The organism is Ruegeria sp. CDSB013 (assembly GCF_059611165.1).
Genome location: NZ_JBXWPA010000009.1, coordinates 1 through 55,508 on the forward strand (window position 1 = coordinate 1; position 55,508 = coordinate 55,508).

The following is a 55,508-nucleotide window of genomic DNA, read 5'->3' on the forward strand; positions in this document are numbered from 1 at the left end:
CTTTTGATTGGTGAGGCTGATAATATCAGGCCTCGTTTGCCCAAGGAGAGCGACCACCGCGATCACACCATGTCATTCGCTGCAGGCGCATGAAATGCAAGCCAAAATAGAAAAGCGGTCACTCGAGATGGATGAATGAGGCCTCAGGAGGCGTCCCGTTCGAATATGGAGCATGCTTTCTTCACACCCCACAGAACACTCAGACGTTTTTATGTTTTGCAGGGGCTCTGCCTCGCCTTCACCGTTCGTGAAAAGAAGTTGGAGCAAGTACGCTCCAAGGCGATCGGCTTCAGTTAGCGTTCAGTGATTTGGACGACAACGATGAGTGTCCGCCCGAAACCAATTCATCTATGAACTTCGAAAACAACTCACCTTGAGATCGGATCTGCAGTTTTGAATAAACATTCCTTCGGTGGATACGCACAGTGCCGGGGGAAATTTCGAGGATGCGCCCCACAGCGTCTGCGGAATGACCTTTGAGCGTGTATTCGACGACCTGGCGTTCTCTTGGTGTCAGGGCACCCTGTCCGAAATTGGTAAAAGCAAGGGCCACGCTTTGATAAAGATCATCATCTGCTACCTCGCCTTCAACAGATCCAAACCGGTTGGCAAGATCGTCCCAGTGTCTTTTGCATGTCGCCTGCACAATGGGCCAAAACTCATTGAGTTGTCGGAAATCCTTGGCTGAAAAAGCCTTTTGCTCACGCATCACGGAAACAACCACACTGGCGGATTCAGGAAGCCGGATCACAAAGCCCATTTCTTCCGCAAGCCCGGTTCGGGCATAATAGCTGCGATAGTATTCGCCCTGAAAAAACCTGTCCGGTGCCAGATCGCGAATTCGATGCAGTCCGGGAACGAAATCGGTCTCGCAAACAAGATAAAATGGGTCAAGCAAGTATGGGCCTTCCTGATAGTCCTCAACAAAGACCTTGCGCTTATTTTTTGGGAAATCGTCATACAAATCCAAAGGGCGGGCTTGGCCAAAATATCCAAATACAACAGTGTAATCGAACGGGGTGATCTGCCTCAGCGTATCAGACAAGGTTTGTGCAAAGCTCTCTGAGCCGATAGCGTCAATGAGCGTGCCGGTTGCTTCGTACAAAGCTTTCATGATCCTCCTCCGCGCCCTGCTATTCAGATTGATATACTAAAAACATGGTATATACACTGAAACAAGTTTTTCTTACAGTTTTTCCAATATAGATAGTAGTCAACAAATCGGAAAAAGATAGAAATAAATGGAAAACGGGGGATATGTTGGCGAGGTTGAGCCAGCTGGCAAAAAACCGATCGCAGAACTGCGTGGAGTGACAAAGCGCTTTGGCGAAGTGTTGGCCGCCAGTGATTTGAACCTTTCGATTGCCGAGGGCGAGTTCCTTTCCTTTCTAGGCCCGTCCGGATGCGGCAAGACAACAGCTTTGAGGATGCTGGCAGGTTTCGAAACCCCCACCGAAGGGGATGTGTTGCTGGATGGAAAGGTGGTGAACACGCTCGAAGCGCACCACCGTCCGGTGAACATGGTGTTTCAGCAATATGCATTGTTCCCACATATGACCGTGGCGCAAAATATCGGGTACGGGTTACGCCAGATCCGCCCGCGCATACCAAAGGCAGAGATTTCGGAACGGGTGAGCAAAGCCCTTGATGTGGTGCAACTGGCAGGCTTTGAGGATCGCAAGATCTGGGAGATGTCAGGCGGCCAGCAACAGCGCGTGGCCCTGGCCCGCGCTATCATCAATGAGCCCAAACTCCTGTTGCTGGACGAACCCATGGCCGCGCTTGATCGCAAGTTGCGTAAGGAGATGCAGATCGAACTGCAGGATCTGCAACGCCAGTTGGGTATCACCTTTGTACTGGTGACACACGACCAGGAAGAGGCACTATCGATGAGCGATCGCATTTGCATCATGCGGGACGGCAGAATTGTGCAGATCGGTAGCCCGCAAGAGTTGTATGATCGCCCAAATTCTCGCTATGTCGCTGATTTTGTAGGCACGTCCAACTTCTTTAATGGCAAACTTCAGCGTTCGACGGACGGCTTGTCTGAGGTGCTTCTGGACAATGGAATGCGGATACAGGGCATGCCCGGTGATGGTCTTGTCGACGGGCAGGAGGTGTGCGTTAGCGTGCGCCCTGAACAAATGAAACTGCGCCGTCAGGGCAAAGGTCTTGAGGTCGAAGTCCACAACCGAATTTTTCTTGGCGAACACACTGAATACCTGGTGACGCACGAAACCCTTGGTGACTTCCTCGTACTCGCTCCGCGTCAGGCGGACCTTAGCGAAGGTGCTTTTGCCGTCCGCGACAAAGCCCTGGTCTCGTGGGAGACATCGGCGGCGCTCATTCTCGACCGAAATTAACGACGTCCACAACAACCATGCAAAAGGGAGTAAAGAAAATGACAAAGACCATCGACCATATCTCCAAGAAGGAGTTCATGGAGAAGCTGGAAAGCTACCGGAAAGGCTCAATCACGCGGCGCCATTTCCTGAATGTAACCGGCCTTGGTGCGGCAGCGGCTGTGATGGGGGCCTCGGTGCCCGGTTTGCGCCCACAACCTGCATATGCTGGCGATATTGGTGATCGCGTGGTTCTGGCTACATGGCCGAACTATCATGATCTGGCCAACTTTGACGCCTTTACTGAGGCGACCGGCGCACATGTGCAGGTCAACGTCTTTGGCTCGAACGAAGAAATGCTAGCCAAGTTGCAGGCCGGTGCCACCGGTTGGGATGTCTATGTGCCCACCAACTACACGTTTGAAGATTACGTCAAAGAGGATCTGATCGAACCGTTGGATACGTCGATGTTGCCGAACTATGATGCGTCGGCCTTTGATGCGCGCTACGCCGAGGCAGGTTCAGTCAACGGTAAGCTCTATGGTGTTCCCAAGAACTGGGGATCGACCGGCATGGCCGTCAACACTAAGCACAATGGTGGAAATGCGATTTCATCATGGCGAGAGTTCTTTGATATCACCATGGGCAAGTTCTCGGGTCGTACCATCGTGCACGACTATCAGCTGACCACGATTGGCAGCGCCCTGAACGCCTTTGGCTATTCGTTCAATTCGGTTGACGAGAAAGAGCTGGCCGATGCCGAGAAACTGCTGATTGACGTGAAGCCACATCTGTTTGCCATTACGTCGGACTATCAGCCGGGTATGCGTAATGGGGATGCCTGGTTGACCATCTGCTGGTCCGGCGACGGCAAGCAGCTGAACACCGACATACCCGAGATCGCCTATGTGCTTGGCAAAGAGGGCGGCGAAATCTGGAGCGATTACTGGGCGATCCCCAAAAGCTCCGAGCGCAAGGCAGCGGCCTATGCGTTGATCAACTTCATGCTGGATCCGAATGTTAACGTCAAAGAAGTGCTGGCGCACGGCTATCCGACGGCAGATTCCCGAACATATGATCAACTGCCCGAAGAGTTGAAGAATGATCCGATTATCTTCCCGGCTCAGGAGCTTTTGAGCCCACTGGAATTCGGGGCCGCAGTCACTCTGACCGATCCGAACCGCGCCGAGCTGATGGCTCGGTTCAAGTCGGCCTGATCTGAACTAAGGTGAAGACAACATGACGAATAGAACACGCAACTGGTTGTTGTTGGCACCTGCGGGAACTTGGTTCCTCGTGATGCTGATCATTCCGTTAACAGTTGTCTTCATCTTTAGCTTTGGAGAGCGAGCCTCGTCAGGTGGCGTTGAGCTCGCTCTCACTTTGGAACAATACACCAACCTTCCTGCACGCTGGGCAGCGTTCAAAAATACGATGACGTTGGCGCCGTTAGGAACCATGGCGGCGCTGCTTATCGCCTATCCCCTGGCTTACTTTCTCGCTGTCAAAACGACTCCGAGGTGGAAAACCATCCTGTTGGTTCTGGTGATCGTGCCATTCTGGACGTCGATCCTGATCCGCAGTTACGCTTGGATTTTCCTGCTGGGTGGACGCGGGATACCTGCCTTGTTCGAATGGGTCGGAATTGAGGGACTACGCCTAATCAACACGCCGTTTGCGGTGCTGGTTGGGATTATCTATGGGTATCTACCGCTGATGGTGTTCCCAATCTATGTCAGCCTCGACAAACTCGACAAACGCCTGCTCGAGGCGTCGTCTGATCTGGGCGCAAAGCCGTGGAAGACCTTTCTTCAGATCACGCTCCCGCTTTCGGTGCCCGGCATTGCGACTGGTTGCATGCTCGTCTTTATCCTGTTGATGGGCGAATACCTGATCCCGGCTCTGCTGGGCGGTGGCAAAGTGTTCTTTGTTGGCAATGCACTGGTCGACCTGTTCCTGCAGTCACGCAACTGGGCCTATGGGTCGGCGGTTGCTGTCACCCTTGTGGTCGTCATGCTGATTACCGTCACGATCTACATGCGGCTGATTAGCCGCCTCGGCGCAAGCCGTGAAGACGTATCGATTATGTGAGGCTATGCGATGAGACTGTATGCAATCTGCGTTTACCTTTTTCTCTACATTCCTATCGGTGTCATCGCCCTGTTCAGCTTTAACGCCGGTCGACACGCGAGCCAGCTTCAGGGGTTCTCAACCAAATGGTATGGCAAGGCGCTGTCCAATCCGTTCGTGATGGACGCGCTGGAAACCAGCCTGATCGTGGCATTTTGTTCGGCGCTGTTTGCCAGCGTCTTTGGCACCATGGCCGCCGTCGCCCTGCAGGGCATTCGTGGTCCCGTGCGAGCTACCTTTGATCTGCTGATCTATGTTGCGGTGATGATCCCCGGCATTGTAATTGGGATCGCCACTTTGATCGGGCTGGTCACCGTATTTGACCAACTGAACCCGCTGATTGCGGCGATTTGGCCGGACGGGTTCAAGCCGCCAAAGCTGCGCATGGGCATCGGCTCGCTGATCGCCGCCCACACGATGTTCCTGATGGCGCTTGTGGTAATTATCGTACGGGCACGGCTCGCGGGGATGGATCGCGCGCTGACCGAGGCCTCTTCGGATCTCTACGCCACGCCGATGGGAACGTTCCGACAGGTGACATTGCCGATGATCTTTCCGGCCATCCTGGCGGGTTTTTTGCTGAGCTTCACCTTTAGCTTCGACGACTTCATCATCGCGTTCTTTGTGGCGGGCTCAGAAACGACGCTGCCGATCTATGTGTTCTCATCCATCCGACGCGGTGTGACACCTGAAATCAACGCGATTGGAACGATGGTGATGGGCGTGTCTCTGTTACTGCTGATTACCGCCCAGTTGTTGCTGCAACGCGGAGGTAAAAAGTCCCGATGACCCTTGCAGAAAAATCTCTTAAGGCCCGACCTTTTCCGATACTCGGCGGCAAGGTTGTTCTGGTGACAGGCGCCGGATCAGGAATTGGCCGGGCAGGGGCAATGGCCATGGCCCGTCATGGCGCCAAAGTTATTGTGACAGATCTGGACGCCGACAAGGCTGCGCATGTGGTCGAAGACTTACATGGCGAGGGGCTGGTGGCGGCCTCGAGAGGGCTAGATGTCACCGACGATCAGGCAGTCAAAGCCGAGGTCGACAGAGTCGTCAAAGCTTACGGGCGCCTTGATGTCCTGCACTCTCACGCTGGCTATCAGGTTGAAGGCAACCTTGAGCAGGTGCCCGTTGAAGGTTTGGACATGTCCTGGCGATTGAACGTGCGGTCGCATTTTATCGCGGCTCGCGCTGCGGTGGGTCCCATGCGCGAGCAGGGAGGTGGCAGTGTAATCATCACTTCGTCAAACTCGGGTGTGCAATACGACCGCGAAATGATTGCCTATGCCACTACCAAGCATGCAGTGGTCGCCATGACCCGTCAGATGGCCGCAGATTATGCCAAACACAATGTTCGTTTTAACGCCCTGTGTCCGGGTTTTATCGACACGCCGTTTAACGCCGGTTTCGAAGTGCAAATGGGCGGGCGCGAAAAGCTAGAAAACTACGTGTCTGAAACCATTCCGATGGGACGCTGGGGCACGACCGAAGAAATGGCCGATTCAATCCTGTTTCTGGCCTCCGACATGTCCACCTTTATGACGGGCCATGCGCTGGTCATCGATGGCGGAGAATGCATCTGAACTTCTGTACGGAGCACCAATATGACCAATAGCCTCAAGACACCCAATGGCCGCCTCGCGGGAAAAGTTGCCGTGATTACAGGGGGAGCCACTGGAATGGGGCGGGCCACCGCGCTGATGTTTGCCGAAGAAGGTGCCAAGGTCAGCATCTTTGATATCAAGAATGAAGAGGGTCGGAAAACAGTCGACATGATCCGCGACACAGGTGGTGAGGCGGCATTTTTTCATGCTGATGTCACCAAGGACGCCGAGATCAATGCTGCCTTTGACGCTGCCCTTGAAGCCTTTGGACCCTATAATGTCCTGTTCAATCACGCAGGAACCATCATCGTCAAAGCGATGCATGAAACCAGCGAAGAAGAATATGACTGGTTGATGGATGTAAACGTGAAATCGGCCTTTCTGACCTGCCGTCGTGCGGTTCAGGACATGAGCGCAAATGGCGGCGGCTCAATCGTGATTACTTCGTCTATTGCGGCTGAACTGGGCTATGCGTTGGAGTCAGTCTACTGCATGTCAAAAGGCGCGGTTCTTCAACTGGCGCGCACGATCTCAACCGAATATCGCGATGCGGGCATCCGGTGTAACGCGGTCTGCCCTGGGTTTGTTGAAACGGCGCATGGCCTCAAGGAAATAGCAGAGTTGGACGCCGCCGGACAGGAATGGGAAGACTCTGGGATGGCGGCAACGCAGGGACGCATTTGCTATCCAGAGGAAGTGGCCGCGGCGGTGGTTTTTCTTGCATCTGATGAGGCCAGCTTTGTGAACGGCAATGCAACCTATGTTGACAACGGCTGGTACGCAAAAGGTTAAATGCCAAGCGAATAGGACAATCATGACCATCGGACTTTGAGTTGCACGATCACTTTGGCGGCGCAGCGAATGGCTGGATCGGTGGAGCCGCAATGCGGCGAGAACTTTCACGACGAATGACTGCAATGGGCCGGATGCGGCTTCTGGAGCATTTCAGCCGAAGGTCGGGAAAGTCCGCAACTCAGACATCGACGTACCAAAGTTCGCTGCGCTTTGAATGAATGGCCGCTTTTCTTTCTGCGACGCAGCTGGTGACTTCGGCGAATAGTTTGTTGCGCCTGCTTGGTTCAGAGATGGAGCACTTCCGCTTTGGGCTCGAAGCAGTCATTCGCGGCACTCGGCGTGAACGACCGCTTTGCGGACAAAACGGCCTTTCGCAACAACACTCTTAAGGTACAAGCAGACCGAGTTAACTCCGTTCCTTCCAGTATGAAAGTATCGTGCAAGTTTACGCAAAGATCGTTTCAACGGATGCAGCTAAACGAACTAAAATTTCAAGATTTTTGCGCGACAATATAGCGGCTCTGGAGCATTGAGGCTTGATCAGAAGTATAATGCACGTCGAAGCCTGCGGACGCGATTTTCCTTTCAAGCATTGATCCAGACACAAAATGCACAAACGGGGCTTTCCCAAGAGCCTGCATGACTGGGATGGCGATCCGACTGATCATCGCATACTTGAAACCACCGCTCTCAGGTGCGCAGACGGTTTTGGATATAAAAAGCCCACCGGGTTTTGTAAGCGCGGAAATGTGCTCGAGCGCTTGGTCCAAATCGGGCAGAAGATGAAGCAAATTATGCGCCAAGATCGCATCGTAAGAACCTTCATCTAAACCGTGCTCAAGAACTTCAGCCACCTTGAAAGTGACGTTCTCCAATCCTTCTTTAGCACGCTTCTCATCGGCAATCTTGATCATGCCCGGAGCGAGATCCGTGGCAGTGACATGGGCGACATGCGGTGCAAGCAGCAGCGCGGTTGAACCCGTCCCGCACCCGATTTCCAGTACGATGTCCTCCGCTTTCAGGTAGGACTTCGTAAGCTCGAGTGTTTTCAGATACCCTTCCATGTTGCGGATTGGGTCTGCCGCGTACTTTTGCGAGATTTTGCTCCAGAACGCGGCATCCTTGGACAAAGCAGTCATTTCATTACTCTCAAAAAAGGTTGTTGCCGTATCCTTTACTTCCAAACAATCATTTATGGAATTGCCACAATTTGCAGAAGTGTTATGCATAAATGCATGAACTGGAAGGCAATCAATTTCGACTGGAACCAGGTACGGTCCTTTCTTGCGACAGCCGAAGAAGGCTCGTTTTCTGCAGCGGCACGCGTTCTTGAGCAAACTCAACCCACTGTTGGCCGTCAAGTTGCTGCGCTGGAAACGGCCCTTGACATCACCCTGTTTGAAAGAGTCGGCAAGTCGCTTAATTTGACGACTGCTGGCGCCGAGCTTTTGTTGCATGTCAGAGAAATGGCGGATGTGGCGAACAGGATTTCTCTTACTGCGACAAGCCAGTCGCAAGCTGTTGAAGGGCAAGTCAGGATTACTGCGTCCGATGTGATGTCTGCTTATCAGCTGCCACCTATACTGAAAACGATCCGACTTGCGGCACCGCGACTAGAGATCGACATCGTTGCTGCAAATGACATACGAGACCTACAGCGACGTGAGGCTGATATCGCAATCCGACATGTGCGTCCAACTCAGCCGGATCTGACAGCAAAGCTTGTCGCCGAGGCAACGGCCCATTTTTACGCAGCACCTTCGTACCTTGATCAGGTGGGACGGCCGAAAAATGAAAACGAACTTGCGAAATTGGACTTTGTCGGGTTTGGCGACATCGACACGATGATCGGTTTTCTCGATCCGGCGGGCATTAAAGTAGCACGAAAGAGCTTCAGGATTGGCTCACAAAGCGGGATTGTATCCTGGCAACTGGTGCGCCAAGGTTTTGGCATAAGTGTAATGTCGGATGATGTGGCTGCCTTAACACCTGGTGTGGAGCGCGTGCTCCCCGACCGCGAGCCGTTTAAGTTCCCGATTTGGCTGGCGACACACTCCGAGTTACATACCGCACGAAGGATCAGGTTGGTGTTTGATCAACTGGCGGACCAACTTAGCGCAGGGACCATCAGGTAATCCGGGAGTTCGTTCTATGTCACAGGCTATTTCAACGCTTCACTTGCTATGCGGCAAAGTCGCTTCTGGAAAATCTACGCTGGCAGCGGAACTAGCGAAAAGAGACGCAGTCGTGCTCATTTCGGAAGATGAATGGCTTAGCGCCCTGTTTGGCGACCAGATGAAGTCCCTGCAGGACTACGTGAATTGCGCTTTGAAACTGCGACCGGTCATGGGGCGTCACGTGGCTTATTTGCTGAAGGCTGGCGTTTCAGTGGTTCTCGATTTTCCAGCTAACACAATTGAAAATAGAGCTTGGATGCGCGACTTGCTGAAAGACACTACTGCGCAGCACCACCTTCACTTTTTGGATTTGCCAGATGAGGTTTGTCTGCACCGGCTGCATAAGCGCAACAGAGAAGGCGCGCATGCCTTTGCACCAACAGAAGATCAATATCGCCGTATTGCGCGGCATTTCGTGCCACCATCACCCGAAGAAGGTTTTAACATCATAACTCACCGTCAGTAGCGGCGGCACCAAACATGTTTCGAGCACCTACTCTGCATCGACGGATGAACGACTGCTTTGGGCTCAACGCGGACATCGTAGTCATTTGGTCAGATATCCGCTTATGGACGGATGGCAGACCTAAACTTAAGAAACGTGAATGTCTGCTATGCGAACTATAGGGGCGCTCAAAGAGGTCGCTGAGCAGCAAGATCGTTGTGAAATCGAAGGGCTAAGTCCAGGCGACAGCTGTTCCAACAAGAACTAGTGCCATCCCGGCAGCTTCTTTGACTGAGTACACCTCTTCGAAGAAAAAATGTGAGACTACACCCAAAATTATGACTTCAGCTCCCATTACAGCCACGTAAATCAGCCCCAGTTTTTCATGCCCCAGAGCAGCAACTTCGAATGCGCCGGCTGTCAGTAAGGCAACAGCGATTATGGTTGCCACGCCCAGGCTGGGTAGTGTCCACCATGACTTCATGGCGACCATAGCAATACAATAAAAAAGAGCAGATAGCAGTGCGAGTGCAGCAACCATGTTCATGATTAAATCTCCCTCGATACCAACAAAATATCAGAATGAAACTCATTGAGATGTGACCTAATTCACAAAGCAAATTTCAAATTTGCAGGAGTCAAAACTACAGATATTGTCAGTGGCCTAATAGGACGTTTCGTGCTCGGTTTGGTCATTCGCCGAAACTTCGCTAGCGACCGCGAGGCGGACAAAGCTGAAACTCGAAGCAAGCCCTAAGTGCGCCGGCGAGACGGAGCTTCAACAACTCTGTCTCAGGTCTGCATGGTCCAAGGTGTGCTTGGCGCCTCTACCATCTTCTTCCTTGATTACATGCTTGTGCGTGGGCAGCATAAAGGTGGTAGAGTTCAGTACGGCTAATTCCAGATCGACGAATTTACTTTGCGCTTGTTTCGCCTGTGTTGGGAGTAACAGTTGTGGTCAAGGCTTCTCCTGAGATACTTGCTGTTACAGAACGCTGGTTTGAGGCGATCAGGACCCTAAATACGCACGTTTTGAAGGACTACCTTTCCGACTCGGTCGATCTGCGCTTCATTGGAACTGGCGAGAATGAGTTTTGGAAAGGTCAGGTTGTCCGCGATGGAGTCGGCGAATTCATCGGCGAAATGCCAGAGCCGGATGTGTGGGAAGTTCTCGAAGCCGAAGCCTTCGAGAACGGAGAGACGGGCTGGTCTGCTTTTCTACATCGGGTTGGGTTTCCCGGGCTTCGAGATGATTACATCGTCCGCACGGTGCTGGTATTCGTCTTAGAGGGTGCGTCATGGAAGATCATTAATCGTCACGCCTCTCTTCCCTACCCAAATATAGATTTTGTAGGTAGCGAACAGTTAGCCATTCAAACTCTTGTGAAAGCTGCGCTCGAAGAAGGTCCGGAATTGCTTCAGGCAGAAGGTTTGGCCTCGGTGCTGTTTACTGATGTCGAAGGCAGTACGATGCTCGCGGCGGCCATGGGAGATCAGGGTTGGTCGGCGTTGATAGATCAGCATTTTCAGACTGTTGAGAGTATTGTCGCAACACATCGGGGGCAATTCGTGAAGTCGCTGGGAGACGGGACATTGTCCAGTTTCCAATCAGCGACTGAAGCGCTTCTGGCGGCGATCAAAATACAGGAAGCCGTGGCTTTGAGCGATGTGGAACCGCGCTTGGGCCTACGAGTTGGCATTCATACCGGCGACGTTGTTTTGGCGCGTGGCGACTTCTTCGGAACCGTGGTCAACAAAGCGGCTCGCATAACTTCATCGGCCAATCCGGGTGAAATTCTAGTGTCGGATGTGACGAGAGCCATAGTTGGGGGAAATCACGAGTTCAAATTTGCGGCCGCACGATCTTTGGTCCTCAAAGGACTTCCAGATGATCACACAGTCTACCGTTTGCAATGGAGGCGATAGCTGCTCGCTGGGTATGACCTCGAAGATCAGCCCCGCCCCCGGGGGATAATTCAATCAAATTGCCCTTTTCGCGGAATGCCCTTGCAAAGTGAACACACCCACTCCGCAGTTCCATCAATTGGCCTGCCCTTGCTCTTTAAATCACGGTGGGAAACAACCTGCTGATCGCGGCAAAATGGACAGGTAGCAAGGGCAAAGAAATCCGGAATATGGGTGACTTTCTTAGGTACGGGGTTGCAAACCATTTGGCACTCAGCAGTGAATTATTCCCTGTTGGCTATCACATATCGCCGTTTTTCTCCACGTCTGCTTTGGGCTCAATGCAGTCTTTCGCTGCACTCGGCATGAGCGACCGCTTTGCGGACAAAGCAGACACGGGCAATAAAAAACCGCGTTGCCTTGTTTGAAGGTAGCACTCGATCTAGCCACTCACTTGGATAAACCAAAAATCGTCGTTTTCCAGACAACGCCCGCGCCAGTTCGGGCTGGATAACCATAAGCTTGAAGCTTGAGGTGAAGAGACAAAAACGAAGAACAAATGACCCCGCAAACTGCGGGGCCACGTAAGGGTTTGACAAAAAGGCAACTCAACTTTTTGGGGTTGAGTAGCGGCCTAAGTTAGCTGGCAAGTGCAAGGTTGCACTTGCGACCTTCTTCCATAGCCTTCTTCGTACCGGTTAGGTCCACAATGAAATTTGCGGACTTCTTTGGAAATGCGATCAAGGTCTGTCCTTCGGCCACGGCAGTCGCCATATTTGCGTCCTTTACAACGATATAACCACCAGAGTAGTCATCCGCTAGCTTCTTGCTTTTTATGCCTTTTGCACGACCTTCATACACGAAGTCGTCAATTGCTATTTCTATTTTTTGACGGTTTTTGATGTCGATGTCAGCTTGCGTGAATACTCCCAAGTAACCGTGTTTTTGGTTTTTGGTTAGACCCATTTGCATGACGTTCCCGCTCTCGAAGACTTTTTCTATCAGGCATGTACCAGAGTCGTTGTCAGCATAAACCGTCCAGCCTTCAACCTCACTGTAAATCTCGAAGTTGTCGCTACTTGCCGGAACCGGGTCTTTGGCAGCGGCAACAGTTGCATAAGCGGAGATTGCCACGGCGGCAAAAATGGCAGCATGTTTCATATAGTCCTCCCAAAAAGAAAAAGCGTCGTAAAGCCAATCTCGACGCAACGCAGTCAAATATCGCGATGTGAATTCATTTCAAGTGTGAAAGCGTTTTCCGCAAACAGCTCCTCGAAAAGCACAGGGGAGCGTCAGTGAACGCCTATAGCCTGAAAAAACTCGTAAGCTCTTCTTTCAAAATACAAAGCTTTTGTGGGAGTTTTGATCCAAACTCATGATGGTTTCGTACACATCATACCCCTAACTGCTACCCACGGTCGTCTTCCATCCCTTTAACGACCGTGGGTTTTTTCGCTAATTTCTTTGGTTCGTGTCTGGAAAAGACTAAAGGCTGCGCCGAAAACAGAACTACATATGCTCGTCTATGCATGTACAGAAGTATTTTCCATCACGTGGATTCTTTTTAAATAACTGCTTGGAATAGATCCAAAAAATGGACCAACAGATATAAGCCACTAACCAATTTTGAGAAGGTGCTCGGGAAACTCGCGATCAAAGCTCTCTACCTCGAGGGGTGTTCGCATTGCACGCTCTGACTTTTGAAGCAGTTGGAACTATCAAATATTCAAATTGGATACATAAATAAATCAAGCATCGAAATATCAGAATGCTTCCCGTAGTGAGTGCGGGCATCATTTTGATTACCTAGCACTTTCCTACAGCCCCGCGTTGATCCTATCCCAGGGTAATCGACGCGGGGCATCTGATAAAACCACCTCCGCAAGCAAATACTCTGTAACTTTGTCATTGTTCCAACGCACACTGTTTCTGGATCCTAAAAGAAAACGTAAAAAGTGATCGAACTAGGTTAGCTTCCCGCCCTACTCGGGCTGGACGCGGTTACTCGTCGCATCCAACCTTAACTTAAATTTGTGAGCAATGCAGACGCCAACGGCTTGCTTTTGCAGACGACCATTCAAGTATGACCGGAGTTCATCTTGCGATAGTCAGAGGGCGTCAGCCCCGTCACCTTCCTGAATGCGCGGCTGAAGTTGTTTGCGGTTTCATATCCTAGCATGGAGGAGATACTGGAGACTGTCTCGCGCGTATCCGTTAGGAGTTCCTCGGCCCTTGCTACCCTAACATCGTTGACGATTTCGCGAAAACGAACCCCTTCGCTTGCTAACTTCCGTTGTAGTGTGCGAACGCCAAGATCGAGCGAACGCGCGGTGGCATCAATCGACATTTCCTCCCGATGAAGTTGTTGCCAAACCACCTCTTCGACTTGTCCTCGAAGTGTTTGGGGGGGGCCGCCCAATCGTTCACGAGAAATATCTCCGACAGTTGTCGAGCCGCCGCTAAGTTTTTTGGGCGTGGCTTCGGCTCGCAAAGTCGATGCATCAAACTCAACCCCAAGCCGGTTGGCGTTCCAGATTACAGGACAAGCGTAGGTGTCTTCTGCCTCGACAAATCCAGGAACCTTTGGGAAGTCCAAGAGCACGGCCGATGGCTTCCAGTCGTTTCCTAAATACGCGCGGAATATGCTCAGAAAAACCCCAACGGCCGAGAAACCGATGTCCGGATACGCGAAATGCGAGCGAAGTCCAAAACGATAACAGTAACGCGCGTTAGTGCCCGAAGTTTCAAGCCACGCGCGATCCGTGGACGAATGAAATGGCATAACGGCAGAAGCTCGTATTAGCGCTGCCCCCAGCGTTGGAGCAGAAAGAACGTAATTCCCCCAGGCGCCGTAATCAGCGACGGTGAGATAAGGTGACCACAACAATCCGATGTTTTGTTGTCCCGCGGATCGTGCGGCTTCGTGCACAAAGGTCACCAAGGCATGCTCCGAGATGTAACCGCCTCTTTCCTCAATGAAGTGAACAGGAAGATCGGCCGAGTCAAAAGCCCGCAACAGGCGCCTTTCCCCAGCGGCCTCAAGAACAAACTGGGGCATCGCGCCCAAGGCCTTGGCCGAAATCATCGGTGGTAGGTTCAATCCGTCAACCCGCTTGTTCGTCCGCGTGTCGTGAAATGATACGCATCGGCTGATCGGATGTGCAAGCTTTCCAAAAACAGCAGGGAGCATTGCGCCATGAAAATACTTGGACCATCACACAGCGGTTTGTCGACGCATCTTTTTGGCGTGGCGCTTATTGTGGGTATTTCTTCCTCGCCAGTTCTTTCCCAGTCCTTCAATGACACGGGTGACATCCTTGCACGATCAGCCGAAGTCGAGGACATCGAGTACAAGATCATGGTGCAGCGCGCCACTCAGACTGCAATCTGGGGAATGCCCGCCGCTGGTATGATCGATTTTCTGAAGGGCATTCGCCGCGACCTCGGTGGCGACTACAACGACATCATTTATCTCAATAAGCCGTTCGATTCCAAACATGGGTTTCTTACGGCTAACGATGTTACGGCCTATGCTTGGGCTTCAATGACCTCCGAACCCGGTCCCCTTGTCATTGAAGTGCCCGCTGCCACCGACAAGGTTAACTACTTCGGTACAATCGTGAATGCTTGGGATGTTCCTATCGTGGACGTTGGTCCCGATGGTTTCGATGAAGGTTCCGGCGGCAAGTACCTCATGCTACCTCCAGGCTACGAATGGGATATGTCCCTAGAGGAATTAACTGAAGCAGGATACCTTCCCTTTGAAACAGATACCTACGAATATGGGTTTTCGTTCCGGCCAAAACTGAAGAATGGCGGAACGGACACCGATGCGGCCGACTACGCTCAGACGATCAAAGTGTACTACCTGTCTGAGGCTGACAATCCACCACCCAACAACTTTCTGGAAGCGTCAGAAGTGCCGTACGACTCGCTTCCATACTACAACGAGTCCTTCTTTCAGGATTTGAACGACTACGTTCAAAACAACCCCGTCAGACCACAAGACAAGGTCATGGTAAATTTCCTGAAGGATCTCGGGATCGAAAAGGGAAAACCTTTCGAGCCATCGGAAATTCAGATGCAAGCAATGAATGAGGGTTTGTTGTTGGCGTATGCCTCAATGCAGAACTACTTTGTAACGCCCGGCAAAGCCATGATTCCGCTCTGGGTCGACGATAGCGGCGAGATGAAAAGCCAGTGGCTGATATGGGACTTTGCCGAAGGTCAACCCGAGGCAGGTTTCCCGTATGAGACTGAGACCGAAGTCCTTGTGGATGCGCGTGCGGGCGGCAGCTACTTCTGGATCACGTACCTGCCGAAACAACTCGGTGGCGGTACCTTTTATCTGACGGGCCTTCGCGACAGCGACGGCGAAATGTACGACCACAATCAGACTTACAGACTTAACGTGCCAGCAGACACACCTGCCGACGATTTCTGGTCCGTGATTGTTTATTCGATGGAGACCAAGAGCTTCATCCGGAACGTTGATCCAGTGGGCCTGTCCGAGCGCGACACTGATGCGATGCAAGCCAATGAAGACGGTTCTTACGACATCTTTTTTGGACCAGAGGCACCGGAAGGGATGGAAAGCAACTGGATACCAACCACAGAGCCGTACTTCCTTTTGTTCCGTCTATATGGGCCGCAAGACGGATGGCTGGAGAGTGGCTGGATGCTGGGCGATCTAGAAAAAGTAAACTGATCAAAAAAAACAGAAATTCCCAATGGAGCGAACAATGAAAACAAAGTCGTTAGCTGTGCTGACTGCCCTGGTACTCGCATCGCATTCTTCAGCCCAAGAATTCAAAGCCGACGTGCCTGAGAATGTTCTTACACCAGACAAGGTCGAGACCCAGACGCTTGGTGATCTGGAATTCTTCGATGGCATGCCATCACCTGAGACGGTGGCGAAAGTCTTCGACAACCTTGATCTGATCAGAGCAACGACGGCTTTCCTGGACGGCATGAAGATCGCTTCGCTTCGGGCTATGTTTCAGGGATACGAAGACTTGGGCGTCAATCCTAATGACGTCGTGATTGCAGAAGACCTGCTGGATGCGCGGTCCATCTGGCTGACGCCCAATACAACCACAATCTACATTGGTTCGAATGTCGATATCTCGGATGGCCCGATGGTGATTGAGGTTCCGGCAGGCCTGCTTGGGTTGCTTGATGACGCCGCGTTTGACTATGTGACGGATATCGGGGCGCTCGGCGCGGATAAGGGAGAAGGTGGCAAGTATCTACTTTTGCACAACGACGATGAAACGCCGGTGCCCGAGGGCTACTTCGAACTACGCACAAAGACATATGAGCACTGGTTGTTGCTAAGACGCTCGCCAGACGCAGACGGAGATACGGCTGGCCCGGTTGCCGAGATCAAGGCGGGTCTGAATATCTATCCGCTTAGTGAAGCGGACAATCCTCCAGCGGAAACTTTCCTGAATATCTCCGGTGTTCAGCACAACACTGTTCACGCGAACAACGAAGACTTTTTTGAAGAGATCCACGTCGCGCTCGAAAACAATCCAATTGGTGCGTTCAGTCCGGAAATTGTAGGAACGTTTGCTTCCATAGGGATCAGGAAGGGCGAGCCCTTCGAACCCGATGCCCGTATGCAGACCATTTTCAAGGAGGCAGCAGCGATAGCAAACGCCACGGCGCGAGCGATTACGTATGCCTCGCGCGATCCGGGAGTTTTCTTTTATGAAGACCGGCAATGGAACTCACCGTTTCAACGTCAGAGCTATCTGTTTCTTGAGGACGGCGCACGCATCCTCGATGACCGTTCATACTTTTTCTATATGGCGACGGGCATAACGCCTGCGATGACCTCGCCACCGGTCGGTACGGGGTCTGTCTATGCGATGACGGCGCGAGACAACAACGGACAGTACCTGGATGGCTCAAAAACCTACAAAGTAACGCTCCCGGCACCCGTTCCCGCGAAAAGCTTTGCGTCGTTTATGTTGTATAGCGGACAGACACGGTCGATCCTTGAAACTGACCAGCAATCCGGTGGTATCGACTCTAATCGACCGGGGATAAAGCCGAATGAGGATGGGAGTACCAGCATCTATTTTGGCCCGGAAGCCCCAGAAGGTTGGGAGAACAACTGGGCGCAAACCATGCCCGGGCAAAGCTTCAACGTGATGATGCGCCTCTACGGACCGCTCGAGCCTTGGTTCGATAAGACCTGGCGTCCTGGTGATCTGGAACTGGTAGAATAAAGCGACAGCTGCGACTATCGGGCGACGCTACTTTTTGGCGTCGTCTGGCATTTTCTTCGGTGTCCGTTTTGGGCTCGAAGCCGTCTTCCGAACTTTTTTGATTAACGTCAGCTTTCGGGCCATTTGCAGACACTGATTCCCATGCGGTTTGGATCGCGAGGTCACGCATTTTGCGGATACGTCACACCTTTTCTTCTCGGTGTATTTAGTATCAATAACTTAGCCTTGACACTTGTCACGCTTTCCGGGGCTGTGACCACATACTTCCAAACTCTGAACCATCAGATTCTCAATTGTAGAAGCGGACCGAAATTCCTCGTGCCGCAGTGAGCAATTGAGGTTGATATGCCCAAGTTGACACAGGATCAGCTGGCGGAGCGGTGGCACATGTCGCCGCGGACGCTGGAGCAGTGGCGGTGGCTCGGAAAGGGTCCCAAGTTTTTGAAAATCGGCGCGCGCGTGCTGTACGACGAAGGCGTGATCGAAGCCTACGAAGAGGCGCAGATCTGCCAGAACACATGCGGACCGATTTCCGGGGAGGGTGCCTGATGGCCAAGTCCTTCCCCGCACACAAAGTCAAATCGCACCTTGTCTACACGGTCTGGGAGGCGGCGGACGTCTTAGGCTGTCATCGCCAGACCGTCATTCGCTGGATTCGGAACAACGGACTTGCAGGCGATACAAGCAGAAAACCGTGGTTGATCGAAGGACATGTGCTCAAGGAGTTCCTGGGGCACAAGCAAAGCAAGGCGCGGTGCAAGCTGCCACTGCATCACTGCTACTGCCTCAGTTGCAGAGGTTCGCGTGAACCCGACGGCAAGATTGCGGATTACGTTCAGGAAACGGCTTCCAGCGGCCGCCTAACAGCCCTCTGTCCGACGTGTGGTGCGGTTATGAACAAGATCATTCGCCGTTCAGATCTGGAGGCCGTTCAGGCCAAACTGGAGGTCACACTTCAACAAGCCTCCCCAAGATTAGTGTCCTGTACCGAACCCCATTCAAAAGTCACCTTGAAAATGGAGCCCGAGACCCATGTCAAAACACACCTCGGATAATCTGCGCATCAAGCGCAAACATCTTCTGTGGCTGAAGGACGCAAAGGGTCTGTCGCAGTCTTCTATCGACAAAGCCGCAGCGTCGATTGCCGCCTATGACAAATGGCTCAAAGGCAAGGACTACAGGGCGTTTCATTCAGAGCGGGCACGTGCGTTCAAACGCCATCTACAAAGTCTGCACAACAACCGCACGGGCGCCCCTCTGTCAGCTGCCACGATCAACGGCGTGTTGCGCGACGTCATGAAATTCTTGGACTGGATGGCGGACCAACCGGGATACAAGTCCAGGATCTCGCGCGCGGACATTGCCTATCTGACGCCGGACCGCAAATCAGAGCAGGCCCGTCGCGGGACCCTTTGGAAGCCGCATCCGTCTCTCGAACAGGTGAGCCATCTGTTGTCGGTCATGCCCGTCGAAACAGTGATCCAACGCCGCGACCGCGCACTGATCGCCTTCCTCTTCCTAACTGGATCGCGTGAAGGTGCTGCTATCACGGTGTTGCTGCGTCATGTCGATCTTGCCAATAAATGCGTCCAGTTTGACGGCCGTTCCGTGGACACGAAGTTCGGAAAGTCGTTCACGACCAGTTTTTTTCCGTTCGGCGATGATGTCGAACAGATTCTGCGGGACTGGATCAAAGAGCTTCGTCAAAACCATCTCTTTTCAGACACAGATCCCCTATTCCCAAAAACCAAGGTCGCCGTCGGGCCATCCAGACGGTTCGAGGCTGTGGGCATTGCACACGAGCCGTGGGCCGGACCATCGTCTGCGGCCAGCATCTTCAAGCAGGCTTTCGTCAGTGCCGGGCTGCCACCGTTCTCGCCGCACCGCGTGCGCGATGCGATCGCTGAACTGGCAAGGCATCACTGCAGGACACCAGAGGACTACAAAGCCTGGTCGCAGAACATCGGCCATGACGACGTAATGACAACGTTCAACTCATATGGCTCTGTTTCGCCTGGCCGACAGGTCGAACTGATGGCACGGTTTCGCCGCCGCGGACCGTTGTCAGACGATGATCAGGTAATCGAGCGTTGATTACTTCTGCGCACAATCACGCGGTCGGGTGCGAGGCGGTATCCGTGCCAAGGAAGGTTTTCGATTAACTCTTCAGGTTTATCAACTGATAGACCAGCGGACTCGAACCCCTTTGCGAGCGTTCTGCGCGCGGTCTGCACTCTCCGCCTCACGGTTTCATCGGACGCAACACCCAATTTCTTGGCGAGTTCTCCAGATTGGATGCATGGATAGTCCATTGGATCGAGCCCTTTGCCAATGGAGCGGAGCCACTCTTCTGCCAAGACCATCAACAGGTCAAAGGTTGCGTTTTTCCTGAACTCAAGACGTTCATCTACCACAATCAATTCGGTTGTTTGGTCGATTTCTATGGTCACCGGTTTCAGCGGTTCAGGGTCATCACCAACAGAAGCGACAGGTAGTGTTGCCAGCCCTACAGAACTCTGCAATGAGCCGAATAACCTTGGGAGGCTCTGCTCAGGAAAGTCCAAAGGTGACTGAGCCCCTGATGCTTTGCGCATAACCGACATAACTGCATTTCCGTGGCGGTTAAGCAGGCGCGTCAGTGTAGATAGCGCAGTTCCCGGCGGGTTATCCAGATAGTTCACTGCTTCAAGAATGATCGGAAAATGCTGCGTCAGTTGTTCAGGCACAGTGTGTTCAAAGAACTGTGCATTCCTTACATACGACAAAGCCATTTCTCGGTCTGTGATGTTGGGGCGCGCGTCTCGTATCAGATCAACGCGATATGCTTCCTCTGAATCAAGATGCTCCAGACCCTTTGAGAGAATTGCAAACCTCCGATCTATGCACTGAGAACACCGACCGCAGTGAGGATACTGCTTCGTTTGGTTGTGCACGTCTGCGCAGCTTCGCGTCTCAACGATTTGGTCTCCCATCCCCAGCTGGGCAATACGATCAACGACATCCGCTTTGGTGCGCCAGAAGAACGGATTGTCGACGCGTGTATCATCTTCGAAGACTTTGCCGAGAAGTTGGCTGAACAAAGTTAGCGTTTGAGGATGTGTGGTCCGCGTCGCGCGTGTGCCAAGGACATTTGCGACTGGAGGCAAGTTCAAACTCACAATGCCATTCTCATGGAAAGAAACCCGGTCGAGTTTGAACGCCTGCGCGGTTACTGCACCCAACACTGCAAACAGAAACGAACGCGTGCGATGCGTTCCCTCCCTCAATGTCCCACGCCTGAGCTGCGCAGTCACTGGAATGTGGCGACACGTGTCGCGTCCAAGTTTGTCAGACAGCGCCTTGTACAAGGTTCTCTGCACGGGCGCGATTTTTGTTGCCGACGAATGACTGACCAACGCGACCCTATGCTTGTGTTCGATGATTTCTTCGACGGCCCCAGCAAAGGAATCCAGGCCGCCGGAAAACATTAGGATGCGGTGTGGTTCCCATGAGCTTTCCGGACCAAACTTGAAGAAGCGAGAACGCTCTGCGTCAGGCTCATCTTTGGCTAAGAAGGAGAACTCAAAACGGTCTCCCGAGAGAAACATCAACGTTTCTTCCAAAGCCAGTAATACGCTCTCTTGGTACCAGAAACCCGGATCGCGGACCGGCATTTCAACAAGAAACCGTCTGTGCCATTTTTTGCCCATTTTCTGATCCGCCGAACCTCCGCGGCTGACGGCGGCATCCGCGCAATAGACAAGGGCGGCAATCTCCAGCAAATCGAGCGCACGGGCCTGCAACCCCTCCACCAACTGCCGGTTTAGTTGTCCAATGCGCAGCGTCATCCCGCCTTCCCGACCATCAATGTCGAGGCGTAAGACTTCATCACCGCCACTTTTTGTTAGAGGCGGCAACCATCTGACATTAGCTTCAGGCAACGGCCCGGCGTCGCCCAAATTCTGAGCGCATTTTTTTGAACGCGTAAGCTGTGAACTTGTCTATTGTATCACGATCAAGTGCTTGTTTCTGCCAGACGGTCTTGCCGTACCAACCGCCCGCATACTCTTCGACAATTTTTGAAACTTCAAAGGTGTGCTGGGAGAGCGCCTGCTGGAAAGCAACACGCTGTGCGTCGGTAGAAAAGCGTCGGTCCTCGCCGGTATGATTGGCGAGTTCCCGGCTAAGGTAATAGTCCAGAGAGCGGTAAGTTAGCCGGGCAAAGAAATCCCGCGCGAGCCTCGCAAATTCATCTCCCGAGGCAAAACTCGCAAGTGTCCTACGGATTTCCTGCGGTGTCGGTTCAAACAGGGTTGGCAACCGGTCGCGCAGCTGAATGGACAGGCTTTCCAGCAGCGCGGCCTTCGCCAATTCTCCTGCATCGGAAGATCCTCGGAGATCGAAGCTGTTGCGATCAACGGCACGATCCAAACCGGCCAGCAAGCCGGTCACTGAACTGAGTTCCGACGTCGCAATGCCCAAGTCAGCCAAAGTGTCCTCGAAGCCCGGAGCCCTTGCAAGCAAAGGCAGCCTCACGAGGAGATCACTTACAAACTGAAACCTAGGGTCACGACTCGCCAGTGCGAGATCGCTCTCGGATGCATCCGCTGCGGCCTCGGCGATCTCTTCGACTGACGCATCGGTTGCGATCAGATCAACGACCTCGCGCCACTTCTTGGACCGAGGCAACGTGCCAAGCCTGATGTGTCCCATCAGCTCCTCCCTTGCCTACAGAGTCATGCAGCCCTCGGGCGAAAGTAAAGGGAAAAATGAGCGCAGCCGCTTACCCTGTGCTTACCGGAAAGGAGCGTCTGGCACGAGATCGCCTCGTAAGTCTTTGAAAACAGTGGTGAGCCGTGCAGGATTCGAACCTGCGACCCACTGATTAAAAGTCAGTTGCTCTACCAACTGAGCTAACGGCCCACTCTTTTGCTGGATCTTGTCGATCCGTGGCGCTCTTTAAGTCATTTTCCCGACCGGGTTCAAGACCTTATTTGCACCTCGTATCGCCAGAGTAATCAGTGTTTCCGGCGACCCGATAGGCGGCCTAATTAGGCAGGTGGCGCTGGGGGGTCAACCCCCTTTTTTAAGGAATCTGCGTCGCAGGGTGGATTCCTTTCGGGTGCAGGGTTATATGCGCGCCATGCAAGGATTACAGAACACTGGTTTGCCCTTCATGAAGATGCACGGGCTGGGCAATGACTTTGTCATTGTGGACGCGCGCGCGTCTGCCGCGTGGATTAGTCCGGCACTTGCGCGGGGAATCGGGCACCGTCAATTCGGAGTCGGGTTCGATCAGCTCGCCGTCATCGAGAACGGCGAAGCGGATGCACACTTGGTGTTCTACAACTCGGACGGATCCACCTCGGCTGCGTGTGGAAATGCCACCCGTTGCATCGCCCGGTTCCTGATGGAGGAATCGGATAGATCCGACCTGACACTGACGACAGAACGCGGCACTCTTTACGCCAAGGACGCCGGAGACGGCCTGACCTCGGTCAATATGGGGCACCCCCAACTAAATTGGAACGAGGTTCCGTTGTCTGAGGAAGTCGACACACTGGAACTGCCCATCGAGGGAGCGCCGACGGCCACCGGGATGGGCAATCCGCATTGCACCTTTTTTGTCGACGATGCCGAAGCCATCCCTCTGACCGAGTTTGGTTCGCGTTACGAGCACCATCCGCTCTATCCTGAGCGTACCAATGTCCAAATTGCGCAGATCATTGCACCGGACCACATCCGCATGCGCGTGTGGGAGCGTGGCGTAGGCATCACCCTGGCTTCGGGATCATCCTCATGCGCCACGGCCGTTGCTGCTGCGCGTCGCGGCCTGACTGGGCGCAAAATACAAATTGAGCTGGACGGCGGGACGATCTGGATCGACTGGCGCGACGATGGCGTTTGGATGACCGGGCCCACTTGTCACGTGTTCTCGGGCACACTGACACCGGAATTTTTGGAATCACTGGCATGAGCGCGCCGAAGTTCACCACCCTGGGCTGCCGCCTGAACGCCTATGAGACCGAGGCGATGAAAGAGCTGTCGGCGCAGGCCGGACTCACCGACGCGGTGATCGTGAACACCTGCGCCGTCACGGCAGAAGCGGTGCGCAAAGCCCGGCAAGAGATTCGTAAGCTACGGCGGGAAAATCCTGACGCGCGGCTGATCGTGACAGGCTGTGCGGCCCAGACCGAGCCTGACACCTTTGCTCGAATGGATGAGGTCGACGCGGTCATTGGCAATACCGAGAAGATGCAGCCCGAGACCTGGAAAGGCATGGCGGCGGACTTTATCGGCCAGACCGAGACGGTGCAGGTCGATGACATCATGTCCGTCACCGAAACCGCAGGCCACCTGATCGACGGTTTTGGCACCCGATCGCGCGCCTATGTTCAGGTCCAAAACGGCTGTGACCATCGCTGCACTTTCTGCATTATCCCCTACGGCCGTGGAAACTCGCGCAGCGTCCCAGCAGGTGTTGTGGTGGATCAGATCAAGCGGCTGGTGGATCGGGGCTATAACGAAGTCGTCCTGACCGGCGTTGATCTGACCTCGTGGGGCGCCGATCTACCGGCGCAACCCAAGCTGGGTGATCTGGTGATGCGCATTCTGAAACTGGTGCCCGATCTGCCACGCCTGCGGATCAGCTCGATCGACTCGATCGAAGTGGATGAGAATCTGATGCAGGCCATCGCGACAGAATCTCGCCTGATGCCGCATCTGCACTTGTCCTTGCAGCACGGCGACGATCTGATCCTGAAGCGGATGAAACGACGTCACCTGCGCGATGACGCCATCCGCTTTACTGAAGAAGCCCGTAAACTGCGCCCCGAGATGACCTTTGGCGCTGATATCATCGCAGGCTTCCCAACCGAAACGGATGTTCATTTCGAAAACTCGCTGAAACTGGTGACGGATTGCGATCTGACCTGGCTGCACGTGTTCCCTTATTCCAAACGCGACGGCACGCCGGCCGCCCGCATACCGCAGCAGGTGAACGGGAACATCATCAGGGACCGTGCCGCCCGCCTGCGCGCGGCCGGAGAGGCGCAGGTCACAAAACACCTGCAGACCCAAATTGGCAAAACCCATCACATCCTGATGGAAAACCCGCATATGGGCCGCACCGAACAATTCACCGAGGTCGCTTTTGAGGCACTACAGGCCGAAGGGCAGATTGTCACGGCAACAATCACAGGTGCCACTGGCACGCAACTAACAGCCTGATCCGTCCTTCATCTGGCCCCCTGACCGATTGCAACAAAAAAACCCCCGCAGCCGGTGGCGCGGGGGTTCAAACATTGCGGGGCTGTGAAACTCAGTCTCGTTTCTTGCCTTTGACACCTGCCCACAGGCGCTTGTTCACAAGGTACAGAAGCACCGACAACAGCGACAGGAACAGCACGCCGACGAAGCCCGAGTACTTGCGCTCCATCATTTTTGGCTCGGCAGTCCACATCAGGAAGGCTGCGATGTCTTCGGACAAGGCTTCGACAGTGGCCGGGTGGCCATCGGCGAATTCAACCTGATCTTCGGACAGCGGGGGCGCCATCGAAATCCAGCCTCCGGGGAAGGCCTTGTTCTCATACAGGATGGTGCCTGCTTCTTCTTTTTCTTCACCGGTATAGCCGTCCAGCAGCGAGGCGATGTATTCCGCGCCACCCATGCCTTTGAAGAACTGGTTGATGCCCAGACCATAAGGCCCGTGGAACCCGGCGCGGGCCTTGGCCATCAGGCTCAGGTCCGGTGCGCCAACACCGTCATTGACCGGGAAGTGATCGGTCGGGATTGCCGGACGGAAATCGTCCAGCTCGGGATCGAACACTTCGAAGTTGTCTGCCGAGTAGGCGATGACTTCTTCTTCCGAATAGCCCAGCGCTTCGAGATCACGCAGAGGCACATAGCGCAGGCCGTGGCAGGCTGCGCAGACCTCGGTATAGATCTGTAGGCCACGCTGCAGCTGGTTTTGATCCCAGGTGCCAAAGGGGCCTTCAAACGAGAAGTGGAAGTCTTCGATGTGCTGCTCGCCCCCACCTGCTGCGAAGGACGCAGCAGGGGTAAGGGCCAAAGCAAACGCGGCACCGATTGCAAGTTTCTTGAACATGTTTCCGGTCCCTCTTCTTACTCGGCCGGCGTGGCGTCGGCGTCAGCCTTGCCATAATGCGCGTTGAAGTCTTCTTCGATGGTCTCTGGCTGTGGCAGCGGTTTTTCAATGACACCCAAGATCGGCAGGATCACGAAGAAATAGGCGAACCAGTAGGCGGATGCGATCAGCGAGAAGGTCGCATAGGGCTCTTCCGCGGGCATCGCACCCAGCCACATCAGGGCAAAGAAGTCGATGATCAGCAGGTAGAACCACCATTTGAACATCGGGCGGTATTTGCCCGAACGCACGGTCGACGTGTCCAGCCAGGGCGCCAGCGCCATTGCCAGGATCGCACCGAACATCGCAATCACGCCAAAGAACTTGGCGTCGACGATGCCGCCGGTGATGAAGCTGGCGAATTGCACAACCCAGACCTCACCGGTGAAGGCGCGCAAGATCGCGTAGAACGGCAGGAAGTACCATTCGGGCACGATGTGCGCAGGCGTGACCAGCGGGTTGGCTTCGATGTAGTTGTCCGGGTGGCCCAGATAGTTCGGCATGTAGCCGACGATGGCCCAGAACACGACCAGGATCACGGCCAGCGCGAACAGGTCCTTGATCACAAAGTACGGCCAGAATGGCAGGGTGTCTTTCTCGGCATCTGCTTTCGACGTGCGGCGAACTTCAACACCTGTGGGGTTGTTGTTGCCGGTGGTGTGGAATGCCCAGATATGCACGATGACCAGAGCCGCGATAACGAACGGCAGCAGATAGTGCAGCGAGAAGAAGCGGTTCAGCGTGGCATTGTCCACCGCGGGTCCGCCCAGCAGCCAGGTCTGGATTGCGTCACCCACAAACGGGATCGCGCCAAACAGGCCGGTGATCACGGTCGCACCCCAGAAGGACATCTGACCCCAGGGCAGAACATAGCCCATGAAGGCAGTACCCATCATCATCAGATAGATAAGCATACCGATGATCCACGTGATCTCACGCGGGGCTTTGTACGAACCGTAGAAAAGGCCGCGGAAGATGTGGATGTAAACCGCAACAAAGAACAGCGACGCGCCGTTCATGTGAATGTAGCGCAGCATATAGCCGCCATTCACGTTGCGCATGATGTGTTCGATGCTGGCAAAGGCCAGATCGACATGCGGGGTGTAGTGCATCACCAGAACGATACCGGTGACAATCTGCAACGCCAGGCAGAACGCCAGGACGATGCCCCAGATCCACCACCAGTTCAGGTTCTTGGGGGTGGGGATCATGATGGTGTCGTAAATCAGGCCGACGATGGGCAAGCGGCTGTTCAGCCACTTCTCGCCGTTTGTCTTCGGCTCGTAATGATCGTGGGGAATTCCGGACATAAGTTTGGGTCTCCCTTAGCCGAGTTTGATGGTGCTGGCGTCGGTCCACTCTGCAGGCGGAACGGGCAGGTTTTCAGGCGCGGGGCCCTTACGAATACGTCCGGCCAGATCGTAGTGCGATCCGTGGCAGGGGCAGAACCAGCCGCCAAAGTCGCCAGCATCGCCCAGCGGCACACAGCCAAGGTGCGTACATACGCCCATCTGAACGATCCAAGCGCCCGGTGCTTCGCCCTCGGGCGACGGCATCACGCGGTTGGCGTCGGTCGCAGGAGCATCCGCGTTCAGGTTGAAGTTGCGGGCCAGCGGATCAGGCAGTGCGTCGACGCCGTCGGCGTCCTGTTCCTGTGCTTCTTGAATTTCGGCACCTGTGCGGTGGCGAACAAACACCGGTTTACCCAGCCATTTCACGGTCAGCTGCGTACCGGGTTCAACGCCGCTCACATCCACGCGGATCGAGGACAGCGCCTGAACGTCTGCCGAAGGGTTCATTTGATTGATCAGGGGCCATACGGCTGCACCCGTCGCGACGACACCTGCGCCGCCTGCGACGTAGTAGAGGAAATCTCTGCGGGTGCCTTCGTGGTCTTCTGCGTGGGACACGAGGTTTTCTCCGATTCCGGCGCCCGGGGGTAACCCGAGCAAACATGCATCAGCACCGCATCAAAGCGGCGTCTCATCGCGGCTATCTATCCGGGAGAATTCGGTTCGTCCAGCGGTCATAGGCGCGCAGTGCGCCACAACAGGGCATTCATGTCACAACGAGGGGCGAAAGTTTCAAGATACGGACCTGTTTTTTGGCAAAAAACACTCCGATCCCCCGACTTTTCCATATGTGATTCGATTCGTTTTGACAGGGTAGAACGGTGCCAAACAGACCCAGCCCCACAATGATTTACAGAATACCGGTCCCCGTAGCTTGAATTTTTCACCATATTCGAGAATATTCCCTTATATGGGAAAACCTATAGAAACCACGTCTGACAAACTGGCCTCGCATTTGCGTGGATTGCGAGAGCAGTACAGCATGACCCTCGATACTTTGGCTGGAAGAACCGGGTTAAGCCGCGCCACCCTGTCGCGGATCGAGAAAAACGAAGTCAGCCCAACCGCCGAGACGCTAGGCCGTCTGGCATCAGTCTATGCAGTGCCGATCTCGCAGCTACTTGCCCCGCTGGAGCAAGGTTTCCAGCCGATCGTCCGGCGGCACGACCAGCCGTTCTGGACGGATCGTGAGCACGGGTTTCAACGTCGCAGCGTTTCGCCCCCCAGCGGGCAACTTTCGGTTGAATTGATCGAAGGAACCCTGACCGCGCGGCAGCGCATTGCCTATGATGCGCCCGCAGTTCCGGGGCAAGAGCATCACCTGTATGTCCTGTCCGGGCAGATCGAAATCACGGTCGAGGGGAAAGCGTATGACCTTCGACAAGGGGATTGCCTGCGGTACATTTTGTTTGGCGAGACCGTATTTGAAACGACCCATGGTCCCTGCACTTACGTGATCGCATTGTCATGACCGTTCAGACACCCAACGTCGCCCGCCTTACCCCGGCGGATATCGACAACAATCTGACAGACCTGTGCCGCACGCTTGTTGACAGCGTTGCCGACGGTGCCGCGATCAGCTTCATGATACCGCTCGACCATGAAAGCGCCGCGCGGTTCTGGACGGATGACGTCAAACCCTCTGTCGAAACTGGCGAGCGGCACTTGTTTGGCGCATTTTATCAGCGTCGCCTGATCGGTACGGTCCAACTGTTGCTTGCCATGCCCCCAAATCAGCCCCACCGGGCAGAAATCTCGAAGATGATCGTTCACCCCGATGCCAGACGTCGCGGTTTGGGCAGGGCCTTGATGCAAGAGGCCCTGAAATCCGCACAAGAAGCCGGGAAGACACTCATCACACTAGACACGCGCACCGGAGACGTCTCGGAATCCCTTTACAGGTCTGACGGATTCCAACCGGCAGGTGTCATCCCCGATTTCGCATTCGACCCGGACGGAATATCCCGTCACGCGACGACCTATATGTACCGATACCTTTGACTTAAGCTCGAATTTACGGTGACGCCCGACGTAGCAAGACGCGCCTTTTCTGAAGGGCATATCGATGTAGAAAATCTGAGTTAAAAATAGATATTTTACAAAGGCTTAGTCGCGTCTGATTTCGATTGAACTTTGGACGCAAATGATCGAAATGCGGGAAATCCCAATCTCTGCAGGACGTCCCCAATGTCAAAGCTCTTTGCAACTATTCTGACCGTCACACTAGCCGTTTCCTCTCAGGCGACAGCGGCCGGTGATCCGGCGAAAGGCGAGAAACTCTACAATCGCTGCTCTTCGTGCCACGCAATCATCAAAGATGGCCAAGTTCTGGTCAAAGGCGGCATCACTGGCCCGAATCTGTACGGCGTCGTGGGGCGCGTCGCCGGAACAGAATCGGACTACCTGAACGGAAGCGCGCGTTTGCCCGTCGGAATGTTCACTGACGACATGATCCGCGCCGGTCAGGAAGGGCTGGTCTGGACGCAAGAGAACATCGCCACGTATTCCAAAAACCCGATCGCATTCATCCAGGAATACCTGGATGACGAAACCGCGCGCCCAAACATGAGCGTCAAACTGAAAAAGGGCGCCGATGACATCGCGGCCTATCTGGCGACGTTCAACGAGTGATGACTGCCGCTGGCCGTTCTGCCGTCAGAGCAGCCAGCGCATTAATCCCCGATCAGGCCGGCGGTTGCGTTGCGACCATGCTGGGACGCTCGGCAAACTTCTCGTACCAGGCGGCCAGCACGTCATTTCCCTTGCGCCACCCGCGCGCATCGTGACGGAAATCGACATAGCCCAGCGCGCAGGCCACTGCGACTTGCCCCATATCCAACGGTCCCGACAGATGCGCCATCCACCGCTGGTTCAACGCGGCGCAGGCGCGTTCTATCTTGTCCCATTGCGCATCGGCCCAGCCCTCCCATTGCTTGTCTTCGGGCCGCATCCGAGCCTCATAGGTGATCAGCAATGCCGCATCCAGAATACCATCCGCCAGCGCCTCGAGCGTCAGCACATCCCAATGCCGGGCACCGTCCTGATAAAGACCTGCCTGCGCGCGCGCGTCCAGAAACGCGCAGATAACACGGCTGTCGAACAGGGTCGGTCCATCTGGGCGCTCTAACGCGGGCACCTTTGTCAGCGGAGCCTTGGCCAATAGCGGCTCGGCCGGGGACATTGGCGTTGTTGCAACATTCAGCAGTTCGACATCCTGTAATTGGTCTGTTTCATACAACAAAACCATAACCTTACGGACATAGGGCGAAGTGGGGCTGAAATAGAGTTTCATTAGTGATCTCCCTGAATTGCCGGAACTCTACAGCACCATTTGCAAAACAAAACCCGTCAATTGGTGTGCCACCCTCACCCTCTCATCAACTTTTGCAGAGCATCAAGCTCGGACCCGATCCCGTCGTTTGCGATATGTTCTGCCGCGCTCAGGCGGACTGCATCGGGCTTGTTCTGGTTTAGCTTCCAGGTGCCTTGAATGTCGTCAATGCGAAACTGAAACGGCACGACCATACGCATCATCTTATCCAACGCGTCCGAACTCATCTTGCCGGTGGTCCAAGGGGGTTTGGGCAGCAAGCGTGCCTCATAAAAGGCGGACTGGCGATTTAACAGGTCCAGCAACTCTTCTTGCGGGCGCTGTTCCAACTGACCGATCAGATGCACAGCGACATAGTTCCATGTCGGAACCTGATCGTCGATCCCGTACCAATCCGGCGACACGTAGCCATCTGGCCCGGTGACAGCGATTCTGGCTGGTTTAGGGTCTTTCAGCATGCGGACGATCGAGTTCGATCGGACAAGATGCAGCTCGGCCAGCGTGCCATCCTCAGACAGCAGAAACGGCACGTGGCTAATCAGCGGTGCCTCATCCGTCGACACCGCAAGAACCCCGAACGCTCGGTCACGCGCAAAGGCGATGTGGCGCGCAGTCTCTTCTGCGCGGAAGGCTGGATTGGGGTGCATGGCTGTCCTCCTGCGAAATCTCTTGCAGAACCGGCCGCACCTTGGCAAGGTCCGCCCGTTCTCAGGGCGGGGTGAAATTCCCCACCGGCGGTATGCGGGCGATGGTCCGTAAGCCCGCGAGCGGCTCCGGTGTGCGGAGTGTCAGCAGATCTGGTGAGATGCCAGAGCCGACGGTTAAAGTCCGGATGAAAGAGAACGTGCAGCGCGTCGGCCCTAGCTTGCGCCTGCCCGTGATCGCCTTGGGTGACGTGTCTGTTGCGAAAGGAGATCATGATGACACACACCCGCTATGCTTTTGTAAAAGCCAACTGGCATTCCGATATCGTTGATCAAGCCCTAGAAGGGTTTCTGGAACTCATCCCCGCCGATCAGGTTGACGTTTTTGACGTCCCCGGCGCGTTCGAAATGCCGCTGCTGGCCCGCGATCTGGCCCAGACCGGTCACTACGCCGCGGTCGCCTGCGCGGCGTTTGTCGTGGATGGCGGTATTTACCGGCACGATTTTGTGGCTCAGGCCGTTGTCGATGGGTTGATGCGTGCTGGCATGGATACAGGGGTACCGGTCCTGTCTGTTTCCTTGACGCCGCACCAGTATCAGGAAACCGATCACCACAATGCTATCTACCGGGCGCATTTTGTAGAGAAAGGCCGCGAAGCCGCTCAAGCCGCGCTGAAAATTGCAGCCACGCGTGCCCAACTGGCCGCGGCAGCATAAGCACGACAGGTTGGGGCAAACACGCCCCAACCGCAAATCCGCTTGAGGCCAATGGCCTTGCCAGCTAATCACGACGCGCAAAGGAGCATGCCCCATGTCAATGAACAGTTTTGGCCACCTTTTCCGCGTCACCACCTGGGGTGAAAGCCACGGGCCCGCGTTGGGTGCGACCGTCGATGGCTGCCCTCCGGGTGTCACAATCGACGAGGCGATGATTCAGCAATGGCTGGACAAGCGCAAACCGGGTCAGAATAAGTTCACCACCCAGCGGCGCGAGCCAGATCAGGTCAAAATCCTGTCGGGCGTGTTCGAAGGGCAAACCACGGGTACTCCGGTGCAGCTGATGATCGAGAACACGGATCAGCGCTCGAAAGACTACGGCGATATCATGGACAAGTTCCGTCCCGGGCACGCCGATATCACCTACTGGCAGAAGTACGGCATCCGCGATTATCGCGGCGGCGGGCGCAGCTCGGCCCGGGAAACCGCATCGCGTGTGGCAGCGGGCGGGCTGGCGCGAGAAGCCATCAAGCAGATCGCACCAAACGTGCAGATTACCGGCTACATGACGCAGATCGGCCCACACAAGATTGACCGAGGCAATTTCGACTGGTCGCAGATCGAACAGAACCCGTTCTGGACCCCGGATGCCCAAGCGGCCAAGGATTGGGCGGCTTACTTGGACGATCTGCGCAAGTCCGGAAACTCGGTTGGCGCGATTGTTGAGGTTGTGGCACGCGGCGTGCCTGCCGGGATCGGCGCGCCGGTATATGCTAAGTTAGACACTGATTTGGCCGCTGCGATGATGTCGATCAACGCGGTGAAAGGCGTTGAGATAGGCGAAGGTATGGCCGCTGCCGAACTGACGGGTGAGGCAAACGCAGACGAGATCTTCATGGGTCAGAACGGCCCTCAATATAGCTCAAACCACTCGGGCGGCATCCTGGGCGGTATCTCGACCGGGCAAGACATCGTCGTGCGCTTTGCGGTCAAGCCAACTTCGTCGATCCTGACGACACGCAAGACCATCACCAAATCCGGCGAAGAAACCGAGATCATCACCAAAGGCCGCCACGACCCCTGCGTCGGTATCCGCGCCGTGCCCGTGGGTGAGGCGATGATGGCTTGCGTGATCCTGGACCACCTGCTGCTGCATCGCGGCCAGATCGGAGAGAACCGTGGACGGATCGGCTGATCTGCGCACACGCCTGCGCGCCGTCGTTGCGCAGCGTATGGAAACCGACCCCGCGCATGATCTGGCCCACTTGGACCGGGTCTGGGTGAACGCGCAGGCCATTGCAAACGACCAGACCGACATGCCCGTGCTGCTGGCTGCGGCGTACCTGCATGATCTGGTCAACCTGTCGAAGGACGACCCCGACCGCCACTTGGCATCGCGCCGATCGGCTGAGGAATCAGAGTCTATTCTGGCTAATCTGGTCTATTCCGAGGACCAGATTCAGGCGATCAAACACGCGATTGAAGCGCACAGCTTTTCGGCCAACATTACACCGGAAACGCCCGAGGCCTGCATCTTGCGCGATGCGGACAGGTTGGATGCGCTGGGGGCGATTGGCGTTGCCCGGAACTTCTCGGTTTCCGGCGCGTTGGGACGGTCGCTTTATGATCCGGCGGATCCCTTTGCCGCCAATCGTCCACTGGACGACCTGCATTTTTCGATCGACCACTGGAAGGTCAAACTGCTGGGCTTGCCTGGTGATATGTTGACCGAGGGTGGTCGAGAAATTGCACAGCGCAGAATCGCGCGCATGATCCGGTTTCTGGAAGAGTTCGCCCAAGAGATCGGCAGTCCCCTGCCTGCCGATTGGTCCAATCTGTAAACAACACGTTGATCTTTCCCTACCAAAAGCGCAGGTTCGCGCCGATGGCAAAACCCTTAACATCGCATCGACCTTTGCTGGCCGTCGCTCTGAAAACGAGCGCGGTGTTTCTGTTCACCGTCATGGCGGCGATAGTCAAAGCGCAGTCCGATCACTTCCCACCTGGCGAGATGGTATTTTTCCGATCCCTTTTTGCCATTCCGGTGATTGTCATCTGGCTGATGGCGCGTGGAGAATTGGCGCAAGGGTTCAAAGTCCGTAAACCCTCGGGCCATTTTTGGCGCGGCGTGCTGGGCACCACGGCGATGGGGCTTACTTTCACCGGCCTTGGCTTGATCCCGCTGCCCGAAGCCACAGCGATTGGCTATGCCACCCCGATTTTCACCCTGATCCTTGCCGCGGTAATGCTAGGCGAACGCATCCGAAGAATCAGAATCGCCGCCGTTTCCATCGGGCTGTTGGGTGTCCTGATCATGATCTGGCCCAGACTGGGTGGCAACAACATGGAAGCTGCCGCCACCTTCGGCGCAATGTGTATTCTGGGTGCGACCGTTGCACGGGCCTTTGTGCAGATCCACATCCGGCAGTTGGTGCAGGTCGACCATCCTGCGGCCATTGTCTTCTATTTCTCGATGACGGCGACCATCCTGTCCGGGCTGACCATCTTTTGGGGGTGGGTCATGCCGACATGGGAACAGGCGGGCTTTTTGATTCTGGCTGGTCTGATCGGAGGTGTTGCCCAGATTCTGGTGACTTCGTCCTATCGCTTTGGGCAGGCTTCGATGCTGGCGCCCTACGATTATACCTCGATGCTGTTTGCAATCGTCATCGGTTATGTCTGGTTCAGTGAACTGCCAACGCTGGTCATGCTGGCCGGTGCGGCGCTGGTGATTGTCGGTAACGTCGTGGTGATCTGGCGCGAACATCAACTGGGCTTGGAGCGCGGCAAGGCACGCGCGGTCACGGATCCCAAAGCCTGACCTTTACCTTTGCAGAACTTCCCCTAGGGTGTGCCCAACACAAGATGAGGGTTTCCCATGAGCGACGCGCAGGATCACAAGGAAAAGATGCAAAAGGTGCAGGCCCAGCACCGCAAGAAAGTGTCCGAGGCAGTTGATCCGGACCGCGGGCTGGTACTTATCAACACTGGCAAGGGTAAGGGTAAGTCCTCGGCCGCGTTCGGGGTCGTGATCCGTGCGCTGGGTTGGGGTCAGAAGGTCGCCGTTGTTCAATTCATCAAGGGTAAATGGAAAACCGGCGAGCGTCGCTTCTTTGAAGAACGCGATCTGGTGACATGGCACACAATGGGTGAAGGCTTCACCTGGGATACTCAGGACCGCGAGCGTGACATCGCCGCCGCAAACTCTGCCTTTGACAAGGCACGCGCCCTCATGTCCAGCGGCGAATACGATCTGGTCGTGCTGGACGAGATCAACATCGCGCTTCGCTACGAATACCTGTCGGTCGAACAGGTGATCGATGGGCTGAAAGAACGGTCTGACAAGACCAGCGTGTTCCTGACGGGTCGGGATGCGCCACAGGCGCTTCGCGATTATGCCGATCTGGTCACCGAAATGACCGAGGAAAAGCACCCGTTTCAGGCCGGAATCAAAGCCCAGCGCGGCGTGGATTTCTGAACATCAGAGTCTAAACAGCCCCCTCAGGGGCTGTTACGCAGGCGGGTTTTCGTTGAGAAACCTTACCGATCCGCGTCGGCAGGCGGCGCTGTCCGGCAACGGTTGTGCAGCTCCGTCGCCCTGGGCTGACTTGGGTTTATCGACATAGGCGCAATAATCGTCGTCACAGCAACATCCGCAAGCGGTGGCCGCTTCGTGCCGTGCCATGATTTCGTCAAGTGAGTCACCCATCGTCATTTCCTGTTGCGCGTGTCGTTTCCGAGGCGGTGGCGCGCTCTCACCAGGCTATACGCTAAGCCCGCAGACCGCCTCGAAACCCCGTGCTGGATGATAGCACATCTGGCCTTAATCTTTATCTGATTATTTTTGTCGGAATTTGCAAGATCAAAAAAACACATCCTGAGTAACCCCGAAGTTAACTGGCTTGGAGCGGAACTATTTCAGGCGTTTTGAGGAAACCAATTTCCTAAATTCTTACTTATTAGGCTCACATATGTTGATACACAGCGCGAACAAACAGATCAGCAAGCCGCCTGTCGGTGGGACAAGCGGCTTTGGTTTTTTGAGAATTCACCTTGTTGCGATGCATCCAAGGTGCGTCAGGTTCAAGCCGTAACACCCTGCTCTGGCGCGCTAAGCGAGATGACGGCGACCACCGCAGCCCCGTTCAGCCAGTAAAAGATCGCATCCATTCCCGAAAACCCAAATAGGCTGGGCGCGGCCAGGAAAACGACGCCGACCAGAAGATCGACCGCCAAGTGAAAGTTGTAGGGAAGAATGCGCCAGATCCCCAAATGGTGATCCGTCAACACCGTCAGGACAAACGCCGCGACGCCGGTGACCACCGACAGCCACAACGCCATCGGGTTGGATTGCCCCAGTCCAAGCAAAAAGGGCAGCCCCATCAGCGCAAAGGCAACAGGGTAGTCCAGACAGGCGTGAATATTGCGGGTGACAAAGCGGAGAGACATGAGAGTTCCTTTCCTGATATGGGATGACCTCAAACTAGGAAAGAAACTCCGAACGTTTAATTCTGGATCGTTCGTGAAACGTTGCAGATCGTCCAGAGTTTCAATTCGATCAGTGCATTGATCGATAGGCGGCTGGCGATACGCCAACCTGCTTTTTGAACACCCGCGAAAAGGCGGCTTCCGAGGCATAGCCGACCTCGGCCGCGGCATCGGCCACGTTCCAGCGGGCCTCAGTCAATCCGTGACACGCAATCTGCATGCGCCAATCGGTCAGATACTGCATGGGCGTTGTCCCCATCTTGTCTGCGAATAGCTGTGCGAACGCAGTGCGAGACATTCCGGCCTCACGTGCTAGGGACTCGACGCTCCACTCTTGCGCGGGCGAATGGTGAAACGCAGTCAATGCACGCGAAATGCGGGAATCGGCGAACCCGGCAAGCGCGGTTTCGCTGGGGCTTTGATGTTCAAGATGGGCCCGAATGGCCTGCGCAAACAGGACCTCGGACAGTTTCAACGCTATGAGGTCACCACCGATCCGCGCGCCGTTGATCTCGGACCCGATCATACGCAGGGTGGCTTCGATCCAAGCCCCGGCTTCTTCGCCATAGTTTTCGATCAGGATGTACGGGGGAAGCCGGTCAATCAGCATATGCCCGGTTCCCTGTCGCCCCGGAGGTCCGGTGAAAGAGAAATGACCGCAGATCAATTGCGTATCGCGGCTTTTGTCTTCGCCGCCATAAATCAAAACCCCGTCGCCTTTGTACCCGGCCTCTTCCAACACCTGTTCAAGCGGCAGGGCATCCAGCGGTTGAACCTCATTGCACAGTAACGCATGGGCGGATCCGTGCGGGATCACGATCAGGTCGCCTTGCTTCAATCGCAAGGTTTGCCCTGTGTTAGAGACGAATACTTTCAGCTCTCCGCGTTGTACAAAGTGAAATCTGGCCACATTTTGATAGGCCGGTACCTGTATGCCAAAGGGCGGTGTGAAAGAGGTTCGAAAGTAAAACGTGCCCTTCAACGACAGGCGGGTAAGTATATCGCTAAGCAGATCCAACATTGGATTAAGATAGCCGCGGCTGCGCGTTCGTCCACCCGCGCGGACGATCTGCAATTCTTTATGAACAAGCGGCAATAAAAAAGCCCCCGCGATAGCGCGAGGGCTTCTGTCAATGCATCTGAGTGTTATCAGGCGCGGACAAGCGCCTCATAATCGGCGGCGATCTCGCGGGTCAGGTCTCCGACCTCAAACGTATAATCGCCGATCTGGCCCACCGGGGTCACCTCGGCTGCGGTGCCGGTCAGCCAGCACTGCTCGAAATCCGCCATTTCCTCGGGCTTGATGCGGCGCTCGTGAACGGTGATGCCTTTGTCTTTCAGCATCTGAATGACGGTCTGACGGGTGATCCCGTTCAGGAAGCAATCGGCCAGAGGTGTATGAACCTCACCATCTTTTACGAAGAACACGTTTGCGCCTGTCGCCTCGGCCACGTAACCGCGCCAATCCATGAACAGCGCGTCCGAGCAGCCCTTGGCCTCGGCCTTATGTTTCGAGATGGTGCAGATCATGTACAGACCCGCTGCCTTGGCGTGCACCGGGATGGTTTCCGGGCTGGGGCGCTTCCATTCCGCGATATCCAGCTTGGCGCCCTGCATCTTGGCGTCGCCGTAATAGGCGCCCCAGGGCCAGACCGCGACGGCCATCCGGACCGGGTTCTTGGCCGATGCCACACCCATGTCTTCCCCCGAGCCACGCCAGACCAGCGCACGGACATAGGCGTCCTGCAAGCCGCTGGCTTTCAGTGCTTCTTCCTTGGCGGCCTCGATATCGTCCACCGAAAAGGGCATCGGCATGTCTAGCGCTTCGGCCGAGGCAATTAGGCGCTCAGAATGTTCGCGACTTTTGAAAATCTTGCCGTTATAAGCACGCTCACCTTCGAACACCGAAGACGCATAGTGCATCGCATGGGTCAGGATGTGCACATTGGCTTCGCGCCAGGGCACCAGTTTGCCATCCAACCAGATGACACCGTCACGATCATCATACCCCGCCATGCGAAACCTCCTGACCTGGGAAAAATTTCCGATTATTGCGCTGATTAAGTCCGTTTCGGACATAAAGTTACGCAAAAACTGCGATTCGATACCTGTCCACTCTTGGAATGTCAATAACGCTGACATAAACTCGGAACGAGTAACGAATGAGGCATACTATGTCGGATACCCGCCCCGCCCCAGCCTTTGGTGGCGAGAGCCTGTTGTTTTTGACCGACGAGCAGTTGCGGCAAGGAATTGAGGCGATGTTTTTCGCCTATCGCGGCTTTACAGCAGATCCCGATCGCATATTGACCGAAATGGCCTATGGACGGGCGCATCACCGGGCAATCCACTTCATCAACCGTGCACCGGGGACGACGGTCAATAACCTTCTGGCCATTCTGGGCGTAACAAAACAGTCTCTAAACCGTGTTCTGCGCACGCTGATCGAGGATGGACTTGTGGAAAGCCGGGTCGGATCAGTGGACAAACGTGAAAGACACCTATTTCTGACAGAACAGGGCAAGGCGCTAGAGGCCAAACTGTCTGAGGCGCAGCGCGTCCGAATGCGTGCAGCGTACAAAAAGGCGGGACCCGAGGCTGTGTCGGGGTTTCGTAAAGTGCTTGAAGCGATGATGGATGCTGATATGCGTCATGCCTATACGAAACTGCGGGAAACCACCTCATGAACGAAATGGATGCCCATCTGCTGATCGTCGACGATGACGAGCGCATTCGCGATCTGTTGAAGAAGTTTCTGATGCGGAACGGATTTCTGGTCACGGCTGCACGGGATGCAGCTCATGCACGGCGGGTGCTTTCGGGGTTGGATTTCGACATGATCGTGCTGGACGTGATGATGCCCGGCGAAGATGGGGTCAGCCTGACTAAAGCGCTGCGCGAAACCCATACCACTCCTATCCTGCTGTTAACCGCGCGCGGCGAAACTGAACATCGCATTGCCGGGCTTGAGGCCGGTGCGGATGACTACTTGGCCAAACCGTTCGAGCCAAAAGAGCTGTTGTTGCGGATCAATGCGATCCTGCGGCGGATGCCGGAAACACCTGCGCAGGACGCGACGGCGAAGATACTGCATCTTGGTCCGATCCGGTACGATATCGAACGTGGCGAGATGTGGCAGGGCGAAGACCCGGTGCGCCTGACGGCGACCGAAAGCCAGTTGATGAAAATTTTCTCGGCCCAGCCCGGAGAGCCGATCAGCCGAACCAAACTGGTCGAAGATCTGGGCCGCGACAAGGGTCAGGCGCAGGAACGCGCGGTGGACGTTCAGATCACCCGTCTGCGCCGCAAGATCGAACAAGACCCCAAGCAGCCGCGTTACCTGCAGACCGTCCGCGGGGCCGGATATATGTTGGCGCCAGATTGATTTAGCCGCGGCGCGGCGCTTTCTTGCCTTCGGCGAGGATATTTTTGGCCAGATGAAGATGGGATCCCGATGACAACCGCCCTTTTGACACACGCTGATTGCCTTGATCATGTGACCCCGCAAGGTCACCCTGAGAGGGTGGCGCGATTAGAGCATATTCTGCATGCGTTAGAAGGCTTGGAATTGATACGTGTAACCGCCCCTTTGGCGGCGGATGACGACTTGCTGCGCGTGCATCCGGAAAGCCATATCCGTGAAATTCGAAATAGCAGGCCATCCGATGGCTTCAAACAGATTGACGGCGACACCTTCATGTCGCCGGGGTCGGTCGATGCAGCCTATCGCGCTGCCGGGGCGGTCGTGCGCGCAGTAGACATGGTTTTGGGCGGCGAAGCCTCGAATGCGTTTTGCGCCATCCGCCCGCCCGGTCACCATGCCGAGACCGAAACGGCAATGGGGTTCTGCCTGTTTGGAAACGCCGCGCTGGCTGCCAAACACGCATTGGATCATCATGGATTGAAGCGCGTAGCTGTCGTTGATTTCGACGTTCACCACGGAAACGGCACGCAGGATCTGCTGTGGGATGAAAGACGTGCACTGGTGATCACCAGCCAGCAAATGCCGCTGTGGCCTGGATCGGGGCGCCCGGATGAAACCGGCGCTTATGAGACCGTTTTGAACATCCCGCTGGCACCCGGCACTGGTGGGGCCGAGATGCGGACAGCTTACGAGACGCAAGCCTTCCCGAGGTTGCGCGCATTCAAGCCGGAACTGATCATCATCTCGGCAGGTTTTGATGCGCATCAGGACGATCCGCTGGCCAACTTGAACTGGTCTACAGGCGATTTTGCTTGGGTTACAGCCGAGCTGTGCAAGATCGCCGATGAGCTGTGTGAAGGTCGTATCGTCTCGACTTTGGAGGGCGGGTATGATCTGAACGCCCTTGCCGAGGCCACTCGTGCCCATGTGGAAGAACTGATGAAGGCAGCCCGATGACCGATACTCCTGTTGATCAGATGACATTCGAACAAGCGATGAAAGAGCTTGAGGCCGTTGTCGGCCAGTTGGAGCGTGGGGACGTGGCGCTGGATAAGTCCATTGCATTGTATGAGCGCGGTGCCGCGTTGAAGAAACGCTGCGAAGACGAATTGAAGCGGGCTGAAGAAAAGGTCGCAGCCATTACTTTGGATGCCAATGGGCAGCCAACCGGGACGACGCCTGTCGAAGGTCAGTAAATGTTCAAGGAAATTCTGGCGCAGGATGCCGCGCGGATTCAGGCTCAGTTCGATCTGGTCCTGAGCGCGCTGGACGAATTGGATGTTACCCGGGCGATGGCCTACACCACGCAGGGCGGCAAGCGATTGCGTGGGTTTCTCGTGCTGGAAAGCGCGCGGATGCATGGCATCGACTCAACACAGGCAATCTGGCCTGCGACAGGCATCGAAGCCCTGCACGCCTATTCGCTGGTCCATGATGACCTTCCCTGCATGGACGATGACGATCTGCGTCGTGGACGTCCGACCGTGCACTTAAAGTGGGACGAAGGCACCGCCGTTCTGGCCGGTGATGCCCTGCAGACATTGGCCTTTGAGCTGTGCACCCGGCCCGAGGTCGGAAATGCAGAGGTTCGTGCTGAATTGGCTCTAACCCTGGCCAAAGCAAGCGGTGCGCAGGGAATGGTGCTGGGGCAAGCGCTGGATATGGCGGCTGAAACAGCGGCCGCGCCCCTGACACTGGAGCAGATCACCACGCTGCAGGCTGGTAAGACCGGGGCGCTGATTGAATGGTCCGCCTGCGCCGGTGCGCGGTTGGCCCAGGCAGATCCCGAACCCTTGCGCCAATATGCCCAGGCGCTTGGCCTTGCTTTTCAGATCGCTGATGACATTCTGGATGTTGAAGGTGATGCCGAGAAGGCCGGCAAACGATTGCAAAAAGATGCCGAGGCAGGCAAGGCCACGTTTGTTTCGCTTTTGGGTCTGAACGCCGCAAAATCCCGCGCTGTAGAACTGGTCGATCAGGCCTGCGCGGCGTTGGATGGATACGGTGCCAAGGCTGAAACCTTGAAGGACGCGGCCCGCTTCGTTATTGCCCGGGACAGCTAAGCCAGGAACGCCAAATGTCTGACCGCCCGAACACGCCCCTGCTGGACCTTGTGAACCGCCCTGCGGATCTCAAGCAGTTTTCGGACGCGCAATTGCATCAGGTGGCGCAGGAGTTGCGGTCCGAGACGATCTCGGCCGTGTCTGTCACCGGTGGGCATCTGGGCGCGGGTCTGGGCGTGGTCGAATTGACGACCGCCCTGCACGCCGTGTTCGACACGCCGCGCGACAAGATCATCTGGGACGTTGGTCATCAGTGCTATCCGCACAAAATCCTGACCGAACGGCGCGACCGTATCCGTACCCTTCGCATGAAGGACGGGCTGAGCGGCTTCACCAAGCGCAGCGAGAGCCCCTATGACCCGTTTGGCGCGGCGCACAGTTCGACCTCGATCAGCGCTGCGTTGGGTTTTGCCGTCGCTCGCGATCTGGGCGGCGTGACACCAGAAGGTCTAGGCGACGCGATTGCCGTGATCGGCGACGGCTCGATGTCTGCCGGCATGGCCTTTGAGGCGATGAACAACGCCGGCCACCTGAAGAAACGCCTGATCGTCATTCTCAATGACAATGAAATGAGCATAGCCCCGCCAGTTGGCGCGCTGTCCAATTACCTGTCACGCATTTATGCGGAAGAACCGTTTCACGACCTGAAAGCCGCCGCCAAAGGTGCGGTGTCTTTGTTGCCGGAACCTTTCCGCGAAGGGGCAAAACGCGCCAAGGAGATGCTCAAGGGCATGGCCGTGGGCGGCACATTGTTTGAGGAGCTGGGCTTTTCCTATCTCGGTCCGATCGACGGGCACGATATGGATCAGCTGTTGCCTGTCCTGCGCACGGTCAAGGCCCGCGCCACTGGCCCGATCCTGATCCACGTGTTGACAAAGAAGGGCAAGGGGTACGCCCCCGCCGAGCAAGCCAGGGACAAAGGTCACGCGACAGCAAAGTTCGACGTAGTAACGGGGGAGCAGAAGAAAGCGCCCTCAAACGCACCATCTTACACGTCGGTCTTTGGCAAAACCCTGGTGGAAGAGGCCGCACGCGATGACAAGATCGTTGCTGTCACGGCCGCGATGCCCGACGGAACCGGGCTGAACCTGTTTGCGGAACGCTATCCGTCGCGCTGTTTCGATGTGGCGATTGCCGAACAACACGGTGTGACCTTCGCCGCCGCTCTGGCTGCGGGGGGGATGAAGCCCTTCTGCGCAATTTATTCCACATTTTTGCAGCGTGGATACGATCAGGTCGTGCATGACGTGGCCATTCAGCGCCTGCCGGTTCGTTTTGCGATCGACCGTGCAGGGTTGGTGGGCGCAGATGGCGCGACCCATGCAGGGTCGTTCGATATCGCCTATTTGTCCAACCTGCCCGGCATCGTGGTCATGGCCGCAGCGGATGAGGCCGAGTTGGTGCATATGGTGGCCACCGCCGTCGCGCATAATGAAGGCCCGATTGCGTTCCGCTATCCTCGCGGCGAAGGTGTCGGCGTCGACTTGCCCGAACGTGGCGAGGTTCTGGAAATCGGCAAAGGCCGGATCATCCAAGAAGGCGCACGGGTCGCACTGTTGTCCTTCGGGACACGGCTGGCCGAAGTGCAGAAAGCGGCCGAAGCTTTGACTGCGCGTGGGATCACCCCCACTATCGCTGATGCTCGATTTGCCAAGCCCTTGGACCACGACCTGATTTTGGATCTGGCCGCCAACCACGAGGCGTTGATCACGATCGAAGAGGGTGCCATCGGCGGCTTTGGCAGCCATGTTGCCCAACTTTTGGCCGATGAAGGCGTCTTTGACCAGGGTCTCAAGTATCGCTCGATGGTTCTGCCTGATACCTTTATCGACCAGGCCAACCCCGCAGATATGTATACAGTAGCGGGCCTGAATGCCGAGCAAATCGAGGCCAAAGTGCTATCCGTTCTGGGTGTAGCAACCATCGGCGAAAAACGCGCCTGAGGCATGAAGCTAGGCAACTGAATTTCACCGTTGTTGGAAAATCTGCAAGCACCGCTTTTGACGGAAATTTCGGGCAGCCGCCGAATTCAGCCGCTTTTGGGTGAGTCCTTGAGAACACAGGAACCGCTTGAGTCCCGGCGCAGCGTTCCCGCTTCCCCGCATTTCTGATAGTAGTAAGAAAAACAAAAACTCCACCCTTGAGCAGGCGGGCGGATGAGAAACATCATGGCAGTTTTGGTCGCGCTTTTTTTGATGAGCGTGGCGGCAAGTTCAAAAGAGATTCAGGTTGGCAATGATCCGGGGGGGCGGATTGTGGATCGCATGGTCCAGATCGAAATCGCCAACCGGACCAACGCGCAATTCCAGATCAACGGGGACTATTGCCACTCTAGTTGCACCATGCTGCTGGGTGCGGACGATGTTTGCGTTTCGCCCGAGACGATCTTTGGCTTTCACGGCCCCCATCACCCAAACCGAACGAAAATGACGGCAGATGAGTTCGACAGGAAAAGCGCGTCACTATCCAGCTACTACCCAAATCCGATCAGAAACTGGTTCATGTCCAAAGTAAGGTTCGCCGGGCCCAATGAGCTTTTTTATGTGACGGGTGAGTACCTGATAAGCCTCGGCGTGCAGGAATGCGCTTAGAAAGCTAGCATCTCAATACCGCGGCTGTTCCCGTCAGGTCATTCGCGCAGGCACACATTGAACTGAAAACAGAGTTCGGTTTTATCCAGAGCCTGATGTCCTGTTCACGGCGGTCGCTGAAACTCGGCTGATAACCACCACTACAGGTTAGTCGGCGTCTTCCATCTTCGTTGCATTGAGTTGCGCGAAAAGCTCGGGCCCGACGCGATCATACAGTTCGATCTGAGTCTCTAGAAAGTCGATATGGCCTTCTTCATCCGACATCAGGCTTTCGAACAATCCCATTGAGACATAGTCTCCGGCCTCTTTGCAGACATCCCGCGCTTCCTTGTAAAGCGCCCGCGCGCTTTGCTCTGCTGCAAGATCGCATTCCAGCGTTTCACGCGGGTTTTCACCGATCCGCAGGGGATCAAGTTTCTGCAGGTTGGGATGCCCTTCCAGAAAGATGATACGTTCAATCAGTTTGTCGGCGTGTTCCATCTCTTCAATGGATTCTTCACGGCTTTTCTTGGCCATGCTGCCAAGACCCCAATCGTCTTGCAGGCGATAATGCAACCAGTATTGGCTGACGGCCGTTAGTTCGTGGCGCAGAGCTTTGTTCAGGTATTCAATTACCTTTTTGTCACCTTTCATGATGAAACTCCTTGGCTGTGTCTAAGAACCGGCGTGGAAACAACTTTTTAAGCTGAATGCTACCACCAGAGCGGCTTAACCCAAAACCTTCAAATATCTGTTTTGAAACAGGTATTTGCAAGTTTCCTGACGATTCTCGTTTGAACCAAAACCCGTCACTTGAAAGCGTTTTTCCACCACACTTACGATTCCCTGATACCTGCTTACCGATCGGAAGCATGGCCCTTGCGGATCAAAATCATGCGGGCAAACAGCTCCGGAGATTGAGCTGCGCTAGCATCCGATGATAGCCCGCAGGATCGAACCAAAAGTGAGATACGAGGTAGGCCGCTAGTTTAGCATAACTTTATAGGGGAACGTGGTGCCTCAAGAGGGACTCGAACCCCCGACCTTGTCCTTACGAAGGACCTGCTCTACCAGCTGAGCTATTGAGGCAAACGACGGTTCCCTTAAACCCTCGGGCAGAGGCGTGCAAGTCTCGATGTCCTTGGACGCCTACCGGTGTGTGATAGTGATTCCCGCAACTCAGATCGCTTGAAACCCAATCCATCACCACGCTCCAGCCAGAATATCTCGCCTATTCGGACGCTTACACTCGTCTTCAAGGGTCGTGTAATTTCGATTGACTGGCTTGTCTTATTTTAATATTTCATGAAATATGATAGAACAGATAACAGACCAATTGGCCATCCTGGGTCATCCGCAGCGTATCCTTGTGTTTCGCATGCTCATGCGACGTTTTCCTGACAGCGTCCCGGCAGGAGAGCTGGCGGCGGAACTCGACCTGAAGGCCAGCACCTTGTCGAACTATCTGAACGCGCTTCAGCGTTCAGGGCTGGTCACGCAGGAACGTTCAGGGACGTCGCTGCTCTATTCGATTGAAATGAAAAACGTGCAGCAGATGCTTGATTATCTGATCGTCGATTGCTGTCGCGGTCGCCCTGATATCTGCATGCCATTTTCTCAGGGAAATGAGGCCGCGACAGACCGGAAGTTCAACGTCTTGTTTTTGTGTGTGGGCAATTCTGCCCGGTCGATTTTTGCGGAATCCCTGCTGCGCACCCTGGGGGGTGACCGGTTCAACGTTTACTCGGCTGGTACGCAGCCCACATCCGAGCTCAACCCGATGGCCGTGCAAGTTCTGGACGACAAAGGGCATGACACATCCATCCTGCGGTCCAAGAACATGTCCGAGTTTGCAACCCCCGGCGCGCCCGAGATGGATTTCGTCTTCACGGTCTGCAATCAGGCCGCAAATGAGGAATGCCCCGCTTGGGAAGGCCAGCCAATCAGTGGCCATTGGGGCATACCGGACCCGGTCAGGGCCGAGGGCACGGATGCCGAAAGAAGCCTTGCATTTCAACATGCATATGGCGCGCTCAAGCGCCGGATTGAGGCCTTTACGTCTTTGCCGGTCGAAGGCCTCGACCGGATCGCACTGCAAACTGCTGTTGATGATATCGGCAGGACGCCCACTGAGGACATGAAATGACGACTTATGCTGTGAACGGATTGGGCCGGATGGGAAAACTGGCCTTGAAACCGCTGCTCGACAAAGGCGCAAAGATCGCCTGGATCAATGATGCAGTCGGTGACCCCGAGATGCACGCGCACCTGCTGGAGTTTGACACGGTTCATGGGCGTTGGGATGCCGCGTTCGCGCATGATGCCGACAGCGTTACGATCGACGGCACCCGCCTACCCTTTATCGGCACCAGAGATCTGGCGGAACTACCGCTGAACGGTGTCGATGTGGTGATTGACTGCACCGGTGTTTTCAAGACTCAGGCCAAGCTGGCCCCCTATTTCGAAGCGGGTGTTAAGAAGGTTGTTGTCTCGGCCCCGGTCAAGGATGGCCCGACCGCCAACGTCGTTATGGGCGTGAACGAGGCCACTTATGATCCGGATGTCCACAGCATCGTGACGGCGGCCTCGTGCACCACGAATTGTCTGGCCCCAGTGGTCAAGGTCATCCACGAAAACCTTGGTATTCGCCACGGGTCGATGACCACAATTCACGACGTGACCAACACGCAAACCATCGTGGACCGCCCCGCCAAAGATCTGCGCAGGGCGCGATCTGCTTTGAACTCTCTGATCCCGACCACCACCGGGTCGGCCACGGCAATCACGCTGATCTACCCAGAACTCAAGGGGCGGCTGAACGGCCACGCGGTGAGGGTTCCCTTGCTGAATGCCTCGCTGACCGACTGCGTCTTCGAGGTTGAGCGTGAAACCACGGTCGAAGAGGTCAACGCGCTTTTCAAGGCCGCTGCCGAAGGTGAGTTGAAAGGCATTCTCGGCTATGAGACGCGACCGCTAGTTTCCACCGACTACACCAACGACGAACGGTCCTCGATTGTGGATGCGCCTTCGACCATGGTGGTGAACGGCACGCAGGTGAAGATCTATGCGTGGTACGACAATGAAATGGGTTACGCCCATCGTCTGGTCGACGTTGCCCTGATGGTTGGTGCATCGCTGTGACCCAAAGGCCCGAAGGTATGTCGGCCTATATCACGGTCACAGCAGCCTATTGGGCCTTCATGCTGACCGACGGGGCCCTGCGTATGCTGGTGCTGCTGCACTTTCATAGTATGGGATTCTCGCCGGTTCAGTTGGCATATCTGTTTGTTCTGTATGAGATCGCCGGCATGGGCACGAACCTTGCCGCCGGTTGGATCGCGGCGCGGTTTGGGCTGACCTCGACGCTTTATGCAGGGCTGGCACTGCAGATTGCAGCGTTGCTGGTTCTTACGCAACTAGACCCTAATTGGGCGATCCCAGTAAAAGTTGTCTTTGTGATGATTGTGCAAGGGGCCAGTGGGGTTGCAAAGGACCTAGCCAAGATGTCCTCAAAATCCGCCGTCAAACTGCTGGCCCCGACCGAGGGCGGAGGGTTGTTTCGCTGGGTCGCGATTTTGACCGGCTCGAAGAACGCTGTGAAAGGGTTTGGGTTTCTGCTTGGGGCGGCACTGTTGGCGACAGTGGGCTTCATGTGGGCTGTTCTGGCAATGGCGATCATACTTGCCGCATTCCTCGTCGCCGTCATCCTGTTCATGCCGACCGGCCTGCCCAAAGGGCGCAAAAGCGCCAAATTCTCTGAGGTCTTCTCGAAATCCGCCAACGTGAATTGGCTATCCGCCGCTCGTGTCTTCTTGTTTGGGGCGCGGGATGTGTGGTTTGTAGTCGGCATCCCGATCTATTTCTACGCGGTGCTTTCGGATGGAACTGAGGATGGCAACCGTGCCGCATTTTTTATGATCGGCACATTCATGGCCGTTTGGGTCATACTTTACGGAGCAGTTCAGGCCAGCGCACCGAAAATCCTGCGCGCAAAGGAACGCCCGGAAGGGGATCTTATCCACGCCGCCAAGAATTGGGCCGCGGCGCTGTTCTGCGTGCCTGCTGCACTGACCATTGCGGTCCTGCTCTCATCCGGCCCCGAGACATGGCTGACCGTTACGCTGGTTGTGGGCCTATTGGCATTTGGGGCAATCTTCGCCGTCAATTCGGCGCTGCATTCGTACCTCATCTTGGCCTTCACCAAGTCCGAGCGTGTGACGATGGATGTGGGCTTTTACTACATGGCCAACGCGACTGGCCGCCTGGTCGGCACTGTCCTGTCGGGACTTACCTATCAGATTGGCGGGCTTCCACTGGTTCTGGGCACCGCTGCTGCTATGGTCGCGCTGGCCGCCCTGACATCCGGCAAACTAACCGACCAGACGAATGAGGCATATACATGAGCATCTTCGAACGCTACCTGACCGTCTGGGTCGCGCTGGCCATGGTTGGCGGCGTATTGATCGGACTGGTTGCACCCGGCCTGGTTCAACTGATCGCCTCGGCCGAAGTGGCCAGCGTCAATCTGGTCGTGGCCTTGCTAATCTGGGCAATGGTCTACCCCATGATGGTCGGCGTCGACTTCGGCGCAGTGGCGGGCGTTGCACGCCAGCCACGCGGGCTGATCGTGACGCTGGTGGTCAACTGGCTGATTAAGCCTTTCACCATGGCCTTTCTTGCGGTTCTGTTCTTTGAGCACGTCTTTGCACCATGGATCGAACCTGAAGACGCGGCTCAATATACGGCCGGGCTGATCCTGCTGGGTGCCGCACCGTGCACCGCCATGGTGTTCGTCTGGTCTCAGCTGACTAGGGGCGATGCGACCTACACGCTGGTGCAGGTTTCCGTGAACGACTTGATTATGGTGGTGGCATTCGCCCCAATCGTGGCCTTTCTGTTGGGTGTGACCGACATTCAGGTTCCATGGCAGACACTTGTTCTGGCAACTGTGCTGTATGTCGTTTTGCCGCTGATCGCCGGCCTGATAACGCGCCGTACCTTGGGATCGCCCCAGGCCATCGATGCGTTTTCCGCACGCGTCAAGCCGTGGTCGGTCATGGGCCTGATCGCCACCGTCGTCATCCTGTTCGGCCTGCAGGGTCAAACTATTCTGGCAAAACCGATGGTGATCGTCCTGATCGCCATACCAATCCTGATCCAGAGCTACGGCATCTTCGCCCTGGCCTACGGCGCAGCATATGCCCTAAAGGTGCCACACCGGATCGCCGCACCCTGCGCGATGATCGGCACGTCAAACTTCTTTGAGCTGGCCGTCGCCGTGGCCATCAGCCTGTTCGGACTGAACTCGGGAGCAGCGCTGGCGACGGTCGTAGGAGTTCTGGTTGAAGTCCCGGTGATGCTGTCGCTGGTTGCCTTCGCAAACCGTACACGGGCGCGTTTTCCAGAAGTCGAAACGCAATACTCTAAAAAAACACTCAATTCCAACTGACAAATAGTCAGTCGCGGAGATCACCCAAAAGCGTAGAGTGAACCGAAAACTCGGGTTCACTAACGCTTTGTCTCGAAGTACTACTCGTGCTTCAGCAGCTGTCGAAAATAGACGAAGTTCAATTTCAGCTTGATAAGTCGTCTGCATTAACCGAATTTCTGCGCAAGAGTGAGTCAGTGCTTTTGTCGAGCCCTGACGCAAGCATCAATTCAGACAAACCTAGTTAGCGTGAGACTATTTTGGCATTAATAAGCAATCGCAGAAAAACAATGAATGTGTCTTCCAGTAGCGCAGTGCTTTCCAAGATCGGTGATTACGATTTCCTGTCTGTGGACATCTTCGACACCCTCCTCTTTCGCCATTGCAACTCTCCCATTGATGCCTTCGGTTTCATGGAGGAGCACATAGAAACAAGGCAGGTGACCGAGTATTTTAAGGACTATCGGGTCGCAGCCGAGCAATTGGCTCGGGAAGACGCAGACCAGAAAGGACTGGAGGACGTTTCGTTAAACGAGATTTATTTTTGTTTTCAACAACTCACGAATTGTAGCGGTACGCAAACTGAGCAGATCAAACAGCTCGAACTAGAAACGGAAATGGACCTGCTTCACGCCACCAATTTTGGAAGAAAGTTGGTGGCCAAGCTAAAAAACACAAAGAAACGACTTGTCATCACGTCGGATATGTACCTTCCCCAAAACTTTCTTGAGAAAGTGCTGGAGGCAAAAGGAATTATCGGATGGGAACGCGTCTTCGTTTCGAACGAGCAAGGAAAGACCAAACATACTGGCAACTTGTTCGAAGAGGTGGCTGAGTACTTTGGTGTTCCACACGAAAAAATATTACATATCGGTGATAACAAACATGCCGATGGCAAAATGGCTGCCAGCGCAGGTATGCAGTCCCATGTAGTCTTGGCTAGCAAGGACGTACCTGCCAGATCTCCAAAACCAAAGCACCATTCCAATATGCTTTCGGGATCGCGTCCCATATCTCAGATTTTTTCGGCAAATTTTCTGGAAACGCATCACTACGATTCTGAAAAGCTGGACTTCCGTACTTTGTCTGAGGATCAGTACTTTGAGGCCATTGGGGCCGTATTGATCGCACCATTGATCACATCAATGCTTATCTGGATGAAGCGGGAAATGGACGATAGGGGCATCTCACGCATCGCATTTCTTGCTCGCGATGGCATGTTTCCTAAAGCAGCATTCGAACTTTTGTGGCCAAATGAATATGACACGCAGTACATAGCTGCCTCCCGGCGATTACTCACGCTTCCATTCACAGTTTTGGAGCCGAACACTATTGGCGGGATGCTTCACACCACCTTAGAAAGCTCGGAGACACTGGACGAATTTCTGGGCAAAATCTCCGGCGGGCCGATCTTAACAGAACTTTTTGCCAATCATGGCCTAAGTGGAACGGACCCACTAACGCGAAAAGCGCGAAAAAAAATCTTGAGACTTCTAAAGGAAAGTCCGGACACCTTTTTTCAGTCGTTTGCCCACGAGCGCGCCGCTCTAAAAAAGTACTATCGTTCGGCCTTCCCGGCAGGTTCTAGCACGGCCGTCTTTGACGTAGGTTGGCGCGGCAGTCTACAGCGCTCAATTTGCGAGATTGTTGATGCAGAAGCGGATATCCTGGGCCTTTACTTCGGCACAAGTCGGCATGCCACATCAATCCTACGTCGCAACGGCTTGGAATATGAGAGTTTTACAGCGTTAAATGGTCTTCCTTCCCATTTAACGCCATGGTTCACGGATTTTCGGGATATCGTGGAGTTTCTCTGTTCGGCAAATCATGGCAGCGTCCTTGGGCTGCAGCAAAGTGAATCCGGTGATATTTCTTGGGTCACCGCTGAACTCAGCGAGTTGGAGGCAGCCAACCTCCAGCGCGCCAAGAAAATTCAAGATTCCGCCCTACAAGCAATCGAGTCCGTACTACGGGCAATGTCGACAGAGACGTTGGCAAAATACACCAACCCGAAGGATGAGCGAGACATGCGTCATTTCCTGAGTAAACCGCATCGCCAAGATGCCCTTAGGTTCAAGAATGTCAGAATCTTCGATGGCGTAGGTGACACAACCGGTGAGAGTTTGACGCGCATTGGTGAACGCAGCACACATTATCGAAACGCCAAAAGCAGCCGTTGGCGTGCTGCCTATGGATCGCAACTCAATCCCTTGTCATATGCCTTACTGAAATTTGTTTTGCGAAAAAGAAAAAAAATTAAGTTATAGCCCTATGCAGTGTTGATAGTCTGACAGAGTTCGCGAACGCAGGCTTTGCTCACCTTGAAAATCTCGCCGGTCACGATGAAGAACGTTTTAATGTCGTAACCTGAATAGATTTCGAGGTGTAAAGCCGTCAGGGTAAATTCGTCGCCTATGATCGTTTTCTGAACAATCGCCAGGCTCTCGAAGAGTTTCGAGCTTTTCTTGCTTCTTTGTCGCGCCGCTTTTTTCTGTTAGCCGGAATGTCATAAGTGTAGCGGGCCTCCAATTCTTGCGATTTCCCACCAATGAATGAGCAACTTCCGGGCACGCCAACATTAGGATATTTTTCACCCAAGTGCTTGATTCCAAGCCAATAACGCTCTGTAACAAAACCCTTTGAATAGTGTTGGAACTCGACGGGTAAAACTATCACAGGAATCCCAAAATTCTCCTGCGCGTTAATACACAGGTCTTCGGCGTAAAGGTCGAACGTTAGGGTCTCATCAAACCGCAACCCGGGCCGATCCCTAAGTAACCGAGTGTGAATTAGAATCGCCACACAATCCAGTGTTTCAACCCAAGTTGGTGCAGTCACCGGCAGACCGACCTGTAGCACCGAAGAGCCGTCTTTTTCACTACACTTATGCTGACCAAACCCGGCCGGTGCATGCCCATCCAGCCTTACTCCAAAGGTTCCGTAAATTGCTTCAAGTGCCAAGTTCTCTGTGTCAAACAACTCTCCCTGAACTTCGAAGTCTTCATGAACGAAAAAAAGCCACATGTCCTCGTTCAAGTACTTTTCAATAACCTCATTGTATAGCGTCGGCAGGCCTGCTGATCGACCGCGGTTGTCAATCAGATGAATATCCCTTTCAAACAAAAACTTGTTTCGAGAGAACAGTTCAGTTGCCATCTTTTCGTTCACAAACGGAACGAATATCTTCAACGGGTCGCTGTTAGAAACTGTCATTTCTGACCCAACTCTCTTTGTGTTCGACGCTGATACCGCCGTACTGAGTTCCAGTACGAGACCTTCAGCGGGTGGCGGTACATTATGCGGCGCCAATCTAGTTGCCCAATGTCGTCTCGAGTAGATAATTGCTTAATGGAATTTGGCAGCATGAGATCGTAGTTGTGCAACTGCTGCTCCTGATTTTGCCTACTAGAATTGTCCAAGTATTTTGACGAGATTGACTCAGACTTCCAGTAAGACTCGACAGTTCTCCATTCACTTTCACCCTTGCATCGCGGAAACGGAACATTCTCGAATGCCCGATATTCCCTTTCAGTCGGTGTTGTGATCAGTCGCGTAAGACAGAAAAGGTTGAAGTCCTTTAGTTCCCGACGATCTAACGCGTCTTTTCTTGGCGCGATCATGCGGAGGAAATCGAGAGCCCCTCGTTGGACACAAATTGAAGCGAGGAGGCCAATATCGGCGTTCATTTCACATTTTGCACTCGAAGACAAAGATATGTCATTCCCTGAATTCAGATGTGGGAAGGACGTATCAGGATTGACGAACAAAAAGTCTGACAGAACTGGGCCTACCCTTACGGACATATCGGTGCTCATCGCATTCAAACCGTCAAAAAGGTAGGCTGAAGCCCTTGCCTCTCGGCTGGGAGAACTTTGACCACAAATACAATACCGATGCACTCTTAATGAAGACAGAAATTTAATGTCCGGTGCACTGCCATCGATATCCGCGATAGCAATGTTTTTTGAACCTTGAACCGTCCATGCGTCGATACGCTTCTGCAATTGTTTGCGTTCTACAGCAGAAGCATCCAAGAATTCACCGTCAAAAGCTTCTTTCACATCGCTGATCGAGTAGCTTGTTACCGGCAGTTTCAGAATGCTCAGAGATTGCTCAATAATGTGGTGCTGGCCAGGCGGAAGAAGCAGTTCATCGAACCCATCTTGTATTGAACGTTCCGCAATATAGTCACAGAACCCCAGCAATACCGGCCCGCAAACATTGAAGCCGAAACTATAAAGATCGGGTTCCGCGGGATCGACATGAGGCATTCGCGCTGCGATCTGGCCGATAATCAAGTCCGAGGCGAACGTATATTCTCCGCGGTCTTGATCAACAAATGGAGCATCATCCTGCCTAAGGCAATCGCTGTGTTGGTTTACATGAATTGCTGTCAAAGCGCAGTCCACGTCAACGTTCATGTTCGCGAATTCGCGCTGGCAAAAATGCAAGACACGGTTCGGTGCGACCTCCTCATTGGCTGCAAATTTCAAAAGAAAGTGACGGCCTTCCGTAGGGCTAATTAGCGCATCCAGTTCAATCCCATGTGATTTCAATAGCCTCGATAATTGGTCTTTATTCAGTCTCGTGTCATTAATACCGACCAATTGCTTCCCTTTAGCCCGAGCAACTGTGGCAATCATAACAAAGGCTTGATTTAAAAAGTGGAACTTTTCTTCGAACTCTCTTTCATCGTCAGGCGTCACGGTGTTGTCCGGCAGAAGGACTGCAAGAAGGCTATAAATTTCGTGTAAACTAATCTCGGACGCTTCGGTTGTCCCAAAACGCCTCCGGGCAAGCTGCTCCGCTTTTAGCCTTGCGCCATAAAAACCGTCGACACCGAGTGACTTCTCTATGAAACGGAAAACGCCATCCACACTTAACACGCTGCGCGACAACAATGTCTTCGAAACATCGAAGGCGATAACGTCGTGGTTTTCGATTAGGTTCGAAATTGTGGAGAATGTGCATCCCGTCCGTCGAACGACTTCAGCTTTGTTTCGTTCCTGCGACAGCATAGACACTCCAACACGAGGTGAGTAAGAATTCAGCGCTGTTGATACCAAGCATCGAACTCGGCTGCCAGTAGTCTATCAAACTCACTGAAACTAATTCCCCGATGACCTCGGGAGCCCCAAAACATAGAACAGAAGCGCACGACAATCGAGTGTTACAACCTGACATCAAGCCCTGACAAACCTGAGGCATGCCCCAAAACACAGCTTATTGCCTCAAGAAGAGATCCGCCAACGTAAACGGCTTTGTTGACTGCAAGTGAACTGTCGCTCGTGGGTAATCTGATTTGCAAACAGGCCTTCGAAAATGCAACTTTCTGCATTGAGACTTTCCCGGCCTCCATTTTCGAGTATAAGCCTATTTGGATATTGTCCAGCGATGGCGATTGAGATAGCCCATTCTTTACTCTGCGTGCGCCGCAGAATGGCACTATAGGTAATGTTAATTATGGAATTCACAACCCTCTCAATACCAGAGGTGAAGCTGATTACGCCGAGGCGATTTGGCGATCACCGAGGCTTTTTCGAAGAGACCTACAACTGTGATCAGTTCTCTTCCGCCGGGATCGATACAGTTTTTGTTCAAGACAATCACTCTGTGTCCAGTGAAATCGGAACGGTACGAGGCCTGCACTTTCAGGCACCTCCGAAAGCGCAAGCTAAACTTGTTCGCTGCGGACGTGGAAGACTCTTCGATGTTGCGGTAGATATTCGCAA

Annotated in this window: 57 protein-coding genes, 2 tRNA genes and 1 riboswitch (1 of these 60 running past the window's edge); of the genes, 38 read left to right on the top strand and 21 right to left on the bottom strand. The window is 54.6% G+C overall.

Annotated features, from left to right (window positions below; translation table 11 throughout):
- Positions 1 to 289 precede the first annotated feature (289 nt).
- Positions 290 to 1,114: a helix-turn-helix transcriptional regulator gene (locus AC2FJF_RS15250; RefSeq protein WP_282169971.1), complete on the bottom strand. Its 825-nt coding sequence runs from the start codon at positions 1,112 to 1,114 to the stop codon at positions 290 to 292.
- A 127-nt stretch (positions 1,115 to 1,241) separates the two neighbouring features.
- Between AC2FJF_RS15250 and AC2FJF_RS15255 the strand changes: the two genes are divergently transcribed.
- The 6 genes from AC2FJF_RS15255 to AC2FJF_RS15280 are packed head-to-tail and all read left to right on the top strand — an operon-like array spanning position 1,242 to position 6,868.
- A complete protein-coding gene (locus AC2FJF_RS15255) occupies positions 1,242 to 2,363 on the top strand; it encodes an ABC transporter ATP-binding protein (RefSeq protein WP_058277029.1) in 1,122 nt (373 codons plus the stop codon).
- A 38-nt stretch (positions 2,364 to 2,401) separates the two neighbouring features.
- Complete coding sequence (locus tag AC2FJF_RS15260) at positions 2,402 to 3,559, top strand: ABC transporter substrate-binding protein (protein ID WP_058277121.1); 1,158 nt, start codon at positions 2,402 to 2,404, stop codon at positions 3,557 to 3,559.
- Positions 3,560 to 3,581: 22 nt separating this feature from the next.
- On the top strand, positions 3,582 to 4,433 hold the full coding sequence (locus AC2FJF_RS15265) for an ABC transporter permease (protein ID WP_282169970.1): 852 nt from the start codon (positions 3,582 to 3,584) through the stop codon (positions 4,431 to 4,433).
- Between the two features lie 9 nt (positions 4,434 to 4,442).
- Positions 4,443 to 5,261: an ABC transporter permease gene (locus AC2FJF_RS15270; protein ID WP_282169969.1), complete on the top strand. Its 819-nt coding sequence runs from the start codon at positions 4,443 to 4,445 to the stop codon at positions 5,259 to 5,261.
- Entirely contained in the window at positions 5,258 to 6,055 is a 798-nt protein-coding gene (locus AC2FJF_RS15275; RefSeq protein WP_058277032.1) for an SDR family NAD(P)-dependent oxidoreductase, read from the top strand. Before AC2FJF_RS15270 ends, AC2FJF_RS15275 begins: the two co-directional genes overlap by 4 nt.
- Positions 6,056 to 6,076: 21 nt before the next feature.
- A complete protein-coding gene (locus AC2FJF_RS15280; RefSeq protein ID WP_058277033.1) occupies positions 6,077 to 6,868 on the top strand; it encodes an SDR family NAD(P)-dependent oxidoreductase in 792 nt (263 codons plus the stop codon).
- Between the two features lie 494 nt (positions 6,869 to 7,362).
- Here the strand turns inward: AC2FJF_RS15280 and AC2FJF_RS15285 are convergent, their stop codons facing one another.
- On the bottom strand, positions 7,363 to 8,010 hold the full coding sequence (locus tag AC2FJF_RS15285) for a class I SAM-dependent methyltransferase (RefSeq protein ID WP_496726156.1): 648 nt from the start codon (positions 8,008 to 8,010) through the stop codon (positions 7,363 to 7,365).
- 96 nt (positions 8,011 to 8,106) lie between these two features.
- Between AC2FJF_RS15285 and AC2FJF_RS15290 the strand changes: the two genes are divergently transcribed.
- Both AC2FJF_RS15290 and AC2FJF_RS15295 read left to right on the top strand, forming a co-directional pair.
- On the top strand, positions 8,107 to 9,006 hold the full coding sequence (locus tag AC2FJF_RS15290; RefSeq protein ID WP_496726157.1) for a LysR family transcriptional regulator: 900 nt from the start codon (positions 8,107 to 8,109) through the stop codon (positions 9,004 to 9,006).
- A 16-nt stretch (positions 9,007 to 9,022) separates the two neighbouring features.
- Positions 9,023 to 9,514, top strand: a complete 492-nt coding sequence (locus AC2FJF_RS15295; protein ID WP_282119692.1) for a P-loop nucleotide/nucleoside kinase family protein — start codon at positions 9,023 to 9,025, stop codon at positions 9,512 to 9,514.
- Positions 9,515 to 9,725: 211 nt separating this feature from the next.
- Here AC2FJF_RS15295 and AC2FJF_RS15300 read toward each other — a convergent pair whose 3' ends face one another.
- Positions 9,726 to 10,040, bottom strand: a complete 315-nt coding sequence (locus AC2FJF_RS15300; RefSeq protein ID WP_170383373.1) for a hypothetical protein — start codon at positions 10,038 to 10,040, stop codon at positions 9,726 to 9,728.
- A 392-nt stretch (positions 10,041 to 10,432) separates the two neighbouring features.
- Between AC2FJF_RS15300 and AC2FJF_RS15305 the strand changes: the two genes are divergently transcribed.
- Both AC2FJF_RS15305 and AC2FJF_RS15310 read left to right on the top strand, forming a co-directional pair.
- Entirely contained in the window at positions 10,433 to 11,419 is a 987-nt protein-coding gene (locus tag AC2FJF_RS15305) for an adenylate/guanylate cyclase domain-containing protein (protein ID WP_496726158.1), read from the top strand.
- Positions 11,420 to 11,565: 146 nt separating this feature from the next.
- Positions 11,566 to 11,826, top strand: coding sequence for a hypothetical protein (locus AC2FJF_RS15310; RefSeq protein ID WP_496726159.1), 261 nt, complete (start codon positions 11,566 to 11,568; stop codon positions 11,824 to 11,826).
- 211 nt (positions 11,827 to 12,037) lie between these two features.
- Here the strand turns inward: AC2FJF_RS15310 and AC2FJF_RS15315 are convergent, their stop codons facing one another.
- Both AC2FJF_RS15315 and AC2FJF_RS15320 read right to left on the bottom strand, forming a co-directional pair.
- Positions 12,038 to 12,559: a hypothetical protein gene (locus AC2FJF_RS15315; RefSeq protein WP_010443845.1), complete on the bottom strand. Its 522-nt coding sequence runs from the start codon at positions 12,557 to 12,559 to the stop codon at positions 12,038 to 12,040.
- 916 nt (positions 12,560 to 13,475) lie between these two features.
- Entirely contained in the window at positions 13,476 to 14,483 is a 1,008-nt protein-coding gene (locus AC2FJF_RS15320; protein WP_496726160.1) for an AraC family transcriptional regulator, read from the bottom strand.
- 72 nt (positions 14,484 to 14,555) lie between these two features.
- On the opposite strand from AC2FJF_RS15320, the gene AC2FJF_RS15325 reads away from it, so the two are divergent.
- The 5 genes from AC2FJF_RS15325 to AC2FJF_RS15345 all read left to right on the top strand — a co-directional run bounded on the left by AC2FJF_RS15325 (position 14,556) and on the right by AC2FJF_RS15345 (position 19,728).
- Entirely contained in the window at positions 14,556 to 16,106 is a 1,551-nt protein-coding gene (locus AC2FJF_RS15325; RefSeq protein ID WP_496726161.1) for a DUF1214 domain-containing protein, read from the top strand.
- 34 nt (positions 16,107 to 16,140) lie between these two features.
- On the top strand, positions 16,141 to 17,634 hold the full coding sequence (locus tag AC2FJF_RS15330) for a DUF1254 domain-containing protein (RefSeq protein WP_496726162.1): 1,494 nt from the start codon (positions 16,141 to 16,143) through the stop codon (positions 17,632 to 17,634).
- Positions 17,635 to 17,979: 345 nt separating this feature from the next.
- Positions 17,980 to 18,183, top strand: a complete 204-nt coding sequence (locus tag AC2FJF_RS15335) for a helix-turn-helix transcriptional regulator (protein ID WP_170471402.1) — start codon at positions 17,980 to 17,982, stop codon at positions 18,181 to 18,183.
- A complete protein-coding gene (locus AC2FJF_RS15340) occupies positions 18,183 to 18,689 on the top strand; it encodes a helix-turn-helix domain-containing protein (protein WP_170536295.1) in 507 nt (168 codons plus the stop codon). Before AC2FJF_RS15335 ends, AC2FJF_RS15340 begins: the two co-directional genes overlap by 1 nt.
- Positions 18,667 to 19,728, top strand: a complete 1,062-nt coding sequence (locus AC2FJF_RS15345; RefSeq protein ID WP_170536297.1) for a tyrosine-type recombinase/integrase — start codon at positions 18,667 to 18,669, stop codon at positions 19,726 to 19,728. The genes AC2FJF_RS15340 and AC2FJF_RS15345 overlap by 23 nt, the downstream gene beginning before the upstream one ends.
- On the opposite strand, the gene AC2FJF_RS15350 is transcribed toward AC2FJF_RS15345, so the two are convergent.
- The 3 genes from AC2FJF_RS15350 to AC2FJF_RS15360 form a co-directional block, all read right to left on the bottom strand.
- Positions 19,710 to 21,461: a 7-cyano-7-deazaguanine synthase gene (locus AC2FJF_RS15350; protein ID WP_170536299.1), complete on the bottom strand. Its 1,752-nt coding sequence runs from the start codon at positions 21,459 to 21,461 to the stop codon at positions 19,710 to 19,712. The genes AC2FJF_RS15345 and AC2FJF_RS15350 overlap by 19 nt on opposite strands.
- Before the next feature lie 85 nt (positions 21,462 to 21,546).
- Complete coding sequence (locus AC2FJF_RS15355) at positions 21,547 to 22,326, bottom strand: hypothetical protein (protein ID WP_170536301.1); 780 nt, start codon at positions 22,324 to 22,326, stop codon at positions 21,547 to 21,549.
- Between the two features lie 134 nt (positions 22,327 to 22,460).
- A tRNA-Lys gene (locus AC2FJF_RS15360) sits at positions 22,461 to 22,536 on the bottom strand.
- 211 nt (positions 22,537 to 22,747) lie between these two features.
- Here AC2FJF_RS15360 and dapF point away from each other — a divergent pair.
- A complete protein-coding gene (gene dapF / locus AC2FJF_RS15365; protein ID WP_496726163.1) occupies positions 22,748 to 23,590 on the top strand; it encodes a diaminopimelate epimerase in 843 nt (280 codons plus the stop codon).
- Positions 23,587 to 24,843 carry a tRNA (N(6)-L-threonylcarbamoyladenosine(37)-C(2))-methylthiotransferase MtaB gene (gene mtaB / locus AC2FJF_RS15370; protein WP_496726164.1) on the top strand — a complete coding sequence of 419 codons (1,257 nt, stop codon included), beginning with the start codon at positions 23,587 to 23,589 and terminating at the stop codon, positions 24,841 to 24,843. Before dapF ends, mtaB begins: the two co-directional genes overlap by 4 nt.
- A 91-nt stretch (positions 24,844 to 24,934) precedes the next feature.
- Here the strand turns inward: mtaB and AC2FJF_RS15375 are convergent, their stop codons facing one another.
- Genes AC2FJF_RS15375 through petA form a run of 3 tightly spaced genes read right to left on the bottom strand, consistent with a single transcriptional unit; the run spans position 24,935 to position 27,669 of the window.
- Positions 24,935 to 25,720 (bottom strand): cytochrome c1, encoded by a 786-nt coding sequence (locus tag AC2FJF_RS15375; RefSeq protein ID WP_108860629.1) that lies wholly within the window; start codon positions 25,718 to 25,720, stop codon positions 24,935 to 24,937.
- Positions 25,721 to 25,737: 17 nt separating this feature from the next.
- The gene (gene petB / locus AC2FJF_RS15380; RefSeq protein WP_108860628.1) at positions 25,738 to 27,069 is read right to left on the bottom strand and encodes a cytochrome b; all 1,332 of its coding nucleotides are present in this window, start codon (positions 27,067 to 27,069) and stop codon (positions 25,738 to 25,740) included.
- A 15-nt stretch (positions 27,070 to 27,084) separates the two neighbouring features.
- Positions 27,085 to 27,669 (bottom strand): ubiquinol-cytochrome c reductase iron-sulfur subunit, encoded by a 585-nt coding sequence (petA, locus tag AC2FJF_RS15385; protein ID WP_496726165.1) that lies wholly within the window; start codon positions 27,667 to 27,669, stop codon positions 27,085 to 27,087.
- A 352-nt stretch (positions 27,670 to 28,021) separates the two neighbouring features.
- Here petA and AC2FJF_RS15390 point away from each other — a divergent pair, with 352 nt between their 5' ends.
- From AC2FJF_RS15390 to AC2FJF_RS15400, 3 genes are all read left to right on the top strand, one after another.
- Positions 28,022 to 28,582, top strand: a complete 561-nt coding sequence (locus AC2FJF_RS15390) for a helix-turn-helix domain-containing protein (protein ID WP_496726166.1) — start codon at positions 28,022 to 28,024, stop codon at positions 28,580 to 28,582.
- Positions 28,579 to 29,112, top strand: a complete 534-nt coding sequence (locus tag AC2FJF_RS15395; RefSeq protein WP_496726167.1) for a GNAT family N-acetyltransferase — start codon at positions 28,579 to 28,581, stop codon at positions 29,110 to 29,112. The genes AC2FJF_RS15390 and AC2FJF_RS15395 overlap by 4 nt, the downstream gene beginning before the upstream one ends.
- 186 nt (positions 29,113 to 29,298) lie before the next feature.
- The gene (locus tag AC2FJF_RS15400) at positions 29,299 to 29,742 is read left to right on the top strand and encodes a c-type cytochrome (RefSeq protein WP_496726168.1); all 444 of its coding nucleotides are present in this window, start codon (positions 29,299 to 29,301) and stop codon (positions 29,740 to 29,742) included.
- A 52-nt stretch (positions 29,743 to 29,794) separates the two neighbouring features.
- On the opposite strand, the gene AC2FJF_RS15405 is transcribed toward AC2FJF_RS15400, so the two are convergent.
- The gene (locus AC2FJF_RS15405) at positions 29,795 to 30,403 is read right to left on the bottom strand and encodes a glutathione S-transferase (RefSeq protein ID WP_496726169.1); all 609 of its coding nucleotides are present in this window, start codon (positions 30,401 to 30,403) and stop codon (positions 29,795 to 29,797) included.
- A 74-nt stretch (positions 30,404 to 30,477) separates the two neighbouring features.
- Complete coding sequence (locus tag AC2FJF_RS15410) at positions 30,478 to 31,089, bottom strand: FMN-binding negative transcriptional regulator (RefSeq protein ID WP_496726170.1); 612 nt, start codon at positions 31,087 to 31,089, stop codon at positions 30,478 to 30,480.
- 53 nt (positions 31,090 to 31,142) lie between these two features.
- Positions 31,143 to 31,290, top strand: a riboswitch (FMN riboswitch).
- Positions 31,291 to 31,362: 72 nt separating this feature from the next.
- Here AC2FJF_RS15410 and AC2FJF_RS15415 point away from each other — a divergent pair.
- The 5 genes from AC2FJF_RS15415 to cobO all read left to right on the top strand — a co-directional run bounded on the left by AC2FJF_RS15415 (position 31,363) and on the right by cobO (position 35,281).
- Positions 31,363 to 31,803, top strand: a complete 441-nt coding sequence (locus tag AC2FJF_RS15415) for a 6,7-dimethyl-8-ribityllumazine synthase (protein WP_496726171.1) — start codon at positions 31,363 to 31,365, stop codon at positions 31,801 to 31,803.
- A 94-nt stretch (positions 31,804 to 31,897) separates the two neighbouring features.
- Positions 31,898 to 32,998 (top strand): chorismate synthase, encoded by a 1,101-nt coding sequence (aroC, locus tag AC2FJF_RS15420; protein WP_496726172.1) that lies wholly within the window; start codon positions 31,898 to 31,900, stop codon positions 32,996 to 32,998.
- On the top strand, positions 32,982 to 33,644 hold the full coding sequence (locus AC2FJF_RS15425; RefSeq protein ID WP_496726173.1) for an HD domain-containing protein: 663 nt from the start codon (positions 32,982 to 32,984) through the stop codon (positions 33,642 to 33,644). The genes aroC and AC2FJF_RS15425 overlap by 17 nt, the downstream gene beginning before the upstream one ends.
- 44 nt (positions 33,645 to 33,688) lie before the next feature.
- A complete protein-coding gene (locus AC2FJF_RS15430) occupies positions 33,689 to 34,624 on the top strand; it encodes a DMT family transporter (RefSeq protein ID WP_496726174.1) in 936 nt (311 codons plus the stop codon).
- A gap of 57 nt (positions 34,625 to 34,681) precedes the next feature.
- Positions 34,682 to 35,281: a cob(I)yrinic acid a,c-diamide adenosyltransferase gene (cobO, locus tag AC2FJF_RS15435; RefSeq protein WP_496726175.1), complete on the top strand. Its 600-nt coding sequence runs from the start codon at positions 34,682 to 34,684 to the stop codon at positions 35,279 to 35,281.
- A 33-nt stretch (positions 35,282 to 35,314) separates the two neighbouring features.
- Here the strand turns inward: cobO and AC2FJF_RS15440 are convergent, their stop codons facing one another.
- The 4 genes from AC2FJF_RS15440 to AC2FJF_RS15455 all read right to left on the bottom strand — a co-directional run bounded on the left by AC2FJF_RS15440 (position 35,315) and on the right by AC2FJF_RS15455 (position 38,307).
- Complete coding sequence (locus tag AC2FJF_RS15440; protein ID WP_496726176.1) at positions 35,315 to 35,512, bottom strand: hypothetical protein; 198 nt, start codon at positions 35,510 to 35,512, stop codon at positions 35,315 to 35,317.
- 374 nt (positions 35,513 to 35,886) lie between these two features.
- Positions 35,887 to 36,252, bottom strand: coding sequence for an SPW repeat domain-containing protein (locus AC2FJF_RS15445; RefSeq protein WP_496726177.1), 366 nt, complete (start codon positions 36,250 to 36,252; stop codon positions 35,887 to 35,889).
- 109 nt (positions 36,253 to 36,361) lie between these two features.
- Complete coding sequence (locus tag AC2FJF_RS15450; protein ID WP_496726178.1) at positions 36,362 to 37,312, bottom strand: AraC family transcriptional regulator; 951 nt, start codon at positions 37,310 to 37,312, stop codon at positions 36,362 to 36,364.
- Positions 37,313 to 37,440: 128 nt separating this feature from the next.
- Positions 37,441 to 38,307 (bottom strand): branched-chain amino acid aminotransferase, encoded by an 867-nt coding sequence (locus AC2FJF_RS15455; RefSeq protein WP_496726179.1) that lies wholly within the window; start codon positions 38,305 to 38,307, stop codon positions 37,441 to 37,443.
- 158 nt (positions 38,308 to 38,465) lie between these two features.
- Here AC2FJF_RS15455 and AC2FJF_RS15460 point away from each other — a divergent pair, with 158 nt between their 5' ends.
- From AC2FJF_RS15460 to AC2FJF_RS15490, 7 genes are all read left to right on the top strand, one after another.
- On the top strand, positions 38,466 to 38,978 hold the full coding sequence (locus AC2FJF_RS15460; protein ID WP_170411194.1) for a MarR family winged helix-turn-helix transcriptional regulator: 513 nt from the start codon (positions 38,466 to 38,468) through the stop codon (positions 38,976 to 38,978).
- A complete protein-coding gene (locus AC2FJF_RS15465) occupies positions 38,975 to 39,676 on the top strand; it encodes a response regulator (RefSeq protein WP_058272724.1) in 702 nt (233 codons plus the stop codon). Before AC2FJF_RS15460 ends, AC2FJF_RS15465 begins: the two co-directional genes overlap by 4 nt.
- 69 nt (positions 39,677 to 39,745) lie before the next feature.
- Entirely contained in the window at positions 39,746 to 40,672 is a 927-nt protein-coding gene (locus tag AC2FJF_RS15470; RefSeq protein WP_496726180.1) for a histone deacetylase family protein, read from the top strand.
- Positions 40,669 to 40,911, top strand: coding sequence for an exodeoxyribonuclease VII small subunit (locus tag AC2FJF_RS15475; RefSeq protein WP_496726181.1), 243 nt, complete (start codon positions 40,669 to 40,671; stop codon positions 40,909 to 40,911). Before AC2FJF_RS15470 ends, AC2FJF_RS15475 begins: the two co-directional genes overlap by 4 nt.
- On the top strand, positions 40,912 to 41,778 hold the full coding sequence (locus AC2FJF_RS15480; RefSeq protein WP_496726182.1) for a polyprenyl synthetase family protein: 867 nt from the start codon (positions 40,912 to 40,914) through the stop codon (positions 41,776 to 41,778). It begins immediately after the preceding gene.
- Positions 41,779 to 41,792: 14 nt separating this feature from the next.
- A complete protein-coding gene (gene dxs / locus AC2FJF_RS15485) occupies positions 41,793 to 43,721 on the top strand; it encodes a 1-deoxy-D-xylulose-5-phosphate synthase (protein ID WP_472722590.1) in 1,929 nt (642 codons plus the stop codon).
- A gap of 225 nt (positions 43,722 to 43,946) precedes the next feature.
- Positions 43,947 to 44,369 carry a hypothetical protein gene (locus tag AC2FJF_RS15490; protein WP_496726183.1) on the top strand — a complete coding sequence of 141 codons (423 nt, stop codon included), beginning with the start codon at positions 43,947 to 43,949 and terminating at the stop codon, positions 44,367 to 44,369.
- 147 nt (positions 44,370 to 44,516) lie between these two features.
- On the opposite strand, the gene bfr is transcribed toward AC2FJF_RS15490, so the two are convergent.
- Together bfr and AC2FJF_RS15500 are read right to left on the bottom strand one after the other, a co-directional pair.
- On the bottom strand, positions 44,517 to 45,002 hold the full coding sequence (gene bfr, locus AC2FJF_RS15495; RefSeq protein ID WP_496726184.1) for a bacterioferritin: 486 nt from the start codon (positions 45,000 to 45,002) through the stop codon (positions 44,517 to 44,519).
- A 359-nt stretch (positions 45,003 to 45,361) separates the two neighbouring features.
- Positions 45,362 to 45,437 (bottom strand) — tRNA-Thr (locus AC2FJF_RS15500).
- A gap of 223 nt (positions 45,438 to 45,660) precedes the next feature.
- Between AC2FJF_RS15500 and AC2FJF_RS15505 the strand changes: the two genes are divergently transcribed.
- From AC2FJF_RS15505 to AC2FJF_RS15525, 5 genes are all read left to right on the top strand, one after another.
- Positions 45,661 to 46,494 carry an arsenate reductase/protein-tyrosine-phosphatase family protein gene (locus AC2FJF_RS15505; protein WP_496726185.1) on the top strand — a complete coding sequence of 278 codons (834 nt, stop codon included), beginning with the start codon at positions 45,661 to 45,663 and terminating at the stop codon, positions 46,492 to 46,494.
- On the top strand, positions 46,491 to 47,489 hold the full coding sequence (locus tag AC2FJF_RS15510; RefSeq protein ID WP_496726186.1) for an ArsJ-associated glyceraldehyde-3-phosphate dehydrogenase: 999 nt from the start codon (positions 46,491 to 46,493) through the stop codon (positions 47,487 to 47,489). Before AC2FJF_RS15505 ends, AC2FJF_RS15510 begins: the two co-directional genes overlap by 4 nt.
- Positions 47,486 to 48,751: an organoarsenical effux MFS transporter ArsJ gene (arsJ, locus tag AC2FJF_RS15515; RefSeq protein ID WP_496726187.1), complete on the top strand. Its 1,266-nt coding sequence runs from the start codon at positions 47,486 to 47,488 to the stop codon at positions 48,749 to 48,751. Before AC2FJF_RS15510 ends, arsJ begins: the two co-directional genes overlap by 4 nt.
- Complete coding sequence (gene arsB / locus AC2FJF_RS15520) at positions 48,748 to 49,797, top strand: ACR3 family arsenite efflux transporter (protein ID WP_496726188.1); 1,050 nt, start codon at positions 48,748 to 48,750, stop codon at positions 49,795 to 49,797. Before arsJ ends, arsB begins: the two co-directional genes overlap by 4 nt.
- 293 nt (positions 49,798 to 50,090) lie before the next feature.
- The gene (locus tag AC2FJF_RS15525) at positions 50,091 to 52,043 is read left to right on the top strand and encodes an HAD-IA family hydrolase (RefSeq protein WP_496726189.1); all 1,953 of its coding nucleotides are present in this window, start codon (positions 50,091 to 50,093) and stop codon (positions 52,041 to 52,043) included.
- 145 nt (positions 52,044 to 52,188) lie between these two features.
- Here AC2FJF_RS15525 and AC2FJF_RS15530 read toward each other — a convergent pair whose 3' ends face one another.
- Positions 52,189 to 52,989 carry a hypothetical protein gene (locus AC2FJF_RS15530; RefSeq protein ID WP_496726190.1) on the bottom strand — a complete coding sequence of 267 codons (801 nt, stop codon included), beginning with the start codon at positions 52,987 to 52,989 and terminating at the stop codon, positions 52,189 to 52,191.
- Complete coding sequence (locus tag AC2FJF_RS15535) at positions 52,986 to 54,794, bottom strand: hypothetical protein (protein ID WP_496726191.1); 1,809 nt, start codon at positions 54,792 to 54,794, stop codon at positions 52,986 to 52,988. Before AC2FJF_RS15535 ends, AC2FJF_RS15530 begins: the two co-directional genes overlap by 4 nt.
- A gap of 445 nt (positions 54,795 to 55,239) precedes the next feature.
- Between AC2FJF_RS15535 and rfbC the strand changes: the two genes are divergently transcribed.
- Positions 55,240 to 55,508, top strand: the 5' end (the start) of a protein-coding gene (gene rfbC / locus AC2FJF_RS15540) for a dTDP-4-dehydrorhamnose 3,5-epimerase (RefSeq protein WP_496726192.1). Its footprint extends 301 nt past the window's final position; only the first 269 of its 570 coding nucleotides appear in the window; its start codon is at positions 55,240 to 55,242; the stop codon falls past the right edge of the window.

Bases quoted from the DNA above. Each gene is read 5' to 3' on its own strand.
- aroC (WP_496726172.1), top strand. From the start codon at position 31,898: ATGTCAATGAACAGTTTTGGCCACCTTTTCCGCGTCACCACCTGGGGT.
- AC2FJF_RS15410 (WP_496726170.1), bottom strand. From the start codon at position 31,089: ATGCACCCCAATCCAGCCTTCCGCGCAGAAGAGACTGCGCGCCACATC.
- AC2FJF_RS15390 (WP_496726166.1), top strand. From the start codon at position 28,022: ATGGGAAAACCTATAGAAACCACGTCTGACAAACTGGCCTCGCATTTG.
- AC2FJF_RS15345 (WP_170536297.1), top strand. From the start codon at position 18,667: ATGTCAAAACACACCTCGGATAATCTGCGCATCAAGCGCAAACATCTT.
- dapF (WP_496726163.1), top strand. From the start codon at position 22,748: ATGCGCGCCATGCAAGGATTACAGAACACTGGTTTGCCCTTCATGAAG.
- AC2FJF_RS15375 (WP_108860629.1), bottom strand. From the start codon at position 25,720: ATGTTCAAGAAACTTGCAATCGGTGCCGCGTTTGCTTTGGCCCTTACC.
- AC2FJF_RS15260 (WP_058277121.1), top strand. From the start codon at position 2,402: ATGACAAAGACCATCGACCATATCTCCAAGAAGGAGTTCATGGAGAAG.
- AC2FJF_RS15400 (WP_496726168.1), top strand. From the start codon at position 29,299: ATGTCAAAGCTCTTTGCAACTATTCTGACCGTCACACTAGCCGTTTCC.
- AC2FJF_RS15325 (WP_496726161.1), top strand. From the start codon at position 14,556: ATGTGCAAGCTTTCCAAAAACAGCAGGGAGCATTGCGCCATGAAAATA.
- arsB (WP_496726188.1), top strand. From the start codon at position 48,748: ATGAGCATCTTCGAACGCTACCTGACCGTCTGGGTCGCGCTGGCCATG.
- AC2FJF_RS15320 (WP_496726160.1), bottom strand. From the start codon at position 14,483: ATGATTTCGGCCAAGGCCTTGGGCGCGATGCCCCAGTTTGTTCTTGAG.
- AC2FJF_RS15285 (WP_496726156.1), bottom strand. From the start codon at position 8,010: ATGACTGCTTTGTCCAAGGATGCCGCGTTCTGGAGCAAAATCTCGCAA.
- AC2FJF_RS15510 (WP_496726186.1), top strand. From the start codon at position 46,491: ATGACGACTTATGCTGTGAACGGATTGGGCCGGATGGGAAAACTGGCC.
- AC2FJF_RS15265 (WP_282169970.1), top strand. From the start codon at position 3,582: ATGACGAATAGAACACGCAACTGGTTGTTGTTGGCACCTGCGGGAACT.
- cobO (WP_496726175.1), top strand. From the start codon at position 34,682: ATGAGCGACGCGCAGGATCACAAGGAAAAGATGCAAAAGGTGCAGGCC.
- AC2FJF_RS15480 (WP_496726182.1), top strand. From the start codon at position 40,912: ATGTTCAAGGAAATTCTGGCGCAGGATGCCGCGCGGATTCAGGCTCAG.
- AC2FJF_RS15255 (WP_058277029.1), top strand. From the start codon at position 1,242: ATGGAAAACGGGGGATATGTTGGCGAGGTTGAGCCAGCTGGCAAAAAA.
- petB (WP_108860628.1), bottom strand. From the start codon at position 27,069: ATGTCCGGAATTCCCCACGATCATTACGAGCCGAAGACAAACGGCGAG.
- AC2FJF_RS15300 (WP_170383373.1), bottom strand. From the start codon at position 10,040: ATGAACATGGTTGCTGCACTCGCACTGCTATCTGCTCTTTTTTATTGT.
- AC2FJF_RS15295 (WP_282119692.1), top strand. From the start codon at position 9,023: ATGTCACAGGCTATTTCAACGCTTCACTTGCTATGCGGCAAAGTCGCT.
- AC2FJF_RS15440 (WP_496726176.1), bottom strand. From the start codon at position 35,512: ATGGGTGACTCACTTGACGAAATCATGGCACGGCACGAAGCGGCCACC.
- AC2FJF_RS15530 (WP_496726190.1), bottom strand. From the start codon at position 52,989: ATGACAGTTTCTAACAGCGACCCGTTGAAGATATTCGTTCCGTTTGTG.
- AC2FJF_RS15405 (WP_496726169.1), bottom strand. From the start codon at position 30,403: ATGAAACTCTATTTCAGCCCCACTTCGCCCTATGTCCGTAAGGTTATG.
- AC2FJF_RS15350 (WP_170536299.1), bottom strand. From the start codon at position 21,461: ATGACGCTGCGCATTGGACAACTAAACCGGCAGTTGGTGGAGGGGTTG.
- AC2FJF_RS15340 (WP_170536295.1), top strand. From the start codon at position 18,183: ATGGCCAAGTCCTTCCCCGCACACAAAGTCAAATCGCACCTTGTCTAC.
- AC2FJF_RS15430 (WP_496726174.1), top strand. From the start codon at position 33,689: ATGGCAAAACCCTTAACATCGCATCGACCTTTGCTGGCCGTCGCTCTG.
- AC2FJF_RS15315 (WP_010443845.1), bottom strand. From the start codon at position 12,559: ATGAAACATGCTGCCATTTTTGCCGCCGTGGCAATCTCCGCTTATGCA.
- AC2FJF_RS15505 (WP_496726185.1), top strand. From the start codon at position 45,661: ATGATAGAACAGATAACAGACCAATTGGCCATCCTGGGTCATCCGCAG.
- dxs (WP_472722590.1), top strand. From the start codon at position 41,793: ATGTCTGACCGCCCGAACACGCCCCTGCTGGACCTTGTGAACCGCCCT.
- AC2FJF_RS15450 (WP_496726178.1), bottom strand. From the start codon at position 37,312: ATGTTGGATCTGCTTAGCGATATACTTACCCGCCTGTCGTTGAAGGGC.
- AC2FJF_RS15465 (WP_058272724.1), top strand. From the start codon at position 38,975: ATGAACGAAATGGATGCCCATCTGCTGATCGTCGACGATGACGAGCGC.
- AC2FJF_RS15460 (WP_170411194.1), top strand. From the start codon at position 38,466: ATGTCGGATACCCGCCCCGCCCCAGCCTTTGGTGGCGAGAGCCTGTTG.
- AC2FJF_RS15270 (WP_282169969.1), top strand. From the start codon at position 4,443: ATGAGACTGTATGCAATCTGCGTTTACCTTTTTCTCTACATTCCTATC.
- AC2FJF_RS15275 (WP_058277032.1), top strand. From the start codon at position 5,258: ATGACCCTTGCAGAAAAATCTCTTAAGGCCCGACCTTTTCCGATACTC.
- AC2FJF_RS15415 (WP_496726171.1), top strand. From the start codon at position 31,363: ATGACACACACCCGCTATGCTTTTGTAAAAGCCAACTGGCATTCCGAT.
- AC2FJF_RS15445 (WP_496726177.1), bottom strand. From the start codon at position 36,252: ATGTCTCTCCGCTTTGTCACCCGCAATATTCACGCCTGTCTGGACTAC.
- AC2FJF_RS15335 (WP_170471402.1), top strand. From the start codon at position 17,980: ATGCCCAAGTTGACACAGGATCAGCTGGCGGAGCGGTGGCACATGTCG.
- AC2FJF_RS15470 (WP_496726180.1), top strand. From the start codon at position 39,746: ATGACAACCGCCCTTTTGACACACGCTGATTGCCTTGATCATGTGACC.
- AC2FJF_RS15330 (WP_496726162.1), top strand. From the start codon at position 16,141: ATGAAAACAAAGTCGTTAGCTGTGCTGACTGCCCTGGTACTCGCATCG.
- AC2FJF_RS15475 (WP_496726181.1), top strand. From the start codon at position 40,669: ATGACCGATACTCCTGTTGATCAGATGACATTCGAACAAGCGATGAAA.
- AC2FJF_RS15395 (WP_496726167.1), top strand. From the start codon at position 28,579: ATGACCGTTCAGACACCCAACGTCGCCCGCCTTACCCCGGCGGATATC.
- AC2FJF_RS15290 (WP_496726157.1), top strand. From the start codon at position 8,107: ATGAACTGGAAGGCAATCAATTTCGACTGGAACCAGGTACGGTCCTTT.
- AC2FJF_RS15455 (WP_496726179.1), bottom strand. From the start codon at position 38,307: ATGGCGGGGTATGATGATCGTGACGGTGTCATCTGGTTGGATGGCAAA.
- AC2FJF_RS15250 (WP_282169971.1), bottom strand. From the start codon at position 1,114: ATGAAAGCTTTGTACGAAGCAACCGGCACGCTCATTGACGCTATCGGC.
- AC2FJF_RS15280 (WP_058277033.1), top strand. From the start codon at position 6,077: ATGACCAATAGCCTCAAGACACCCAATGGCCGCCTCGCGGGAAAAGTT.
- AC2FJF_RS15355 (WP_170536301.1), bottom strand. From the start codon at position 22,326: ATGGGACACATCAGGCTTGGCACGTTGCCTCGGTCCAAGAAGTGGCGC.
- mtaB (WP_496726164.1), top strand. From the start codon at position 23,587: ATGAGCGCGCCGAAGTTCACCACCCTGGGCTGCCGCCTGAACGCCTAT.
- bfr (WP_496726184.1), bottom strand. From the start codon at position 45,002: ATGAAAGGTGACAAAAAGGTAATTGAATACCTGAACAAAGCTCTGCGC.
- AC2FJF_RS15535 (WP_496726191.1), bottom strand. From the start codon at position 54,794: ATGCTGTCGCAGGAACGAAACAAAGCTGAAGTCGTTCGACGGACGGGA.
- AC2FJF_RS15490 (WP_496726183.1), top strand. From the start codon at position 43,947: ATGGCAGTTTTGGTCGCGCTTTTTTTGATGAGCGTGGCGGCAAGTTCA.